Below are 57671 nucleotides of genomic sequence, written 5' to 3'. Positions count from 1 at the left end.
GGTCTCTGCGCAATACTGCTCTAAGCCTTCTTGGCAGTTATTACATTGTCGACATGAATCAACAACGCAACCTACGCCCACATGGTCACCTTCTTTAAATGCGCTAACATTTTTACCGATGCGATTCACTATGCCAACAATTTCATGACCAGGAACCATTGGAAAAAGAGCGCCTCCCCACTCATCACGTACTTGATGGATGTCTGAATGGCAAATACCACAGTAATGGATATCAATTAAGACATCATCATCACCAACTTCCCTACGTTCAAACGAATAAGGTTTTAAGGGTTCTTTAGCAGCTGCTGCGGCATAACCTTTAACTGGAATCATGGTGTTATCCTTCAATTAAAATTTCCTTGGGACATAAATAGTAGGCTTTGCTCTTGGAATTTGCAAAACCTTCAATGAAACTAGGTAATTAATTCTCTTATAGGCAATGGTTATTGCTAAAGATACATAGTAAAGTACTCTTTTTTAAAATCTTAAGCACTATGGCAAAACTCTATTTCTATTTTGCTGCGATGAATGCAGGGAAAAGTACGTTATTGTTGCAAGCTAGTTATAATTACCGTGAACGTGGAATGCAGACTTTGCTCTATACTCCTGCAGTAGACACCCGTTATGAGCAAGGTTTAATTCATTCTCGCATCGGCTTATCAGAGCAAGCCCTTACTTTTCACCCAGAAGATAATTTATACCTGCAAGTCAGCCAACGACGAGAAGACGGACAGGTATTTGCTTGCATTTTGATTGACGAAGCACAATTTTTGACTCGTAATCAAATTTATCAACTGACTGACATCACCGATAGGCTCAAAATTCCAGTTTTAGCTTATGGCTTACGCACAGATTTCAGGGGCGAACTGTTTGAAGGTAGCCAGTATTTGCTTGCTTGGGCGGATGAGCTGGTAGAAATTAAAGCCATTTGTCATTGTGGCCGTAAAGCAACCATGAATTTACGTATTAATGAGCATGGTCAAGCGATTTCGGAGGGAGAGCAACTTCTCATTGGTGGTAATGAGGCCTATGCAACGACTTGTCGCTTGCATTTTAAGCAGGGGCAAGCGAAATCATGAATATAGTAATAATTGGGCAATAAAGGTACCAATTCGGTCCGATTTTTGGTATAATTCGCCGCAATTTTTGCGGCTGTTTAAGGAGTAACATTGTCTGATTCTGTTGCTGTGGATTCCAGGGTGGTTTTTCCTCGTAATAATATGATGGCATGGATAGTCTGCTTGTCAGCCGGATTATTTTTCTTTTATGAATTCTTTCAGCTAAATATCTTTGATGTAATTAATCAGCCATTACGCGTTGATTTTCATTTAGATGCTGCACAATTGAGTTGGATGTCTAGCACTTATTTGTGGGCTGATATTCTTTTTCTTTTGCCTGCCGGAATTATTCTTGACCGTTTCTCTACGCGAAAAGTTATTATCACAGCGATGATGATTTGCGTTGTTGGTACTGTAGGTTTTGCAATCACCAATTCGTTTGTTCTGGCGTGTTTTTTTCATTTTCTTTCAGGTATTGGCAATGCGTTTTGCTTCTTGTCCTGTGTTGTTTTGGTTTCACACTGGTTTCCTCCACGTCGTCAGGCTTTAGTGATAGGCTCTCTTGTTACTATGGCTTTTCTAGGTGGTATGATGGCACATACGCCTTTTGCTCATCTTAATGAATATTATGGCTGGCGACGTTCTTTAGTAATTGATGGTGCTGTAGGGGGTCTTTTATTACTATGGATTTACTTAACAGTTCAAGACCGACCAACTACCTCTGGCGGAAGAGAAAAAGCAGCACAACCGCCTGTTATCCTTAGTTTTTTACAAGCACTTGGTAATACACAAAATTGGTTAGCCGGTCTTTATACCTGTTTTCTTAATTTACCTATCATGGTGCTTTGTGCATTGTGGGGGGCAAGCTATCTGCAGGTGGTGCACCATTTACCAGAAATTGCAGCAAGTAATGTTGTTAGTCTTATTTTTATTGGTAGTATCGTTGGCTGTCCTTTGGTGGGGTGGCTTTCTGATAATCAGGGACGCCGTAAACCTTTAATGATAATTGGAGCGATAGCAACATTGCTAACAGTGATCCCTTTGTTTATGAATATCAGCCTATCTCAGACTTCGTTGAGCATTTTATTTTTTGCTCTAGGCTTTTTCACAAGTACACAAGTTATTAGTTATCCTCTTATTGCTGAAAGCAACTCCTTGGAAAATACTGGGGCAGCGACAGGTATTGCTTCCGTGCTAATTATGGGAGGGGCAGGTGTTGGTCAAGTGTTATTTGGTTTATTAATGCAGCATCATGCGGGTGTTTCTGCCCATGAGTACGCAGTTGCTGATTTTCAATATGCCATGTGGATGTTTCCTCTTACGGCAGTAGTAGCATTATTTGCTGTATTGCTAACCCGCGAAACTTACTGCAAACGTTAGGATTTAGGAGTTTTTATGCAGATGGTAAAAGAATATAAAGATGAAAAGCTGGCTTCTTTATTTTTGCCATGGTTGGTTTGTTTTAGTGCGTCCTTATTCTTCTTTTATGAGTTTATTCAAGGCAATATGTTTGCTTCAATTGCCGACAATATTATGCGTGATTTTCACGTGCAAGCAGACAAAATGGCATATTTATCAAGTATTTATTATTTGTCGAATGTTATTTTTCTTTTTGTGGCAGGTTTTGTTCTCGACCGTTTTTCTACCAAAAAAACCATTATGTTTGCAATGTTTCTATGTGTGATGAGCACCTTTATTCTTGCTCATGCGCAATCTTTTTATCTTGCTTTATTTTGTCGTTTTGTAACGGGTATTGGCAGTGCCTTTTGCTTTTTAGGACCAATTCGCATTGCTTCTCGTTGGTTTCCACCAAAGCGGATGGCATTGGTAACCGGCGCTATTGTTACAATGGCTATGACAGGTGGTATGTTGGCGCAGTATCCCCTGACTAAATTAGTTGCGCAGATCGGTTGGCGCGATGCCTTAATGCAGGTGGGCTGGCTTGGGACAGCGATGCTAATTTTTATGTCTTTTGGGATTATTGAAAAGACAAAAGAATTCCATCAGAAGATTAGTCAGAAAATCTCAGTCATTACTGCTGCTAAAAAAGCTTATCTAAATCCTCAAACCTTAAAAGCGGCGCTTTACACCAGTCTTATGAATATGGCAATTGCAGTGTTTGGTGCAATGATGGGATCTCTCTACTTAGTACAACGAATGGGAATTACTAAAGAGGATGCCGCAGTCGTAAACACCATGTTGTTTCTAGGCGCTGTCATCGGAGGACCTCTATTAGGTTGGTGCTCTGATAAATTAGGCTTGCGTGTGTTGCCAATGAAAATAGGTGGTATTGCTTCTTTAGCAACAATTTTGGCAGTTTTGTATGCCCCTGTTTCATTGCCAATCATGAAAATTCTGTTTTTTATGCTAGGTTTTTTTACTGCATCTCAGGTTATCAGCTATGCTTTAGTTGCTGAAAGTAGCTCACCACTAATGACGGCTACCGCAGTCAGCGTGGTTTCAATTCTAACTCAGGGTGGTTATATCATTTATCAGAATCTATTTAGCATTTTGTTAATGGGGCATGGTGAAATGCAAATGGTCAATGAGATACCTGTATATTCTCTGGGGGATTATCAGTTTGCTGCCATGATTTTACCTTTAGGATTAATTTTAGCCTTATTTGCTTTGTTAGGACTAAAAGAAACCCATTGCCGACAAATAGAGGAATAAAGAATGCCAGGACGCGTTTGTATTTTATTAATGGATTCTTTAGGTATTGGGGCAAGTCTTGATGCCCACCGCTATGGTGATGATGGAGCAAATACCTTTGGGCATATTCACATTGCTTGCAGGGAAAATCGTGCGGATAAGCTAGGACTACGCCAGGGTCCTCTATCGATTCCCCATTTGGCAAAAGTGGGTTTATACCACGCTGCTGTTGCCAGTTCTGGTATACAGCTCTTGGATTTGTCGACGCTTGCAGAACCTGAGGGCTACTATGGCTATGCAGTTGAGCAAAGTTTAGGCAAAGATACACCAAGTGGTCATTGGGAATTAGCGGGTGTACCAGTACGTTTTGACTGGGGATATTTTCCAAACGAGCGACCCTGCTTCCCAAGTAAATTAATTGATAAATTCATCAAAAAGGCCAATTTGCCTGGGGTGCTTGGGGAAAAGCATGCCTCTGGGACTACAATCCTTGATGAGTTAGGGGAAGAGCATATAAAGACAGGCAAGCCTATAGTTTATACTTCAGCGGATAGCGTGTTTCAAATTGCAGCCCATGAACAAAGCTTTGGTTTGCAGCGGCTATACGAGATTTGTGAAGTAGCCCGTGAGTTAGTCGATGAGTATCAAATTGGCCGTGTTATTGCCAGACCTTTTATCGGAACTCCTGGTTCATTTGCGCGAACGGGGAATCGTCGTGATTATGCCACCCCACCTCCAGCCCCAACTTTGTTGGATGAGTTAAAAAATGCAGGTAGAGAAGTCATTGCTATTGGTAAAATAGCAGATATTTTTGCACATCAAGGCTTAACACAAACAATTAAAGCTGATGGTAATATGGCATTGTTTGACGCGACATTAGCTGCAATGAAAAAGGCCCCCGATGGTAGTTTGGTTTTTACCAATTTTGTTGATTTTGATTCTTCATATGGCCATAGACGTGATATAGCGGGTTATGCTCATGCGCTTGAGCAATTCGATGAGCGTTTGCCTGAATTAAAACAATTGCTTAAACCCAATGATTGGGTGGTTATAGCAGCTGACCATGGTTGTGACCCCACTATGCCAGGTTCTGATCATACGCGAGAGCATATCCCTGTATTAGTTTTTGGACCTCACTGTCCCAGTAAATTTGTTGGACGCCGGGATACTTTTGCTGATATTGGACAAAGTATTGCAGAGCATTTAGGCATTTCACCCTTGCTTCATGGGGTATCTTTTATTAATAGTTTGGAATAGAGTTATAACACTACAGCTTTGTTAAGAGTAATGCAGCTATTTCTAAGTTGTAAAATTAGAAGTCAGCAAGTTTTATCGGGGCATCTACGCGGCGAAACCTATGATCTATCCTACCCCATTTTTAAGTTACTATGCTTCAATTGATCTTAAGCTCACCTCGTTGCGCAAGAGTGTATTATTTATTTTATGGGATAGTAAAAGACCTTTGAAAGCTTATGAAATACTCGAGAAGCTAATATTAATAAAACAAAATTCGACTCCCCCATCGGTTTACCGTGTCCTTGATTATTTTGTAGATTTAGGGGTGGTACATAAAATTGAATCAATCCAATCCTATACCCTTTGTCACGAACCTGAAAAGCATTTACCCTCTGAAGTACTAATGGTGTGTAATAATTGCCATCAAGTGCAAGAAGTATACAATAACGGGATGCATGTTTTGGTACAGCAATTAGCGCACGATAATCATTTTTATCTTGGGCAAGATACCATTGAGCTAAAAGGTCTTTGTGAAAAATGTCACTCAGGTGTCGAAGACCCACTGTCTAAATAAAAATTGCTGACTCTATATTGATTTTTTTTTTCTCATCCCCATCTAAGGCAAATTCTATCTTTCAACGAGGATATATTTTGGATCAATATCGTGGCACGACTATTCTCTCCGTTAGACGAGGTAATAAAGTAGTAATAGGCGGTGATGGGCAAGTCACCATGGGCAATACGGTGATGAAAGGCAATGCTCGTAAGGTTAGACGTCTCTACAAAGACAAAGTTATTGCTGGTTTTGCAGGGGGAACAGCGGATGCTTTCACGCTTTTTGAACGTTTCGAACGAAAACTGGAAATGCATCAAGGACACTTGACCCGAGCGGCTGTGGAACTAGCTAAGGATTGGCGAACTGACAAAATTTTACGTCGTTTGGAGGCTCTATTGGCCGTAGCTGATAAAACTGCTTCTTTAATTATTACTGGTAATGGGGATGTTATTGAACCAGAGGGGGGATTGATTGCCATCGGTTCTGGTGGTCCATTTGCGCAATCGGCAGCGCGGGCATTACTGGAAAATACCAAATTATCGGCGATTGAAATCGTTCGCAAAAGTTTAGCCATTGCAGGTGACATTTGCATTTATACAAACCACAATTTAACTATTGAAGAATTGGATAGCGACAGTGAATAATACAGTAATGATGACTCCTCGTGAGATAGTACAAGAACTCGATAAACATATCATTGGCCAGGATGAAGCGAAGCGGGCTGTTGCTATTGCGCTACGTAACCGTTGGCGACGTATGCAGATTAAAGATCCTGTCTTACGTAATGAAATTATGCCCAAAAATATCTTAATGATAGGGCCAACAGGTGTCGGTAAAACAGAAATTGCGCGAAGATTGGCAAAGTTAGCAAAAGCCCCTTTCCTTAAAGTTGAGGCAACCAAGTTTACTGAGGTTGGGTATGTAGGACGAGATGTTGATTCCATTTTGCGTGACTTGATTGATATTGCGGTTAAGCAAGAGCGTGAATCAGATATGAAGAAGGTAGAGCATTTAGCAGATGATGCAGCAGAAGAGCGAATTCTGGATGTGTTATTACCACCAACAAGAATGGGGTTAACCCCAAGCGAGAAAGATTCCTCTACTCGCCAGGTTTTCCGCAAGCAATTACGCGAAGGCGCTCTTGATAATAATGAGATTGAAATTGAATTATCAGCGGCTCAGGTGGGTGTAGAAATTATGGCGCCTCCAGGGATGGAGGAAATGACAAGCCAGCTGCAATCGATGTTTCAACAAATGGGCAGCGGTAGAACTAAGACACGTAAATTGACTATTGCGAAAGCCATGAAGATTTTGCGTGAAGAAGAGGCCGCAAAATTAGTCAATGAAGAGGATATTAAAACGAGGGCTATTGAAAACGTTGAGCAAAATGGCATTGTCTTCATTGATGAATTAGACAAAGTTGCCAAACGAGCTGAACAGGGTGGTGGTGATGTATCACGTGAAGGGGTTCAGCGTGATCTGCTACCTTTAGTCGAGGGCACAACGGTATCCACAAAATACGGCATGATTAAGTCGGATCATATTTTATTTATCGCTTCCGGCGCATTTCATGTAGCTAAGCCTTCCGATTTGATTGCTGAGTTGCAAGGGCGACTGCCCATTCGAGTTGAACTCTCAGCATTAAGTGTCGAAGATTTTGTTCGTATTTTAACAGAGCCTAGTGCTTCTTTGACGGAGCAATATGCAGCGTTAATGGCTACAGAAGGTTTAGAATTGACCTTCGATCAAACGGGTATCCGTCGTATTGCTGAAGTGGCGTGGAAAGTGAATGAGCGTACGGAAAATATTGGTGCTCGACGATTGTATACAGTAATGGAGCGTTTGTTAGAAGTTATCTCATTTGAAGCCACAGACAAGGCGGGTGAATCAGTGCATATTGATGCTGCTTATGTTGAGAAGCATTTGGGCAAATTAGTCGACGATGACGATCTAACTCGCTATATTTTATAAGTATTTATCGGTGGAATGGGTATTATCTACCCATTTTTCCAAAGCGGAATACGACTATTTTGCTATTGCAAACTTGGTTAGTGGTGTCGAACCAATTTTCTATATCTGAAAAATCAACCATCTCAATTGTCTTCATTTTTTCCACGAGAATAGAAGATATAGATTAACTCATAATGACGTTCATGGATTGATCCCTTGTTCCATGACTTTTGCAAGCGAGTCTAGTGAGCCAATAGTAACAAATAAGCTAGTCTGATAGTTAATAGACGTTATCTTTGTCTTTGATATTTGTGATTCAAAGAAAATCGCAATTTTTTAATGCATTATCTTATTTAGAATAGATTGTTCTCTGTACGGGGCTTTTTCTAAACATGCCAGCGGGTTACCAGGGTGCTTGACGGTATTGCTGCCAATCGGGGATATCCGGCAAAACTGCGGCTTGATAACGGACCTGAGTTTATTTCTCTGGTGTTGGCTGACTGGGCTGAAAAATACGGTGTTATTCTTGAGTTTATTCAACCCGGGAAACCCACTCAAAATTCGTTTATTGAACGGTTTAACCGAACTTATCGCAATGAAATACTGGATTTCTACCTGTTCAGAAATCTTAATGAAGTACGGGAAATAACCTGGAAGTGGATGAAGGAATATGACCAAGAAAGACTGCATGAATCACTGGGATATATCTCACCATTTGATTACAAATTGATAAAAAATGAGTCGGGAAACTCTAATTTAGGATGGCACTAAAAAAGGGAGGTTTACAACTTCACCTTCCAAAATTTTAATATTGAGCGAGGACTACTATGGAATCAGACTAACGATCTCAATCGTGGACTGCAAATAAACTATAATCAAGGGCCTTTCAGTGGGTCGCTTCTTTTAAGTGATGGTTTTTATTCTGGACGGCTTAATTGGCTCTCTGGATTGATGACTTATACTATTAATTCAAAAAATAACTTAAGCGTAGTAGCTTCCGGTAATATAAAACATGACAGCGAATCCAGTCTTGTAATCCCGTTAGCACAGAATAACAGTCAGATTTACAATTTGATTTATTCTTATACAGCCGGCAGTTTAACAATAAGCCCTGCATTGCAATTTACTCATGTGCCTAGAGATCCAGGTGTCGAATTGTTGTATTCCGCGTGGACTTATAGTGTGGCCTTAGCGACAAAATTTGTTTTTAATACTAATTGGAGCATCACAGGCCGCGTAGAATACATTGATACAACAGGTGGAATCAATATAGCCTAGGGTTCTGGCAGTAATGCCAGGTCACTAACGCTAACACCCACTTACCAGCGAGGAATCTTTTTCACACGGGGTGAGGTCTCCCTTGTGCAAGCCAATAATATTACTGCGGGCTCAGCTTTTGGTCGCGATGGTACAAAACACTCACAAAGCCGGTTGCTAATTGAATCAGGTGCATTATTCTAGCAATAGCTACGCAGCATTTAAGATTTAAATTGCCACACTAGGCCAATAGCAGGCAATAACGTCAGGTTACTTACTTTCTTTAGTGACATACATTTGAGAATCAGCAAGACATAGCATATCTTCGAGTGTTTGGTGCTCTTTTTGATTATATTGGACGCTACCCACACTGAATTCTATTGCATAGTCTTTTGTGTCAGCAGATTTCAATGAATCTTTCAAACGTTGAATAATATCGGGTAGATTCTTTTGGTTTAGTCCAGTACAAAATATACAAAACTCATCACCGCCTAAACGAGCGATTACATCATAATAACGAAAGTTGTGAACAAGAGCGTTCGCGAAAATTTTTAATACTTTGTCGCCTTCAGAATGCCCGAATTGATCATTGATATGCTTAAATTTATCTAAATCAAAAAATAATAAGGTAAAAACTTGATTTTCAAGTTGGCATTTTTGAAACAAATAGCCAGCTAATTTTAAAAATCCTCTTCGGTTAGATATACCTGTTAATTCATCAGTTATAGAAATTTGTAATTGCTTCAGATCCATTTCCACCATTTGCGCAAGATCATAAACGATGTTTGAATCAATTTCATCTTTAGATTTAGGTTTGTCATCAATTAAGCAAATAACACCCACATTATATCCATTGACTTTTAAAGGACACCCTAAATAAAACCTGAAATTTGGCTTTCCTAATACAAAAGGATTATCAAAAAATCGTTTATCCTTGGTTGCGTCTTCGACAATCATAATTTCATCTGAAAGAATAACATGACCGCAAAAAGAGGTTTTTCGAGCAGCCTCTTTGATGTCGAATCCTTGTGTCGATTTCATCCATTGGCGCTCAGCTTCGAGAAACGAAATAACAGAAATAGGGACTCCAAATAGTTTGCAAGCAATACGAGTTACTCTATCGAAACGTTCCTCTTTTTCGGTGTCGAGTATTTGTAATTTATAAAGTGTGGCTAAGCGTTCAGCTTCGTTTTCTGGTCTATCAGGAGGTGTCATTATTATCCTTGCTATTTACATCAAAATACCTATGAAAACTGTTATATGAATAGTATATATCATTTATTTTTTGGAAATTAAGTAGTGAAATGCTCATTTGGTTAATAGAGCCAGGGGACTTAGCTATCAGAAATATGACAAAAAACAACAGAAGAGGGAAACGTCTGCGGTAAATGAGGCCATTAAGTCTGATTAATCCTCAAATCAGTCTTAATTGGTAACTTGGAGAATCTCGGGCGAAGTGCGACAACCCCTTTCTGACTGCCTTGATTACTGGTGTTGCAACTACCTTTATCTGTTAATAACTATAAAAAATCATTTAGTTTTGCAAGTCATCGCTCTTAATTTTAAGGTTAGCAAGGCCATGCTTTTCAAATTCATTAGCATATTGTTCTTTAATTTCTTCTATTCTTTTTATTCGCTCGATAGCATCCATTTTGCTGTATCGCTCCATGCCTACTGCATTAATCATATCTCGTTCACCAAGCCTATGAATTAGCTCATCCCAGAAAAGTTCGTTTTCATAAGGTTGGATAACTTTCTCATTAAGATAATCTTCATAATCCGCTTTCTCAAAGTAATCATTGAACTCCAGAGAAAATTCTATTTTGTCTTCAGCATCCATTTCTTTGAAATAAGACAACAAATTCTTCTTTAAAACTTCGTACTCATCTGGTTCAGCTTCCTTTATGGTATAGGAATGAAGAACCCAATCAGCTATATATAACATATCAAGCAATGCTCGATATTCTTTTTTAGTTAAATTAATTTTCATGGGATGCTATTACTTACCTTGTCTTTCAATTGATGTCTTGTAATATTCTGCAAATCGCTCTGCAGGAGTTTGATAGTCTAAACATTTTAATGGCCTATTGTTTATCTCTTTAGCAATACGCCTCACCTCTTTTTCCTTTAATACATCAATATTAACATGCCGTGGTAATTCAACACGAATAATCCCATTGCCATTTTCAATTGCGCCCTTTTCGTAAGGAGATCCTGGATGACAAAAATAAATATCAGTCTCTAAACAATCTTTAATCCATGCAAATTTTTGAAATTCCATTCCTTGATCAAAAGTAATAGACCGGATTGCTTTCTTTACGTTCTTAATAGTAGATATAAGGGCTAATGCGGTACCCCTTGCAGTTTTATTTTCATTCTTGATAGCAATTAAATACCTTGAGGTACGTTCACGTAATGTAATTAAATTGCTTTTGACTCCTCGTTTAAACATCATGAGGTCGCATTCCCAATGACCAAACTCCTCTCGATTATTAATGTGGTTTGGACGATTATTAATTAATAAATCTCTAGGAATTCGAGATTTGCGACTGTGGCGTTTGATTCGTAATTTATGTTTCCTTCTCAAACACTGATAAAACCGATTTCGAATATTATAGTCGCTATAAATATAGCGATAGATCGTTTCATGAGAAATGAGCGTTTGACCTCCATTCTCATATTTTAATCGACCCTCAATTTGCCCGGGTGACCAACCGGTGCCTAATTTATTATGAATATACATGCACAATTGAGCATCTTTTGACAATTTCGTGCTTCTTTTTCTTCGTTTTATATATCTCTTTTGCCCTATAGAAGGCAAATAACAGGACTGATTGTTTGTCCATGTATTTTTAAAGCTATTACGGATAACTTCTCTATATATCGTTGAACGATGAACCTTCAATATTTTCGCTATCCTAGCTTTTGAATAACCCTTTTCTAACATAATCTGGAGAAATACACGATCCAATTCACTCAAATGCTTATAACAAACTCCCATCCTTTTGCTCCTTATGCAACTGATGATATTTTACTCATCTGTCGCACTTGGCGCGAGATTCTGCCGACTCTTCAAACGAGCCTCTCCTTTCTTCACTAGATTTAGTTTTCACGCTAATCAGAATTAATATTTGTAATAAATTTCCCCTTCCCTGTTAGTCAATCAGGGAGAGTCAATACATAAAATCTTATATATGATAAAATAATGACCATAATAACTTTTTTTCTGTAACGATGAAATTTTTTCTCTTATTTTTTCTTATTTCCACTACTGTATTTGCAAATCCAATTAATCAAAAATTAACTGTTCATTGTCCAAAATCAGTAGAATGTAACGATAATCCTTATGATGGATATTACCGCTGCCACGCTTCGAATGACGAATATAACATGTGGGGAGTTCCTGAATATGGCAGTATTTATTATCCAAGCGGTAACTATAAACTAGAAAAGGTAAAAGCTGAGCTTTTTCCTAATGGGGATATAACATGTTTTTATCGAATAAATAATAAGCAGCCATTAGATATGACAATTAAGTTAAGACGACAGTTAGATCACTTCCAAACATTTGACGAAGGCACTCTTATTACAAATACTTTTTCCCCAATTCAAAATGATTTATCACATTGGGTAGTAAATGGTGGAAATGCTATTTGTGAATCTAATAACACATTTAATTGCCCCATGACAGAAGTACCAGAAGTGGTAATCTCAAGAAGAGCAAGCGGATCTTTGTCATTTTTTTGGCCAAGTAATGATCAATCTGGATTTGAAGCGCCTTTTGTCACCTCTGGCCGCTTGGATTTTAATAGTTTAAAGGAACTTTGCGGGATTACTTCAACCTGTATATTGAATGTAGGACATTGCTCTCCTGACAAAGATTATTGTGAAGTGCAAGGGATAGTCAGTATTGATCTTTCGAATGCTGATGGAATCCAGATAAATGAAATAAATGCTGTGCCCTCTTCACCTGTGTATTGCAATTTCAAAAGAAGAGAACCATTTAACACACTTGATTGTGAGCCTATAGAAGATACTAGTTATAAGTAAATCATTTTATATATGCTTAATCACTGACTCGAGGCAAAAAGAATAGTAGGTTTCACCTTGCATTAAGTGATCTGTTTATTTAAATCAGGTTTAATCTGGTAGCTATATGGACTTTTTAAACTTTTGATCAATTTTAAAGTCTTCATCTGAGAAAACTAATCTTTCAACATTGAGAATGCCAAAACGAGTAAACTCAATATTTTTTTTGTTTGCTAAACATGACCAATTTTGCATATTCGAAATAAATTGGCCATTCTTTTTTGTGAAGACTCTCGGAATAAATGCCGCTGCATTTTTGCTTAGATTGCTCACTCTTGCTGATGCAAACAAAAATGCCTCAATACCAGCATTTCTCATATCTGTTCCTAATGGTTGGCTATAGTCATAGTTATTTTTATTAGAAATTTTTTCTAGATGTTTGCTAAACATATTCTTTGTTAGATCAATTCCTTGTTTAGTGTTTATATGTGCCTTAAAAACTGTCATTGGAATCTCTATATAACCAAGATTTGCTGAGCTATCATCAAAAAATTTTAGACGGTAAAATGCTACTTCTGCAAATGATGTTTGCAGTTCTAGGGAGCCATACCATAAAGAAGGTTCAAATTGTCTTCCAAAACGAGAACCGTATTTTAAAGGTGGATATCTAAAGGGAGTAAAAATTAAATAATGAGTTCTATTAGGTACAATAGGTTTTGAATCTTCTAATAACTCTTCTAAAAGATCATGTTCCTCTATTGTATCCACTAAATCTCTGGAGCTAGAAATATGCTGGGCCTCAACAACCCTCCAAGGATCAACTTCAATCTGTTCAATATGCTTTTCACCCTCACAGCTAACCCAAAGACTCATAACTTACCACGCATTGCATCTAAATAATTAAGGACAGAAATTAATCCGGGAATAGTTTTCATTTCTTCAAGCGGTTTTTTTTGAAAATATTTATTTTTATTATTTAACCATAATCTAGCCTTTTCATGATTATTACCTACCATAGCATTTAAGCTGCGGTAAATTCTGACTAACAATAAGGCCATTTCACCTTCTTTTGTTTGGGGAGAAATTAGTTTCTTTCCTTGATTCAGGCGTGAGGCCGTAGATTCACTTATACCAATAATCTCACTAAGTTCTTTTCCTGATAAAGAATAATACTTAGATAGATTACAAATTGCTTTCGTTAAAACAATTTCTTTTTCGTGTTGCTTATTTTCAGAGGTTTTCATCTTGCGCCATCCGTATTATTTCAATTGAAATTATAATTCATTTTTATTTCATTTGCAACTTGAGCCGGACGTGTGGGTTTAAACGATATGAAACTTTCTAACAAATATACGTATTAATCAGAGGGATGATAAAACTGGAGGTAATTAGTAAATATTTACCAATAAGTTATTTTAAACACTTAATATTATTTTGACATCTCGTTATATTGATTAAGAATTTGTTCGAATGTTTCTCGAGGAGTTCGACCTTTTTTTTGTAGCAAGCCAATTCCCAGATGTCATTGAATTCTTCTTTTGTGAAACCTCTTTTTTGATAAAATTTCCATTCAGTTAATAAAATATGTCGTGATTTATTCCAATCAGAAGCAATTGCTTCAATGATAGATTTAGTTTCCTTCATCTTATTTAAATCTTTAGAAAATTCTGCATTCATCACTGAAAGTTGATTTGCTTCTGCCGCTAATGAATTAGCTTTTTTACTAAAATATGCTGAAATAATGGCGATAATTGCTGATATTACCGCTATAATCGTTCCCCAATCAAACTTCATTTCACCTCCTTTCAATTGATAAATAAGAGAAAATCTTTTGAAAGATAGTTAGCATCCTCTTTAACGGTTAAAGATTCTCCCGCTTTAATTTGACTTATTGCTTCTTTGAATGTAATAAATCCAATGATTTGCATGCAAATTATTTTATTGTTCATATACAGCTCATATAAGAGCTAATTATTATAATAATTTCTGAGAATTTTTTTAATTTTTTTGTAATATTTTTAATTCAAAACCAAACTTATCTAAAAAAACTGATTTAATGGTTTTTTCCATAACGTCTATTAGAGGTTTTGCATCATCAATATGAAAATTGATGAATTTTGATACAGCTTGGCAAAGCTCCCCGTCTTTATTTTTAAATTTTTATAAATATACCGTCTACCTCCATCATTCTCATCCTGATGTGCAATGGTTTTGTCAACATGTTCTATTACCTTCCTATGCAACTCAATAAAATTATCGTTTTAATTATATGCCGTCGGATCAATATGAGCGAAACAAGAACCCTCCCACTTTGAAGCTTGAAATAAGCTTCGGTAATAAATTGAAAATAATTGATATTCATCGATGATTAATTCATAAAAATTAACATCATTTTTGGATAGCATATTGATTAAATTAATATGGAGGGAACGGAGGTTTTGAACAACAGAAATTAATCTTTTTAATTCATTGACTCTATTTAGTAACCTGATAAAAGTATTTTGTTCTGAGAACTCTTCTAAGTGTGTTATTATTTTTCTACTCATAAAATTAGCCTTCAAACAATTCTTCAATTGTTGATTGCATTTCATCCTGGCTTGGCTTGGCATAGCGAAAAATTTCTTTAATAGAAACATTTCCACTTAATTCTTGTGCAAAATGCACTCCATGTTTATCCGTCACCTTCTTTAGAAAGGTATGTCTTAATTTATGAGGAGTAAAAGCAAACTTTTCCTGTTCGGGTAAAAATGCAAGTGCCTGCTTTAATACTCGCTGACATATACGATAAACATCCAAAGTTTGTAATCGAGTTCCATAGCGGGTAACAAATAATGGTTCTTCTTTCTGAGCCTGCCTCTTTTCTAGGTATTGATCTAAACACACCCTACTCTCTTGTGGTAAAGGAATTTTTTGACTAATGCGTTTTGATTTGTGACGAAGAACATCACACAACCCTTTTTGTCGATACTGTCCAATATTTAAAGAAACCACTTCGGACTCACGAAGACCCGTTCCAAGTAACAAATAAAAAAGTGCAGTTTCCATTAAGGGGTTTTGATTTTTCCGAGTACAGCTTTTCTTTTAATGCGTTGCTCACAAGCAGACTTAAGCCTCATTAATTGACGTGAGGTCAAACCATTCCAATCAGGTGCATCAGTTTGTAAATCCTTGACTTGCGCTAACGGGTCGCCTGCTAATAATGGCCGTTGTTGATGAAGCCATCGACCTACATGACGAATTGTTGCCATCGTTCTATTAATAGAAGTAGCTTTATAAGGTTTGCCCGTTTTCTCTGAAATTGTTTTACATAAATGTTTCTGAAAATGCTTGCTAACAGCCGGTGTCCAGCTATCCACCAAATCATGCCCTACTTCCATTTGAAAGAAATTTAAAAATTTAGACAAATCTTTAATTTTGGCTTGCTCCGTTTTTTCAGGAGCGCCCTTCACATGCACTGAGTAATAATAAGACAACCACGCAGAAAGTGAATTGGTGTCAAAATGAACATCTAACAGGTGGGAAATCTTATCTATCACAAACTTTCGATTTTTGGAATTTTGCTCGTCCAGGAAATTCATAGGGTCTCATTTTTATTTTTCCCCCATTATAGCCTCTTTGTGATGGATAAGGTACGTTATCTATCTCAAACATATTCTCAATACTCTTCTAAGATTTGGTATTTATTATCTGAGCTTAACAAGACTTATCGAAAAATTAATCGTAAACGACACACATGCTTTAAAGGATTTAGACTCCACTCAAAGTTGCATGCGATTTCAAAAGTAAATCTTAGAACATCCTCCCTTAACTCATTGATAAAAATTGTGAGCGACATTTTCAAGTTCTTTTCCTGGAGAAGAAGGAAGGAATTTCCGTAATTGGCAAATTATAGAACACTAAATCTCAGGGTTTTATATTAAGCTATCCTGGGAGAAAATATTATTGACGACATACAAGGACAAGGAGCTTGTATCACGAGACGCTTTATCAGATAGAAGGTCATTAACCATGATTATGCTAATGACTTCTATCCTCATGTACTACTAAATTTCCATCAAATCCTTTTCTTTTTCGCTTAATAAAGTATCAACATCAGCGACATATTTATCAGTTAGCTTTTGAATTACATCAACGGCTCGACGCTCATCATCTTCAGAAATTTCTTTTGCTTTAACCAATTCTTTCAAATGATTATTTGCATCACGACGAACATTGCGAATTGCTACACGTCCTTGCTCACCCTCATGTCGTACAACTTTGATCATTTCCTTACGACGCTCCTCAGTTAAAGGAGGCATTGGGACACGAATAGCATTTCCAGCTGTTGCAGGATTTAATCCTAAATCAGAGGTTAAAATGGCTTTTTCAACAGCAGCCACCATCGCTTTTTCCCAAGGTGTTACCAGTAATGTACGAGAATCACTAACAGTAACATTCGCCACTTGATTCAAAGGTGTTAGATTACCATAATAATCAACATGAACATGGTCCAAAAGACTAACATTAGCACGACCCGTACGTATTTTAGTCAAATCATTTCGCAACGTTTCAATGGTTTTTTTCATACGCTTTTCAGCGTCCTGCCTGATATCATTGATCATGGTTTGCTCCTACTATGGTTCCAACCCGTTCTCCAAGAACAATCTTCACGAGCGCATTTGGAGATGCCATATCAAATACCTGTAAAGGCATACCATGATCCTGGCATAGGCAAATGGCTGTAGAATCCATTACTTCAAGTCCTTCACTTAAGACTTGTCTATAAGTTAAATAATCATATCGAATAGCATTAGGATTTTTAAGTGGATCAGCTGAATAAATTCCATCAACTTTTGTCGCTTTCAATACAACATCCGCACCTACTTCAATCGCTCTTAAACAAGCAGCAGAATCAGTAGTAAAAAAGGGATTTCCAGTACCTGCAGCAAAAATAACTACATGCCCATTACGTAAATGCGTGATTGCTTTACGTCGATGGTAAGGGTCCACAACACCAAGCATGGGAATTGCAGACATGATGCGTGCGGGTAAATCGATACGCTCTAAGGCATCACGCAAAGCTAAAGCATTCATTACAGTAGCAAGCATACCCATGTGATCACCGGTAACTCGGCCAAGCCCTGCCTCCGACAATGCCTTACCACGAAATAAGTTACCGCCACCAATAACGATACCAACTTCAACACCCATGCGAATCAGCTCAGCAACTTCTTTAGCCATACGATCAAGAACAGACGGGTCTATCCCAAATTGAGACTTACCCATCAACGCCTCACCACTGTATTTAAGCAGGATGCGCTTGTATTTTAATTGAGATTGATCGGAATTCATCATTAATCACGAACCTGAGCCATTACTTCTTCAACGAAATTGTCTTCTTTTTTCTCAATACCTTCACCAACCTCGAAGCGTATAAAGGAAACAACATCAGCATTTTTTTCCTTTAATAATTGACTGACTTTCTTGTTGGGATCTTTGACATAAGGCTGACCCAGTAAACTGACCTCATCAACAAACTTATTAATACGACCTTCAATCATTTTATCAATAATTTCTTGAGGCTTACCGCTCTCACGCGCTTGTGCAGTAAAGATTTCACGCTCGTTTTCAATTGCTTCAGCAGAAACTTGATCACGATTCACAACCATAGGTCTGCTAGCAGCCACGTGCATGGCGATATCTTTTGCAAGAGTCTCATCACCATTTTTCATGTTAACCATAACACCAATACGGGTTCCATGCAGATAATGCCCAACCACACCTTCAGAAGACATTCTTTCAATGCGACGTAATTTAATATTCTCACCAATTTTAGAAACTAGTTCTTGTCTGGCTTGTTCAACTGTCACATTGCTGCCAATCAAAGTTTGGTTTGATAACATTTCAATACTGTCAGCAGAAGTAGCCAACGCAGTTTCACCAACTTTGTTAGCGAAGCTAGTAAAGTTCTCGTCTCGAGCCACGAAATCAGTCTCGCTATTGATTTCAAGCATAATAGCTGAGCGACCATCTGCTGAACGAATAATTATAATTACCCCTTCTGCAGCAACTCTATCAGCCTTTTTATCTGCTTTGGCTTGCCCAGCTTTACGCATTTCGATAATGGCTTGCTCGATATCACCATTTGTCGCGATTAAGAACTTTTTGCATTCCATCATTCCAGCGCCAGTACGCTCGCGTAATTCCATTACTAATGAAGCACTAATTGACATATTTCACCCTCCACATAACAAAAAGGGGGCACGTGAAATAAATCAACGCCCCCCTCCTTTTTTAAAGTTAATTATTCATCTGCAGCTTTTTCTACTTCTTTATCAGTTGCAGGAACTTCAACAAATTCAGCATCAGAGGCTACGCCACCAACTGTATTTCCTTGCTTAGCATCAAGAATTGCATCTGCAATACAGCGAACATAAATATCTACTGCACGCATAGAATCATCATTGCCTGGAATGACATAGTCAATATTGTCAGGGCTGTTGTTAGTATCTACTACACCTATAACAGGTATTTTTAAACGACGAGCTTCTTCAACAGCGATGTGCTCAAAGCCAACATCCACTACGAAAAGCGCATCAGGTAAACCACCCATATCTTCAATACCACCAAGACCACGCTCTAATTTTTCCAACTCTCTGGTTAGCATCAATGCTTCTTTCTTGATCATCATACTAAATGCGCCCTTATCACGCATTTCTTTCAACTCTTTTAAGCGGAAAATAGATTGACGAACTGTTTTCCAGTTAGTCAACATACCACCTAGCCAACGATGATCAACATAAGGCATACCACAACGTTTTGCATGCTCACGAATGCTGTCTTGGGCTGCTCTTTTGGTACCCACAAATAAAATCTTTGCTTTATTTGATGCTAGACGACCAACGTAATTTACAACGTCATTTAGCATAGGTAATGTTTTCTCTAAATTGATAATATGAATTTTATTTCTTGAACCAAAAATGTACTGAGACATTTTAGGATTCCAAAAACGGGTCCTATGGCCAAAATGGGCGCCCGCTTCTAATAGTTCACGCATACTAACGTTCATTTAATTTCTCCAGGGTTAAGCCTCCACGCTTCCCATACGGTACCCTTAATTTATGGGACCCCACCATATGTGACGAAACGTGTGTGTCGTTAAAAAGCGCCGTATTTATACCACAACACAGCTTTATCAGCAACGTTATTGACTTTAATTAATTTTTTTTTACTATAAACACACTTGGTTTTAAGGAAAAAATTAAAATCAGAGTCTATAATCGTTGCTGGAAGTCTCTAAATAACTATTAACTAAGGATAGTAAAATGAAAAAAATATCGCTAGTTGCTCTGGTTTTATCTTTCATTGTGGGGCAGACAGTTTTTGCTGCCACGGCAAGCCAGGATGTTTTATCCTCATCAACAAGCCCAACTATGTCTGATAAAGCACCAGGTTGTGGTTGTGGTGTGCGTATGAAGGAAATGATGAGCTCTTTAAATTTGGATGCGACTCAGCAATCCAAAATAAAAGCCATCAAAGATCAACTGAAACAAAGTCAGAAAGCAAATTGGGAACAAATGAAATCAATTCGCTCTCAAATTCATGAATTAGTTACAGCTGATACGCTAGACAAATCTAAGCTAGACAGTTTGATCGATAAAAAGAAAGAGCTATTAGGACAAATGATGAAAGCTAAGATTACAGCTAAACAAGAAATCTATAGCGTTCTCAATACAAACCAAAAGACACAATTTAAACAAATGATGAAACAATGGGAAGAAAAACGCATGAATCATCAGTGCTAATCTGTGTCAGGTTATAGGCACAACATTTTCTCTATTCCTGTTGCACTTGGCTACTACCCGCAGTGCAACAGGAAACATAGTAAGTTTTATAATCACCTGTTATTTAACTTCCTTTCAAAGGATGACTTGAATCAGTGACTTCATCATCATTATTTTTAATGAGGTCAAGTTGTCTATCAAATATTTCAGTGAATTGTTCACGGTTAATTCTATTACTAAGAAATGACAAGCCAAGAGTCTTGATTTTTTTTCGTTAGACTAATAAAGGCTTCCTTTAGAGCAGATGCTGCATCGCTTTCACCTTGTAAAACAAGCTCAATACTTTTATAACCCGCGTAATAATGCTGCAGATATTCAAGGTCTTCTTCATAACTGCGGGATGGTTCATTAAAAACCTCCCTGGCTAATTTTTTAATAGCACCAACTACACTTTCTTGATTAGCGTTTGCCGTATCAATTTCAAGCTCAGTTATTTGGTCAATTAATTGACGTAATTCTTTATTAGGTATAGGGGCAGGAAAATATAAATAATTCTCATCCGCTTCCATGAACCATTTTGGCTCCAAGAGAGGCTAAGTATGTTTTTAAAAGTTTGAACAAGCCTCCTTGCTGGGTTTCCCTGAATAAATCGGCAGATTTTTTATCCTCTCCTCTAGCCCAAGTATTTAGGATATCCCTTTGCTCCTGCAATTTTAAACTATTTAACTGCTCAATATTATAATTTTTCATGTACTCTACAGCCATGTCCTTGATAGCTTCCGCTGTAGGCGCTACAAATACGGATGGATGAGCTCTATTAAGGGTCTCAACAAGGAGACTCCTTGCTCCTCCTAGACACGAAGGAGAAAATTTACCCTCCCGATAATAGACAGTTACAATTTCATAAAATTTTTCAAGAAGAGCCTGCTTTCTTAATCATTAATATTTTCTGGCTTTGCCGATGCGGGGCATCCTTCAGCAAGGCGCGAACTATCATTAGCTCCCAACCAGACTAATACTAAAATATCTCGCATCATTAAGTTTGAAGGGATGTGTTTAATATCAGTACTATCACTACAAACAAATTCAAAGTCTTTTTTATATAAGGCAGCTTTTCCTCAGTAAATAATTTTCTTTGCCCTGCACTTTGAATAAATTTTTAAATTTCTTGCTTTACTGTTTCAAAAGACAGCCAACCCGTTTTTTGATAATAAAGATTATTGATAAATCAACGCTTCTTTCAACGGGAGGCAAATGAACATTCTGTGGATTTTGGGCAAACGCGACCTCATCATCAAGCCCAACAAATTCATTTTCATCTAATTGATCTTGGGGAAGAGCAACGGTTGTGTGATGAACATCAGCTCTCACTGGCTCAACAGCCCTCTTGCGCCCGTATTTTGCAAAGCAGCTATAATTTCTTGATTAGGAGTAAATGCAGGTGGGTGGTAAAAAACCCAATATATGCAACATCTAAAGCGGTTCCTCTAATACCCATGATAGTTGATAATTAATATCAATTGCAGCACTACCATCTGCATTTCTAAGGTCTAGTATAGTACGAACAATATGTACATCATCGCTTAGTACAGCTTGAATTAGAAAAAGCCCATTACTTCCTACCCCATTATTAACATTTAAATCTATAACAGTATTTCCATCTCTTGAATAAATCGTTAAAAATAAATCAATGATTTCGTAACCAGCCTAAGAAGATAATGGGATAGGAAACTTAAGAGACGCTGTAAGTCTACTTAATGTCTATAAGAGCCCAGTACGGATCAAACTATTTCGGAAACATTGTTAATATCAGAGCGGGGTAAACCATTAACATCACGATCAGCAAGAATAGTTCTAACTAACTCAACTTGTCCTTCATCGATAGCCTCTTTTAAAGCTAAATTTATTTATGGCATATAAATCAATTTAGAAACAGGATGAGTGTATTCCACCACAAAGTCCATTTAAATCAATTAGCGTGCAATTAAAACATAAACATTATTGGGCACGCAACCAAAAGATAAATTCTCATTACACACTCCTTTCATGCAACAAACAGCGAGTGAAACATAATTTGACATAATGAGCAAATTCACTACTCTTTGATCATATACTTTATTTTTACGAAGATTGCCATGCCTCTTAAAGATGCCATAAATAATGCAGATAAGGTTTTAGTTGTTGGTTATTCACCTACTGGAGGCGGCCATACTGGAAGAACTTTTAGTATCATTGAGCAGGCCCTTAAAGATGGGCATTTGCATACAAATGATGCTGTAATTTTTCATTGCCCCCCAAAATGGGAAAATATTGATAGACCTGAACTCAATCGAATCACAAATATATTGCAGGAAAAAGGCATACAAGTTGTATTTAGTGTTGCTGATAAATCCGTGTATGGGTATTTAAAGAAAGACGGCTCTTCAGATGATGCAAAAATTTTAGACCGGTTTGCACATTATCCCGAGCGAAGTAAAAATCAAAACAGCGATATTATTGAGTGCGGTGCATTGTGGCCTTCAAGTCAAACTGAAAACCAATCTAATCTATTACCTACACAGTTTATTTATAGTGAAGTGATGCCTGACCTCACCATTTCAGCTAAACATTTGATGCAATCTTTATCCAAAGAACTTCAAAATAAAAATGATAAAATCTATGTTCTTACGGATATGGATCCTTATTTACAAAAAGCAGCAATTGAAGTCGGTGTTCCTCCACAGCACTGCCTAGATCAACAAAATCACGCCATTTTGCTTCATGATGAAAAGAATTTTTTAGGTAGTTATGCTCTCTTGGCAAAAGTACTTTCTGCAAGTGGCGGAAAAATTTCTCATATGGAATTGGGAGATAAAAATACCTTATCCACCGTGGAAGATTTAATGAGCAAGCTCGGTATTTCTAAAGACACAAGCAAGGAGCAAGCAAAAAAACTAGTCATTGATGTTTTGCATTGTAATGGCGCTCGAATTGACCTGAAAAAAGAGTACAGTTCAACAAAAGCAGGGGTTATGTGGCCTGAGAATTTAAAGCCACAAGATGTGAAACAAGTAGTCTATATTTATGCTCATGCAAGCACTCCAGCAATTGGCGAACATATCCGCAAAAAAATTGAGAGTAACGACCCTAATTATACAAACAAAGTATTTTTATTTTGCGGCCAAGGAGCAATACAAGGGAAAAATTACAATGCCATGCATATGGCTTATATCGCTGAAGCCGATGGAATAACAACTGCAGGTGCAGGAACAACTGGAGAATTTACTTATCTACACACAAAAGCAAATGATAATTCACGTTTGTTGGTTCTACCAATTCATGGACATAATGAACAAAAAGCCAATGCTCAATTTATTGCAAATAAATTTGAGCAGAATGTCTTATACGAAGAGAAAAAGGATGTGCTTGCTCTAGTAGATCAATTAGTAAATCTTCCATTAATTCCTGAACCAAGCCCCGATAAGAGCAAAATGGATGTATTTTTTAAAGCAATTACTGACAAAGAGACTTATTCCAAACAAGCATCTGAGATTTTATTTGAGAATGTGCAACATACGCAGTCCGAGACACTCAATGAAGCAGAAAAAGCCATGCGTAAAGATCCTGGACTTAGAGTTAATCGACGTTATATTAAAGCCGTTTTTCAATTGCTTAGTCAGATTGAGGAGAAGGACGTTAAATTTCCGGTTAAAATTCAAATAAAACAAGATAGCCCTCCTAAGGTATTTAGAAATATTGATGAGATAGTTGAATTCTTTCAAAAAGATGAAGAGCTAATGAAAACATTAGAAACACGCTCCAACTTAGAAGAAACCAAAGCCCCTGAGTTTGTATTGCGTGATAAAGTAGTCACCTTCTTCCAAAAGTGCCCAACTCTTTCCTCTGAAGAGAAATATAAAGAAGCTGAAGCTCTCAAAGAAGAATTCGGCTCAGATATGACGACTGGATTTTGAGATAGCATGTCGCTTACCCAAAGATAACTTATGACAATTGCCCCGCATAAATTTCAAATTAAAATCTATTGAATTTCTTGAAGAAACTATGCGGAATTTTTTCGCAAATGCTGGGTCCCTTCACTTATTTCAAGCTAGGAACTGAGCTACATAGTGCTGAATTACACCTTGTGAATCTTCTTTCTTTTTGTGATTCATCCTATTTTCCTTGGCCTCTTTTACAAAATTACAGACTGCAATTAGATCTAGTAGTAACCGAGGAGCAGCTGCACTCCACGAGATCCCTACTTTCCATGAGCCTGTGTTGCGCGCACTAGCCCGCCACGATGCTCCCTTATATATGGCAAAATGTGTACCTAAATTAGCATCAAGTTTCCCGTCTGAAACAAGAGATTCTTCTTTATTCATTTGATAATTGTATACTGTGAATCCACGTTTGAACTCATCTAATTGAATAAGAGGTAACGTAAATGGACGGTTTAACTCACACAGACGCTGCAGTACCCATATTTCATAACCTTGGGCTTTTCCAACTTCCTTACGCCAATAGTCATCAGCCTTATTCCACTGGCCATTCTGGAGAGCCTCATCGTAAAGCCTAATACAAGTCCGATAAGCATTAATAAGCCGAAATTCAGTTCGACTATCTTGGTATTTTATCCCATTACATTCATAGCAAATTCCTTTTCGCTTTAATGTATGTCGTAGGATTTGGGCAATTAATTGGTGCTCCTCATCATTTGAACGGCGGCTGCTATTATTTTCCATGGCCGCAAAGGAAGCCTTGAATTTATCGAAAGCGATCTGTTCAAATTCGGAATTGATTTCGGGTGTGATAAGAGTAACCATTTGGGTTTCGCGATTAGCATAGTAGAAATTTATGATACCGCTTGAATCTTCGTAATAAATAATCCCATCTTTATTTTCAAGCAAGGGAAATATTAACTCTATTGTCTGATTCGATAAAACATATTGTGTTTTAAATTCAGTAATACCATTGAAATTCTGATTTGCTATCAATTCAGGGTCATCTTTCATTTTGACCAAATCCGCACCACCAATATCCAGCTCCGCCTCTTGCTCAATACGTTTTTTTTCCAGATGTTTGGGGACTAAGGGTAGGATTTTCTTCTTCATCTCATCATCACAGAGAAACGTTATGAGCTGATAAGGCGAAACATTATAAAAAAAGCGATCACGAAGGTCTTTTATATCTGCTTTCTCGAATAATAGGTGAGTCGTTGTTGGAGTTAAAAGCTTTACTAATTGATCTGGATCTCCTTGTACAACGTGAGACAGAAATGTAGTGCAAACTTTAATTTTATTTAAAAAAGGTTGAAATAGTTGGTTATTGAATTTTGATGTGCGTGTTAGATTAGCAATTGTTGCCACTGGCAAATATCGAACTAATTCTTGTGCAAAGTCTTTATAAAACCTTGTCATATTCACCCTCTGTAATTAAAAAACCTTAAATTGTACTTCTAGATTAAAATAAATTCAATAAAATTTATTATTACACATGTGAGTGATTAATTAATCATTAGCCTCGCCAGCTTAACCCCCTTATCACCCTTGTATTTTGCAAAATAGCTATAATTCCCTTATTGGGAATAAAAATGCAGGTGGATGGATGAAAGTAAGACTCCATCCATTAGATTACTAAATGTCCAATTCCTATAGGATATCTGTGCTAAACAATTTTTCTTTTTGCACAAAGATAGGATGCATCTATCATCGCTATTATTGGATATGCAACCAAGATAATTTTTATTACATATTAAAATGTTCTTAATTTTATTCGACGAGAAGAATGCTTGTGCTACTATTATATTTTTGCGGATTAAACCATGGCAGTAACAATTAAAACCCCTGAAGAAATTGAGAAAATGCGTGTTGCAGGCAAGCTTGCAGCGGAAGTTTTGGAAATGATCGGCCCCTATGTTAAAGAAGGGGTTAGTACTGATGAATTAAATACAATTTGCCATAATTATATTGTGAATGAACAAAAAGCTATTCCCGCCCCCTTAAATTATAACGGTTTTCCCAAATCTATTTGCACATCCATTAATCACGTGGTTTGTCATGGTATCCCAAGTAAAAAAGTATTAAAGGACGGAGATATTATTAACATTGATGTGACAGTGATTAAAGATGAATACCATGGCGACACAAGCAAAATGTTTTTTGTTGGAACTCCGTCGGTGAAGGCCAAACATGTTGTAAATATTGCCCATGACTGCTTGTGGATTGGTATTAATATGGTAAAACCAGGAGTTCGTTTAGGTGATATAGGCCATGCTATTCAGCAGCATGCAGAAAAAAACCGTTGCTCAGTAGTTCGTGAGTACTGTGGGCATGGAATTGGCCGCATTTTTCATGAGGATCCTCAAGTTCTTCACTATGGCACACCTGGCACTGGGGAAATCTTAAAACCTGGCATGACCTTTACCATTGAGCCAATGGTTAACGTCGGCAAGCATCATACGCGCCTATTGCCCGATAATTGGACTGTTGTTACAAAGGATCATAGTCTTTCAGCACAGTGGGAACATACTTTGCTGGTAACTGAAGATGGGGTTGAAATTTTAACCTTACGTAATGAAGAACGATAATCAAGTATTAAAACAATCAATCAAACAGTTCAAGGAAGAGCTGTGCAATGAATTTCGTCAAAAAGCCAGCATTACTACAATCACTAATAAACTTGTTAACTTTATTGATGACGTGCTCCTCACGCTATTTCACCAAAACAAATTACACCTTGGTAATAAATTTTGCTTGTTAGCCCTTGGCGGTTATGGGCGCCGCGAACTGCAACTCCATTCTGACATTGATTTACTTTTGCTGCACACTGAAACAATTTCAAAAACTCACTCTCAACGTGCCCAAGCCTTTATTCAAAATTGTTGGGATATTGGATTAGATATCAGCCATCAAATAACCAGTGTGGATGCCTGTGCGGATCTCGCTAGTCAAGACTTAAGTGTAATTTCAAGCATCCTTGATATGCATTTGGTTGCTGGTCGCGGCGCATTAATGGAAGAGCTAGCCTACAAGACGCATTCATTGCATATGTGGCCCAGCAAAGATTATTTTTTTGCCAAAAAACAAGAACAATACCAGCGTTATGCAAAGTACGGAGAAACTGCTTATAATCTTGAGCCCAATGTAAAAAATGGGCCAGGAGGGTTAAGAGATCTTCATATTTTATTAAACATTTGTAAACGTCATTTCGGTATTAATAAATTAGCTGAAGTCATTGGTAGCGGCTTTATTACTGATAAAGAATATGAAGAGCTTATATTATGTCAGCATTTCTTATGGCGAGTTCGCTTTGCCCTTCACATGTTTGCAGGAAAGGACGAAGAGCGATTATTGTTTGACCATCAAGTTAAATTAGCCAATCTGTTTGGTTTTGCTGATAAAACTCACTCCTTAGCCATTGAACAATTTATGAAAGCGTATTTTAAAATAATAAAACGCATTCGAGAGCTTAATGAAATGCTACTGCAGTGGTTTGCTGAAGCTATTGTTTACCATCAAAAACAGAAAATTATTTCCCTTGATAATAATTTTCAATTGGCCAATTACTACATTGAAGCTAAACACTCCCAAATTTTTACTCAAAAGCCCCTGGCTTTACTGGAGCTATTTTTATGGATTGCTAAATGTCCTAACATTGAAGGGGTCCGTGCCAGCACTATTCGCCTAATCCGCCAGAATCTTTATTTATTTAATAAAAAATTTCGTACATCCAAAGCTGCCACCGACTGTTTTCTTAATATCTTCAAAACGGCCGAAGATCCCTATGAACCTTTGCACCACATGAATCGCTATGGAATCCTAAGCCATTATCTTGATTGTTTTGCAGCAGTTACAGGACAGATGCAATACGATTTATTTCATGTTTATACCGTTGATCAACATACACTGTTCGTTATTCGTAATCTTGCTCGTTTCCTAAAAATCGAATATGCCGAACAATTTCCCTTAGCAGCTCAGTTAATGCCCTCTATTAAACAACGTGAAATTCTGTATTTAGCAGCCCTCTTTCATGACATAGCTAAAGGGCGAGGAGGCGATCACTCCGAATTGGGTGCAGAAGAAGCAGACCAATTCGCCCATCGTCATGGCTTAAACAATAACGAAAGAGAATTGCTGGTTTGGTTAGTACGAAACCATTTGCTGATGTCGCAAACCGCACAACGGCAAGATATTTATGATCCCAAAACAATTCAGCAATTTTGTTCACTTTTACCTCAAGCAGAATTTCTGGATTATCTTTATTTACTTACTGTCGCAGACATTTGTGCCACAAATCAAAAACTCTGGAATACCTGGAGAGACTCCTTGTTAAAAGAGTTATACCGTGGGGCAAAGTTGGCAATGCAGGAAAAGGATTTGCTTGATGAGGCAGCCGTCGTTAGCCTACGCAAAAATCAAGCCATGAAGATTTTACTTAAGAAAGGCTTTTCTCAAGAAAACATTGAGAAGTTGTGGGCTAATTTTAAAAAAAGATATTTTCTGCACGAGCCAGCCGAGATTATTGCAAAACATACTCAAGCCATTATTAATTGCAAAGAATACCCACTCGTACTCATCATGCCTCACCACAGTCAAGGAGGCACGGAAGTATTTATTTATATGCCTCACAGCGATGAACGATTCACCATCACCACAACTGTCTTAAGCAATCACTATGCGACAATTCAAGAGGCCACTATTTTAACTTGTGATAATAATTATGATTTAGATACCTATATCATTCTCGATGAACAACATCAGGCTTTCTTTGATAAGAACCGTAGTGCTGCAATTCAAAAGGCCCTGACTGAACAATTAGCCAATGTGAAAGAGCTACCCACTATTATAAGACGTAGAATTTCGCGCACCCAAGCCCATTTTAATTTAAGGCCACAAATAAATTTTAGCGAAGATAACCAACTTCATCATACCAGGTTATTTTTAATTACTTCTGACCGTCCAGGGCTACTTGCTAGCATCAGTCGTGTTTTTTTAACTCAGAATATTAGTCTTCATAATGCAAAAATTGCGACTTTTGGCGAACGTGTCGAAGATATGTTTTTTATAACAACAAAGGCTGGAAACCCCTTAAATAAGGAAGAGAAAGAAAGCTTAAAGCAAATGTTAACTCATGAATTGTTTGATGTGAGTTCAATTACTCTCTTGTAGAGCTCACTTTAACGACGCTCTTTAAAGAAGTCTGCCAATAAGTGAGCACAATTTTCTTGCATAACCCCTTCATCAATGTGTACTTGATGATTTAAGGGGTAGCCTTGTAACAAGTTATACACTGATCCTGCCGCTCCTGCTTTAAAGTCACGTGTTGCAAAGACTAAACGCTTTATACGAGCATGAACAAGAGCCCCGGCACACATCACACAGGGTTCTAAAGTCACATATAAAGTAGTATCTATTAATCGATAGTTCTGAATTTGTGTTGCTGCCTTTCTAATAGCAATTAATTCAGCATGAGCGCAAGGATCATTATTTTGTAACACTTGATTCCAGCCATATCCTAATAAATTATTATCCGTATCGATTAGAACAGCTCCTACTGGTACTTCACCTTGCTCTTTTGCCTTTACTGCAAGCTCATAAGCCTTGGTCATCCAAAAAGAATCATTAGACTTCTTTCCAAACTCTACTGGGAATTGCTTCATCGATACTCAAATCCTCAAGTATGTGCGTGTACACTCCGATCCTATACGCCAAATCTCCTCGCTATTCTGCGAGTTTGGAAAGAAGTTTATTTACTCCCATTCGATAGTCGCTGGCGGTTTGCCGGAAATGTCGTAAGTTACGCGAGACACATAAGCCACTTCATTAATAATACGATTAGAAACATTTGCTAAAAAGTCCCAGGGCAAGTGAGCCCAATGAGCTGTCATGAAATCGACTGTTTCGACCGCTCGAAGACAAATAACATAATCATAACGACGACCATCACCCATCACTCCAACGCTTTTAATAGGTAGAAAAACAGCAAAAGCTTGGCTAACTTTTTGATATAATCCCGTTTCTTTTAATTCCTCAATAAAAATAGCATCTGCTTGACGCAAAATATCCGCATATTCTTTCTTAACTTCACCTAAAATACGCACACCAAGGCCAGGCCCAGGAAACGGATGGCGATATACCATATCGTAAGGTAAACCAAGCTCTAAACCTATTTTTCGTACCTCATCCTTAAATAATTCGCGAATAGGTTCTAATAACTTTAACTTTAAAGTTTCAGGCAAACCACCTACATTATGATGGGATTTAATGACCATCGACGCGCCATTGTTTTTTGTAGCAGCGGATTCAATAACATCCGGATAAATTGTACCTTGAGCTAGCCATTTCACATTTGGAAGGCGTTGTGCTTCCTCATCAAAGACTTCAATAAATGTATGACCAATGACTTTTCGCTTCTTTTCAGGACAATCGATCCCTTCTAAAGCTTTTAAAAATTTTTCTCCTGCATCAACCGCAATAATACGTATCCCAAGATGCTCACCAAACATGGTCATGACTTGTTCTTTTTCGTTGAGTCGTAACAAACCAGTATCAACGAATACACATACTAATTGTTCTCCAATAGCTTTGTGTAACAATGCAGCCACCACTGAAGAATCTACGCCACCAGAAAGTCCAAGCAAAACTTGTTCTTTACCAACTTGTTGGCGAATGGCTGCTATTGCTTGCTCAATGATATTATCAGCAGTCCAATTTGCTTCAGCCTGGCAAATATCAATTACAAAACGTTGTAAAATACGTAATCCTTGTAAGGTATGTGTGACTTCAGGATGAAACTGCAAACCATACCAATGTCGTGACTTATGTGCCATGCCAGCGATAGGAGCATTACGTGTTTCACAGATTATTTCAAAATCAGGAGGCAAACGAGTTACTTTATCTCCATGACTCATCCACACATCTAATAAAGCATCACCATCAACTGTAGTACGATCTTCAATACTTTCTAGCAAGGGGCTATGACTATGCAACCGCAGTTCGGCATAACCAAATTCGCGAATATTAGAAGACTGTACCTCGCCTCCTAATTGCACTGCCATGGTTTGCATGCCATAGCAAATACCAAGTAGAGGTAAATCTGACTTAAACAGCCATTCAGGTGCCCTAGGGTTAGCCTCTAGGGTAACGGTAGAAGGCCCCCCGGATAAAACAACACCACAGGGTTTTAAAGCTTGTAATGCTTCAGAATTGATATTATAGGGATGAATTTCACAATAAACCCCCATTTCTCTTACTCTTCTTGCAATTAACTGCGTATACTGTGAACCAAAATCAAGAATAACGAGCGGCTTCTGTTTAATATTTCTCATAATTAATTGTCAATTTGGTAATTGGGAGCTTGCTTGGTAATGCTTACATCATGTACGTGTGATTCACGCATACCAGCACTTGTTACTTGGACAAATTGGGCATTGTCATGCAACATTTCTATAGTTTTGCACCCCGTATACCCCATACAAGAACGCAAACCACCCATCAATTGATGAATAATCGTCTGTACAGGACCTTTATAGGGAACGCGGCCTTCTATTCCCTCTGGCACCAATTTATCACTCCCTTGACTTGCATCCTGGAAATACCTATCGCTAGAACCTTGCGCCTGTGACATAGCACCGATGGATCCCATACCACGATAGTTTTTATAAGTTCGCCCCTGATAAAGTTCAATTTCACCAGGTGACTCCTCAGTACCAGCAAACATACTACCTAACATCACGGTATTGGCTCCCGCGGCTAATGCTTTGCAAACATCGCCCGAAAAACGAATACCCCCATCAGCAATAACAGGAACTCGTCCTTTAAGACCTTCAGCAACATTAGCAATCGCTGTAATTTGAGGCACCCCAACACCAGTAACAATACGAGTGGTGCAAATGGAACCAGGACCGATACCTACTTTAACAGCATCAACACCTGCTTCAACCAAATCAAGAGCTGCAGCCGCCGTTGCAATATTACCACCAATAATTTGAACATCTGGAAAGTGTTTTTTTATCCAAATAACACGATTTAATACCCCTTGGGAATGTCCGTGAGCAGTATCTACAACAAGAACGTCAGCACCAGCTTCAACCAATGCAGCAACTCTCTCATCTGTACCTTCGCCAACTCCGACCGCAGCTCCCACCCGTAATTGTTCGGAACTATCCTTACATGCGAAAGGATTTTCTTTGGCTTTTTGAATATCTTTGACTGTAATTAAACCGCGGAGATGAAAAGCATCATTAACAACAAGCAATTTTTCAATACGATGCTTATGCAATAAACTGCGAACTTCTTCCCTTCCAGCCCCCTCTTTAACGGTTACCAAACGTTCCTTAGGAGTCATAACGGCTTGTACTGACAATGACAAATTAGTTTCAAACCGAATATCTCTACTCGTAACAATACCAACTAGTAAATCGCCGTCAACAACGGGCATACCGGAAAAATTATGCTTTGCCATAACATCAAGCAACTCTTTAACCGTGATATGAGGTGATACAGAAATAGGGTCTTTAACCATACCACTCTCAAATTTTTTCACTTTTCGCACTTCTTCTGCTTGAGCGCTAATACTCATATTTTTATGAATAATTCCTATCCCGCCCTCTTGTGCCAAAGCAATAGCTAACCGAGCTTCCGTAACTGTATCCATTGCTGCGGAGAGTATTGGGATATTTAATTCAATTTCACGAGTGAGGCTAGTTTTTAAAAAAACCTCTTTTGGTAAAACTGTCGAGTGGGCTGGAACCAACAACACATCATCAAAGGTCAATGCTTGTTGCACAATTGAAAGTGACATACCACACTCCTTGAAATTAAATTAACCGAACATTATACAAACATTATAGAAAATGGCAAATAATTGGTCACAAAATGAGCATATTTACTCTACCCCTTAAGACTTGGTTAATTTTAAATCCAGCAGTACGAGATTTACTGTGTCAGGTGCCGCCATCAGGCTGCCTGGTGAGGAGGAATCTCTCTATCTTATTAGTCTCAACTTGTACAAGCTTGGTTACAGAAAAGGTCTGTAAGCCAATGCGCCCGTCTTAATTGATTTTCAAGAAACATATCGGTATTAACGGCTTCATCAGAATCGTCATATAACCAATGCAGCATGGTTGACAGATAAATAGCAGTTAAACCAGTTTCTTCAATAGCTCGTCGCAGATATACAGCAGAACGTTGCGCCGCCTCTCGCCACCATTGAACAGTTCTGCTAATACGAAGAAGAGCAAATGCATGCATATGAAAATGACCCGGTTCCAACTGTGCCCAGATCATCTCTCTTGCAACTTTACGATGCTGCTGGATATTTTTAAACCATGACCGGAGTAATATTGATAAACGAGCTTCTGAATCAAGCTTAAGTATTTCAGGTTGTGCTCCTAGAGCAAGCATTACTCTATCAGCACGATCAAAAAAAGCATCAACCAAATCATTCTTTTCCCGAAAATGAGAATGAATCGTTGTCAGTTCAACTTTGAGGTGATTTGCGATATCAAATAATCTTAGCCTCTCCCAAGAACTTTTTTCAGCTAAATAAAGACCAGCGTCTACAATTTTTTCGGCGGTTAAAGGCGAGGCTCTCATGATGCAATCCTTTATATTTCTCCTTATGTCTATAGATAATTATAATATAGCTTGGCTTATGACGAAATTATCATGATGAGCAGGGATTATTAATAATTATTGCCTTACAAGGGAGCTTAAATATGCCCCCCTTAGTTTAAGACTAAAATCCCTACCTTATTTAAGAGTATTCAGCGGTAAGAGAAGTTATCGGCTGCTCTGAATCCGCGGTAGAAACAGAAAAGAAACCCGCAGGATTATTTCCAGGCATTGCAAAAGCGGTAGCATCCATAGCTTTACCCTGCTTGATGCGAACACCTCCATTATTAAGTACTGGAGCAACAATTGCCCCCCCATCCACTGTCATTAGTACAGGCATATGATCGTTAATTAAGTCCACCATAATACTCGCTAATGCTTGAGGAATCTTACTCTTCATATGATGAAGAGCCAATTCAGCACTATCCTGAATAGGATCAGAATGTTCTAACGCATTACGCAAACCAATCATCATTGGCAAACGTTTATTTAAGACTGGATCTATAAGATTTAATACTTCTCGTGAAGCCAGCTCATTCGCTATAGAGATGATTTGTGCGATAAGGTAAGAAGTGCTTAATAAAAGCTCAATGTCTTTTGAGAGAACTGTTTCCAGTATTTCCTTTTTCAGTAGAGGCGTTCTTTTAAGAAGCTCAGACTCCACCAATAGTTGCTCCAAGACTCCCATGCGATTTTTTAAACGGTCGACAAGACTACTGACAGAAACTTTATCATCTTTGGTTTCACCAGCCCCTATTTTTAGCTCCTCAAATAATTTCAAACCAAATTTTTCTATGGTTGGATATTTCGTTGCCATAATACTTCTTATCGTTGCTTCTTGCTTCCGCCTTCGGGTAGCACTCTCCAATACCGCCGCATTCTTTGCTACTTTTTTAGCATCTTTATATACACTTTCAGCTTTACTTAAGAGTTTCATTATTGGTCTTTTATCTCTTGGCGACAAAGTATCTAATAGTCCATCAGACTTAATCGTTATAAACGGCACTTGTCCCCTTAACATTTTTACTACATCCCCCATAAAACCAGGACGTATTGGTTTTATTGCTGTTAGAACTGTTTTTATATCATCCTCATTTAGAAGTGCTTGATTTGGAGCATAGGGCGTATCATTAAAGGAAAGTGGTATTTCATAATATTTCTTTACAGCCTGCCAATATTCACTCACTGGTTTTTCCCATGTTGAAAAACCTGATGATATAGTTGGCCACTTCGGAAAATGGCTTTGTCTTTGGGCTATCACGCCATAAAGCTCTTGTTTGAAGATAACAAATTCAGCTTGAAGTGAATCAATTACATCCTGCTCCCGCTCTAGCATTTCTATAACAGCAAATGATCGAAGATCTTCCACATGGGAAAAACCATTACGAAGGTTTGTCAACATATCGGGGCTTATATAATCAACGGATTTCAGATGATTACCCCAACTGCGTGTTGTAAAAACCTCACCAACTAGTTCCATAGTTCGTAAAAATGCTAACCTCCCTTTCAGACTATTACTAAATGATGAGGAATGCAGCAGTTGTTGTAATTGAACAATAGGCGTTATGGATTCCATGTCGCCGACAGGCTCTGCCAAAATAGTAGGAATACTTAAGTCATTTGGAAGTAATGCTAATAAGCGAAGAAAATGAATTGAGTGTTTGCTATACCACAAAAGAGGACGAAAATTAGGCAAATCCTCGATAGGCAATATTTGACAAGCTTCCCGCCCAGCAAATCGATTTTCAAGGGAAATAAAAAAGGTCTGCAATACTCTTAGATCATTTTTTATAATATCCAGCATTGCTGTTTTAACAATACAAATGTCTTCCCGCAATGCTTTATAATACTCACTTATCCCTAGTATGTTTTTATCTTCATCGCCTTCATAGTGAAAGCTTAGGGGTAATCCTCCGCTCTCATTTACTTTCGTAATGTTATCATCAGGTATAAATAGAGAGCCACAAAACTCAAGTAAATACCAGGAATTGGTACCCCAAGGCAAAAATTCTAATAATTTGGCACGCTCTTCACGTGAAAATTGATGGATAGTTTCAAAGACCATACGGATAGCAATCTTTGCATCATCCATAAAAATGTCATCCAAAACTGTAGAAATTTGTGTTGATGAAATTAAATCTAAAATTCTAGTTACACTGTTATCTTCATAGCTTAGTTTCGTACCAAGAAGGTGATTGATAATAGCAAGTCTAAACTGCTTGTCTGCGTGCGTTGGCTGCAAGATACTCTGATTGAGCGCAAACACAAAAGGCTTGTTATGAGACTCATAGTACTTGAAAATAAATTGCAAAAGCTGATTAATCCAGGCAATCTGCTCTGGGAAACTACGTGTAGAAATTTTTTTATGATCCAAGCCTAATTGTTCGAATTCTTTTAAATATTCTTGGCTACAAATAAAGGGGCGAAAAAATTTATCCATATTTTCATCGCTCTTATACTCCCCGGCCTGTTTTAATTGTTTGATTACTTCCAGTTGTTTTCTCGCCTGCAAATGTTGAGGATTTAAGGCTGCAACAACGGTAAAAGCCATAAAACCTTCAGGGTATTCTTTTAACTTTAAGTGAGCTAATCCCTTATTGTACCAAGCTTCATCATATACTGGTTCAATGCTAATAGCCTCATTAAATTTTTGCAGCGCTTTTTTAATAGATTTCTCTTTTCTCCTCTTTAAAAAGGTCTTTCCTTGTTTATTCAGACTAATCGCAACTTCTTTCATACCTACGCCTATTTTGTAGATGGGACATTTAAAATGCACATCCTTTGTCAAATAAAACAATAATTTATCATTGCGATTATTTTTTGTCTAATTATATTTTATATAGACATAGCGATTAAATTGAAATCAAAATTTATACTTTGAGTACATAACCATGCACTTTTCGAATATGAACTAAAGAAATTTTATTAGCAACAAGTCTGTGTATTTTGTTTAAATTGCTCCCATTTTATAATTATCTCTTCTTCATCCCAATTTTTTATTTGACTGAAAAAAATTGTCCATTGGCTATCTAGAGCATGTTTATCTTTGACCTTAGTCCGGTATTGAACATAGCTTTCCTGTAAAGTCCACTTAGCTTGCCTTTCCTTCTTGCCTGCTTCTATAGCTGCTAAATTACGCGCTTCTGCAGCCTTTTCATGGGTAAAAATGCGGGGACGATGACTCATAGGATCTTTTTCTGTATCTGTAACATATTCTATTGATTTATCTAAATCCTCACTGCAATAAATTTCATAAACCAAACCAAATTGACCATTACGTGCAATACGTCCAGACTTTTGAAAAGTCACACGGCCTAAGCTTGGTTTAGCTAAAATACCCACATCAATACCATTAAAATTAGTGCCACGACTACCAGCCGCTGTGGTTAAAGTAATCATCTTTGACTCTTTAGCTCTTGCTATAACCGTTGACTCTGGAGGGCGGAAACTTTGCGTAGCATTTTTTTCATCATGAGTATCATCTAAAATTTGAATTGCCCTTGTATTAATACCCTGTTCAACGAGATATTTAAAAAATTCATCGCATTCATTAACGGTATTTAAAAAGATAACGCATGATTGGCCTTCGTTTTGAATGTTTTGGATAGCTTCTAATAATTTCTGTTGATGAGTTGCTTTTGTTGAGGCATAAATTGGCGGAAAGCGATAAACACGATTGTATTCTGGATAGGGATCTTGTCCTTCTAATCTTGCTTTAAGCGGCCAGTTTGATTTTGAATCAAGTGGTCTGACTGCTCGAGGCATCACAACACTCAGATTAGTATCAATGACTTCCTCTATTTTTTTGCGAATAGCTGCATCACCCAAAGTAGCAGTTAAACCATTTCGTAATTTATAGCGGTTTTTCAGGTAAAGTGCGACATCAGCCTCTGCCAAAACCTGAGTAGTGCCGGGAATGACAATATCCTTATCTCGTTGTTTTTCCCATGCGGCAATACATTGATGCACACCAGCTCCCCATTGAGATATCTCATCAACCCGACCCGTTGTGTCTTTATGGATAATACGGACCACTTTTCTTGGGATTGTAGCAACCTGGGACTCTTGCTTTATTATTAAATCATCATCTTCAATAACATAATGGGTCTTCGCGATAAGCTGCATTGCAGAAATGGCCGCACTAACATATTTATCTAACTCATCATTATTTGCACAAATCTTTTTGTAGAATTGATTATCTGCAAGTTGTTTATTCAAATTTTCGCGAACGAATTGACGTTGAGAAACCTTATCTTGCAATTCCGGCTTTTTAGGCAACTGTTCCCTAACAGCAGCATTTAAAGCAACTAAAAAGGCCTCTAAAGCCTCATCAGCCTCTTCGCTGCCTTGCGACACTTGCATAGTCGTATTTGCATTAATATCGACAGCAACATTATCGACTTCATCAACAACGGCTTCATCCGCTTGTCTATGCCCTGGTAATTTTTCCTCATCAGCAAATTGCGCCAGAAGATCATTGATGACAGCAGAAGGCGCATCAATATATAGAATATCAGCATCTAAAATTAATTGAGTCATATCCTCCTTTTTGGCCACTTTAATCCCAAAATAATTGGACAGTTTTTTAATCTCATCCGCAGCCTCTAAAGCAAGAGACTCATTGTGTGTGAGTACATCCACTTTTTTTCCATTCAGCACTTTTAAGAGGGCAATCATTTGAATAATGAGCGTTTTACCTTCACTGGTATCAACTTGCAGTATGCTACTTTGCTTTAGAGCAATTAAAATTGCCATTAACTGCTCTAATCGAAGCCATTCACCTTGTGGAGGATTGGCCTTTGATTCAGCGCAGGTCAAACGGCAATGTGTTTCACGCAAGATAGCAATTTGTTTTTCAAGAGAATAATTTCGTGCAGATTTTATTTCTGCTTCAAGCTCACTTTCAGACAAATTCGCGTATTCTAAAGCGAGGTCATTAATAGCTTGTATGGATACTAATAATTCTTCTGCTAATTTCTCAGGCAGGTTTAATGTACTTAGTAATGTTTGAATATGATCAAGTGAATAAAGCCTCTCCGCTTGGAATATATGCAATCTTTGATTAATAAATGCTTCCGGGGTATAACTTGCTTTATCTGCAACATTTTCTTGGGATTTCGGAGCCAATCTTGAAGGTAATGACAAAGCATATTTTTTAAGCTCTTCCCAATTTTTTTGTAACGCCTCATCCATAATATCTAAATATTGGCGACCATTAAAATTCCAATTTTCCCAGCAGTTTAAAGGCGTATTAGTCAAATCCTCCCATTTTTTTACAGCTTGCCCTACACAATTCGGATCGACTTGAGAAGCGATATATCGTAAGTACATGGTACGGAAATAAACCTGCGGAGGCATTGAGGCTGAAGAAGAATACCCGTATTGAACTCGACTAAATTCCTCTTTGGGAATCACAGTTGGGATATTATGATCAAAGTAATGTTCATAACCGAATAACATCGACTCATGGATAAAGGCATAGCCTGCTCTTAATTGTGCCTTTGCCGTGGTAAAATCTCTGGGTATTGCTGTTGCATATTTAGCTTGAAGCTGCTGTGCCGCCGTATTTTTACCTCCTCCGGACAAACTAATACAATCCAGAATATGCTTAAGGTGAATAAATCCACCCAAATTTGAAAGTCCTGCATGCCCAGACTCCCATGTCGAAATCTCTACCCCTAAAACTTGGAAATAATCAAAGAAATAAAATAATCCTTTACTAATCTCAGAAAAATTATGATGGTGATGTCGACCATATTCTATATGCCGCAACCACCGCAATTGATTTTCATCAAATAGTGTGAAGCGTTTTAACGCATCAAGCTGTGCTTCACTAGAAAACTCTTTACCATTCTTCAAGTCTTTTAAGTAATTGAGTATAAATTCGTGTAGATAGGATTCAGTAGTTTCAATCCTGTATTTATACTCATCCTCTTTATCCGTTTCCTCAACTGATATCCCTAAGGCGATAAAGCTTTCTGCTTGCTCTTTATTGAGTAGCCTAGAGGACTTTGAAAAGTTCATCTTTGAAAATTTTTCCAAAATATCAATAAATTCGGCTAAATAATTATCTACCTTTGTCAATGAAGTATCCGAAGGTAACGGATAAATGCTTTCGACCATCAACTTTAAGGCTCGAAAAGCATAAGCGTTTGTTCTACAGCGTTTAGTCTCCTGACCAAACGCAAACGTATCCGTATCTTTATCTAGAACATCTAAGAAATCCAATTGTCTCTGTTTAAGCTGAATGCCTCTTTCATTGATAGTTTTTAATAACTCTGCTTTTGTTGTAAAACAACTTTGATCATTTTCTTCAGCATGAAATTCCGAAGTCGGATTATGAACATCCAATCGAACTGCAGCATCCTTAAGTGTTGCTAACTGGTATTGCCTGTATTTTTCATGATATTTCAAGGTAAAAGTATCACCATCCTTATCTTTGTCGAGAAAGAAACCCAATGGGAATGACTCAAAGTCAAAAGTTGAATGGTCTGCCCTTACATGGCCTTTGGCCCTCAGTATCATTTCTAAGGCAGTATTACTAATAAATAACTTATGCGACCTCTTTTGGTCAAACGAATAACTCCATGGCTCTTTTTGTGATTGCCTCCATTCTTGATTGCATGCATCATCGAGTATCTCTAACCATTTTAGAGAAGCTTCATATTTCAACTCTTTTAAACGGCTTGAAGCCGTACTTACATCATGTAGATTAGAATTATCAACCCATTTTTGTGCCTCCTGTACACGTCTCAAATCTGTTGTGGTACTAGTATGAACTTGTTGCTCTTGTTGTACCAAATGCTGATGTTGGTGAGAAAGATCCACTTGTTGATGCAAGGAAAGCTTAGTCAACCAAACTTGCATATGTGGAGGTACGACACTTGCCGAGGAATGCTCTTCTTTTTGCTCCTGTCCAACAAATCCTGTGTCTATCCCAAGCTTAGCCATCCGGTTTAAAATAATCTGTGGTGAACTTAATAACTTGGTAACGGAGTATTTTTCACGGATAGAAGGCGTATTCTTCAATCCTGAGGTGGGCTCATTTGGAATATCTCTAGGTATATTATCTCTTTGATCAGGCTCTATTCCTTCATGTTCTCTTAAATGTAAAAATAATTTCTGATCATCAAAATCGTCACTGTTAAAATCCCATTGCAAATCGACTTTAGCAATAAGCCAGCTGATTAGACGGTGATACCAGCTGAATTCAATATTTTCTTCGGATTGTCCAGGTACTGTGGACTTTTTTTGTAGCGCCCATGCTTCTAGCGTATTTTTGTAATAACTTTGCGACTCACATAAATATTTCGCACGGTAATTTCTGCCGCGAATAATTTTTTGATACCAGGAGGGTTGACGTGAAGTGGTCAATAGCTGGTCAGAGGCTTCAATTCCAAATGCAACTATTGATTCACCATTAGTAAATTTATACTTCCAACAATTAGCAGTGAACTGTTGGTGATTGGTTATTGCTAACCATCGTTTCAATGCATTTTTATTCGGTTCAAGATCATTTAACAAAGCAGACTTGATGTTAGCTTCTGTTATTTTTCTGAGTAAATAAGCAATCGCAGTTTTCATTACAACCTAATTAGTTCCCCACAACCAAGCAACATTTTACCATATGCCAAAATGCAGCTGAAATAAAAATATAATTTCTGTAAAATTTATGACCTTCGCTCTACTTAATGAAACATCTCCAAAAACCCCAAATATGCATCATTCTTCTGCAATTATTAAAAATTATCTTCATGCCGAAACTTGAATAAATAGATTTGTGCTACTAACCTAAAAATGAAGCAATATGACTTTTATATATATTATTGAAACTAATGTATAATATTTATACAAACCTGTGCAAGGATGCTATCATGAAAAAAATAGTATTTTTGTTATTAATTGTCGGCTCGTCAGCACTTGTCTCCAGCTGCGGCTTTTCTAACTGCTGCGGAACGTCTTCATGTGGAGGTTGTGGCAGCTATACAGTAGCTTGTTGCGGCTCTAATGGTTGGTATTAATTGCCTATTCCGGCAAGATTATAGAATGTTGTTGGGTTTCCTCGCCCAACAACGATTTTCAATCAATTTGATCACCCGCCATTATTCTGCAAAAATAAAAAATAGAGTACTTTTTGAGCACTAATTACGTAATTACCACATTCTCCCTACAAACGATAATTTTCCCCTCGAATGTCACTGATTGAGCTTGAACTGAACAATCAATAACGTGTAAACTGGGCTAACTTGTAGACTAACAGGAAGGTTTTACGTTGGCTAAAATTATAGTTGTCACATCTGGTAAAGGTGGAGTAGGTAAGACTACTACCTCAGCAGCAATTTCTTCAGGTTTGGCCATGCGTGGTCATAAAACTGTAGTAATTGATTTTGATATTGGTCTTAGAAACCTCGATATTATCATGGGATGTGAGCGTCGTGTTGTTTATGATTTTATCCATATTATTAATGGCGAAGCCAATTTAAATCAAGCTCTTATTAAAGATAAGCGCTTGCCAGATTTATATATCCTTCCTGCGTCACAAACTCGCGATAAAGATGCCTTAACTTTAGGGGGCGTAGAGAAAGTATTGAATGATCTGTCCAATGAATTCGAGTACATTGTTTGCGATTCTCCTGCTGGAATCGAAACAGGAGCTTTAATGGCTATGTATTTTGCGGATCATGCCATCGTTGTGACGAACCCAGAGGTTTCCTCGGTGCGCGATTCTGATAGAATTTTAGGCATTTTAGCCAGCAAAACAAAGAGAGCTGTGGAAAACCAATCACCAGTTCAAGAGCATCTATTGTTAACCCGCTATGATCCCGAGCGTGTCGAAAAAGGCGATATGCTATCTGTTGAAGATGTTAAAGAAATTCTTGCAATTCCTCTAATGGGTGTCATTCCTGAATCCAAAGCCGTATTAAAAGCATCAAATACAGGAACCCCTGTTATTCTTGATGAAACTAGCGATGCTGGTCTTGCCTACCAAGATGCCATCGCTCGCTTCTTAGGAGAAAGCAGGCCTATGCGTTTCATTAATAGTGAGCGTAAAGGGTTGTTGCGACGCTTGTTCAGCAAAAACAAGGAGGATATTACAGCATGAGTCTATTTAGCTATTTAAGAAAACGAAATAGTACCGCCTCTGTCGCTAAAGAACGACTGCAGATTATTATTTCTCATGAGCGCTCCCAACGGAACACACCTGATTACTTGCCAAAGCTCCAGGAAGAAATTCTGGCTGTAATTGCCAAGTATATTCGTATAAGTCGAGATCAGGTTAGTGTCAATCTGGAACGTTTAGGTGACAGTGCTGTGCTTGAACTAAATGTCACGATGCCAGATGAGGCTTTGGAAGAAGTCTAGACGCATTATTGACTTTGCCCATTCTCTTAAAAAAACTGAGTGCTATATAGCAACAGGAATCCTATTAGCGCAAAACTAAGAGCAAGTATTGGTCTTTTTAAAAGTCGATATGCCGCTAAAGTAACACCATTTTTAGCCATTACTCTCCACATCATTAATTTTGCATGATGTTTTTCTTTTAATGGTTTGCCTTTAGGATCAAAAAGACTCCCATTAGCTGCAAACCTATACTCATCCACGTTCTCAAAATAGGCTGCGCCATAATCCACCAGCAATTGCTCACCCTTAACTATGTCCCTGATAGCACTAAAAACAATAATTTCTAAGCCATAAATAGTATGCCTTTCACCAATGAGGTTAGAAAGCAGCAACGAGTCAGATTGTTTCGCTCTGGATGGTGATGGCGCATGATTTACAAATCGCCCAATATTTCCATAATGTTGAGCATCGATACCTAAACCCAAGATATCGAACTTAGGGATAAAATAATATCTTTTCGACTTCGAATTACTTTTCTTTACACCTTGATACAAACAAACATGAGTCCCCCTTTTTATATCTTTTCTGGCATACACACCAAAACCAATAAACTGATTAATATTGCGCACTTCGCATATTACAAAGGGGTCAGGTTTATTCAATATGCTATAACCTATAGGACTATAACTAAACAACTCATCACCATCGACCATTGAAGGCAGATTTTTCAATGACAATGTAGTGTCAACTATTAGTTTATCGAAAAAATTAAACTCTTCTCTTGACGATTGACTGATTATTCCATTGACCTGTGTAACTGTAATAGATTTCTTCGCAGGTTTGTGACAATCAATAGAAAATGGGATTTTATAGGTAGCTTTTAACGATAAAAACTTTGGTGACGGAGTAATTATAAATTGGCAATCCTTTGGATTGCTAACTTGGAGTAACGTTGCATAAATATATCTTGCGATTTTTAGAAAACTCTCCGTGTCATCATAGCAATACCGATAGATAGTATTTTCTGACTTTAAAATAGGATGCACTAAAAGTGGATGGTGAAAATTAATATTTGCTAACTGCTTAATATCAGTTTCAGGACATCCTTCCGCAACAAAGGTTCCTGAAGCAACATCCAATATTACTTTCTTAAAAGGTGATTGCGTATTTTGATTGGTAAGAGTAACTTTTACCATAAATTAAACTTTATTCTTAGATTTCGATGCAATTGATGCAGCTCTATGGTGTACATTATTTAAGGAGAGACTCCAGATAGATAAGGACTATCTGGAGTCTGTTTATTAAACAATTTCCGTTGCTAAATCATCTGCACTAGGACTAACCTCTTTTTGCTTCCTTTTATTAGCTGATATTAAGTCAATTGATGACCTACGTAACTCTTCGTCATTAAAATCATCAACCGCAATTGCTTCTTGTCGCTTAAGTTCAGCTTCTTTTAAGCGTGATACCTCTTTAGCATCAAGAACACCATTTTGCTCTGCTTCAGCAATTTGTTCTAGCAAAGTTAATCCAGTTACTGTTCCATCTTTAACTGCACGGCTAACTTTCTTTTCTAACTCTTCAACTGCACATATCTTATGGAAAGTTTCTTCCAACCGACCTAACGGACAATTCTCAATAGCTTCCGCAAACACAAAACGAGTCAAACGGTTTCGAGACTCATTAGGCTCAGTGAGCATGTGTGCCAATTTGTGTCCTAGCTTGTCAGTAGGTTGATGGCGTTGATTACCAAATGGTTGGAGAATCAGCTTTAACACTATGCGACCCCAACGGGCTGGGAAATTAACAATCACATTGCGAATAGCTGCTTCACATTCATGAAGTAATTGTTGACAACACCATTCAACTATTGGGAAGTCAGCAACTGGTTCACCGTCATCATGGAAGCGTTTTAACACTGCTGAGACCAGGTAGAGATTACTTAAGACATCTCCTAAACGAGCAGACAATTTTTCTTTTCGCTTAAGTTCTCCCCCAAGAACTGCCATTGCAAAATCAGATAAGAAAGCCAAGTGAGCACTGTAGCGATAGGCCAATTGATAATAACGTTTTGCTTGACTCTTTGGTGTTAAAACAAAACGAGCATCCGTAACCGAGAAAATTAGCGATTTAGTCAAGTTCGCCAATACAAACCCAGCATGCCCCCAAAATGCTTTATCGAATGTTTTCAGATCATTTTTTCTAACACTTTCCAATTCACTAAATACATAAGGATGGCAGCGTATTGCTCCTTGTCCAAAAATAATTAGACTACGTGTTAGAATATTAGCCCCTTCAACAGTAATCCCAATTGGTGCATTCTGATAACCTCGACCTAAGTAATTGTTCGGCCCCAAACAAATACCTTTACCACCATGAATATCCATAGCATCAATAGCAACCTCACGGCCTCTTTCAGTCGTGTGATATTTTAAAATTGCACCAGCTACAGAAGGTTTAGCTCCTTGATCAATCGCAGCTGCTGCCATAGTTAAACCTGCATCAATAAGATAGGTATTTCCCGCAATCCGCGCCAAGGGCTCTTCTATCCCTTCAAAATTTGCAATTGATTGGTTAAATTGTTTACGTATTCTAGCGTAAGCCCCACTTGCCAAAGCTGCAGCTTGAGACCCACCGGTTGCACTTGATGGTAGGGAAATTGCACGTCCAGCACTTAAACACTCCATTAGCATACGCCAACCAGCACCAGCCATGGCAGCCCCACCAATTAAATAATCGATAGGAACAAAAACATCTTTTCCTTGCGTCGGACCATTTAAAAAGCCTGTATTGAGCGGGAAATGTCGACGTCCTTTAATGACCCCTGGTGTGTTAGCTGGAATTAAAGCACAAGTAATCCCAACATCGTGACCTTTACCTAAAATATTCTCAGGATCAAATAACCGAAATGCTAAACCAATTACTGTTGCAACAGGACAAAGAGTAATGTATCGCTTACTCCAGGTTAAACGAACACCTAAAACTTCTTTACCATTAAACTCCTGACGACAAACTATCCCCCTATCAGGAATAGACGCCGCATCAGATCCTGCATTAGGACCAGTTAAAGCAAAACAAGGAATTTCACGTCCATCAGCTAACCGAGGTAAATAGAATTCTTTTTGTTCTTTAGTACCATATTTTAATAATAATTCTGCAGGGCCTAAAGAATTAGGAACAGATACAGAACTACCCACAGAAATAGAACGCCCATACAATTTGGCAAGTATAGAAAATTGAGCAGTTGCTGAAAACTCAAGACCACCATAATGTTTAGGGATAATCATCCCTAGAAAACCTTTATCTTTAATAAATTGCCACATTTCAGGAGGCATATCTGTGCGTACATGGGTAATATCCCAATCATCTATCATACGACAGAGTTCATTAACAGGCCCATCAATAAAAGCTTGTTCTTCGGCTGTTAATTTAACTACTGGGGCATTTCGAAGATTATTAAAGTCGGGCGAACCGCTAAACAAATCTCCTTCCCAACTTACAGTCCCAGCCTCAAGTGCCTCTCGCTCAGTAGAAGACATTGCTGGCATTGCCTTACTAATTGTCGCAAATAAACGTCGGGTTAATAAATTTCTGCGCAGAGGTTTAATAGTACCCAACACTAAAGCAGCAAACACCGACCATAAAACAATCTGTGCAATAATTCCCGGTGAACCATACTTCATAACTAGCAGAGCAAATATGGCATAACTGATAGCCCAGACAACAAGAGAGGCTTGTCTGGCTAGTAATAAAATAACGGCACTTACCACTGCCAGCACAATTAGACTATGCAACACTGTTTTCTCCTTTCAGTAAACAATCCTTGAAATATTATATCCTCATGATGCGCCGTAAAGTATGCTTGCAAAGTCCTTATCTTCAAGCAATCCAAGAACTTGTCATCATTTCAGTATAGCATCAAGCACAGTAAAAATTTGATTAGTAACTTGAACTGGGGACTCCATCGGAAGCATGTGAGTTCCGTTCATTTTTACACTTAAAATATTATAATTTTTTTTCATATTGCGAATATCAAGCCGGTCGATAACAGTACTCTTATCACCATAAATTAATGCTGCTGGAACTGTTAATTTTCCTTCATATTCATGTAAGGTATGCGGTATTGTACGGAATATCAAGTATTCTATGTGCCTATCAAAACGAAGTACATAACCATCTTCTGTTTTTCTTAGTCCATATTCAATATAGTCCCGCAGACACTCCGGCGCAAATGTTTTAAATAGATCACGATTTTTTAGGTAAGCCAGCAATTGTTCTTTGTTTTGCCAATTTTCTCTTCGACCGCGTGTTCTGAATGCCGGTGTCACTCTATCGATAATTCCTAATGCTTTAGCCAATCTCACTACATTCGACTTAAAACGTCCCAAAAGTGGAGAATCAATCATGACTACTGCTTTGAACAAATCCGGCTTTTCTATTGCCGCCACAAGACTTAGAACACCACCTAAGGAATGCCCTATAGCAATAATTGGTTGAGTTGCCTGTTCTTCAATACTGGCTATAACTTCGTCTACTAAATAATGCCAGTTTTCTGTAACTGGAAATAATGGGTTATGTCCTATCCTATCGATAAAACAATAGTCATACCTTATCTTAAGTTGCTGCAGCAATTGCATATAGCAGGGAGAAGGAAACCCATTGCCATGAGCGAAATGGATTAGTTCTCTCACGAAACCACCAGCTTGTGGCTTTCACGCTTCAAAGAACGTACAGCAAAAATAAAGTAGACTGCCAAAAGAGTTATGAGCAACAGACCAAATCCAGTAAAAATCCAGTTTACCGTTAAGCCAAATAAAAGAGTGAATACTTGAGGAGTTGCACTAACTATTAATAAGCGTGTTGTTTGTTTAAAATTAAGCGCTATATGCAAGAATAACTTCGCAAGTAATTGCCCCATTAATGCAAATACCAAAAGAAAGACAAGATAAATCACAAAAATGACGAGAGCTACCGTGGGATAGATTATTACTTGTGAAAATAGTTTCACCTTCTTTATTCCAGAAGAGTTAATCCAATTTTTCCCATCAAATACTTGATTGATATCTGTACTCAGTGCTTGTACAAAAACTTGATTATTGCTACTGTCTATCTGTTTAGTAAAAAAGAATTTGGGTGAAGGTACACGGTAGAAAAATTTATTCTTCGTAATGAGTGTTGTTAAATCGGGATACTTACCATCGATTGTTTTAACTTCTCCAGTTGTATCTATAATGGAAACTATTTTACCTTCCTTGTTTTTGACAAAATAAGGCATAGGCTTATCAAAAGTAACTTGCCCATTTTGAATATAAAGGGGAGGCAATTTTGCAAGTGGCTCTATAATTTGTTGATCAAAAAAAACGTTAAACTCAAGCATCATCCGCAATGCAAATGGAATAGAAAACAAAAAAACAATGAGTAATAAGTACCTAAAGCCCAAACCTTTCCATCGTTTTCCAACATCAACATATAATCGACTGCTAAAAAAAGATAGAACAATGGCCTGCCAATAATTGTAGAAAGGAGCGTCAACTTTTCTTAAGACCTTATTTTGTTCAGACATGCCACCCTCCAAGACGTAAACCTGTTGTTTGATGAAATAGATTAGCTTTATTTACAACAAGTTCCAAGGCAAGCTGATCACCAATAATTTCAGTATCAGCTGGAATCCTTACTGAAAAGCGTGCCTTACCACAATGAGTTATAGTTCGAATCAACTTGTCAGCTCCCATATCATCCACAAATTCAATTTTGACAGGAATTGCCATCGGTTTATTTCTTTCAGAGACGCGTAAATGTTCCGGCCTAATGCCAATAATAGCTTTCTCACCACAAACAACAGACTCTTTCAATGAGGGCAGCGAAAACTCAACTCCTAATTCAGTAATTACTGTCTGTTTACCTAGATCAATTTTTGCCGGTAAAAAATTAATGGGATAATGACCTGTAAAACTAGCGACAAAAAGCGATGACGGCTGGGAATATAATACTTGAGGCGTTCCAATTTGTTCCACCCTACCTTTATTCAATACCAACACTCTTGAGGCCATTGTCATAGCCTCTGTTTGATCATGCGTCACGTACAAAGATGTTGTATGCAATTGCTGATGTAATCTCTTAATTTCATAACGCATCTCTGTTCGTAACTTTGCGTCAAGATTGGATAGTGGTTCATCAAATAAAAATACCGAAGGAGAGCGCACAATAGCCCTTCCCATAGCAACTCTTTGACGTTGTCCTCCTGAAAGAGCTTGTGGTTTTCGTTGTAGATATTCAGACAATTGCAACATGGAAGCGACTTCATGAACTTTTTGCTGAATTAGCTTCGCTTTCATGCCTCTCATTTTAAGCCCATAAGCCATATTTTCAAAAACAGTCATATGAGGATAAAGAGCATAAGTTTGAAAAACCATTGCCATATCACGCTTGGCAGGTGGAATTTTATTGACACATTGACCATTAATTAAGATGTTGCCACTCGATACAGCATCTAAGCCTGCAACAAGTCGTAATAATGTCGACTTACCACATCCAGACGGCCCAACTACCGCCACGAACTCCCCTTTTTCAACAGTACAATTTACCTTATCCAGAATAAGCTGCTGGTTATAAAGTTTACTGACATCGGTTAAATTTACCATGGCCATTAATGCATCAACCCCTTTTCAAACCAACGTTGCATTGTCAGCACAACCAAACATGGAGGTACTAATGCAATTAAAGCAATAGTCATGATGTAATGCCATTGCGGAATTTGATCAGCGACACCTGCTAAATAACGAATACCCATAACGATTGTTGCCATGCTGCTATCTGTAGTAATCACTAATGGCCATAGATATTGGTTCCAACCATATACAAAGAGAATAATAAATAATGCAGCAATCTGAGTTTTAGATAAAGGCAAAAGAATATCCTTAAAAAAACGAATTGGACCAGCACCATCTAAGGTTGCAGCATCTACCAGCTCTTTGGGCACTGTTTTAAAGAATTGCCGAAACAAAAAAGTTGCTGTTGCCGAAGCCATTAATGGAAAACTAAGTCCTGCAAAACTATTCAACCACCCAAAAGAAGCTACGACCTGAAAAGTAGGTACAATCCTTACTTCAACGGGCAACATCATTGTTGCAAAAATTAAAGCAAAAAATAACTGCTTGAGAGGAAATTGAAAATACACCAGCACAAAGGCAGAAAACAAAGCCAGAATAATTTTACCTCCAGCAATAAGCATAGCCATTGCAAAGCTATTTAGTAACATCTGCCATACTGGCTGTCCACCCGTAGCGACTAATCCTTGAGTTAATACGACTTTCATATTGTGAAACAGAGTAGATCCTGGCCACATAGGCAAAGGCGCTTGCATCATTGCTGCTCCATCATGGCTCGCAGCAACCAAAGCTAAATAAAGTGGTACAAATAATAATGCAACAAAAAAACAGAGCAAGCCGTGGCTGATTATTCGATTTAAAGTTTTCATCCGTAATGCACCTTTTTTTCAAGGTAACGAAATTGAACTAAAGTAAGGACAATAACCATTATCATCAGCATGACAGATTGCGCAGAGGAACTACCTGGATCCAATCCCACAAAACCATCTTTATACACCTTGTAGATTAATGTGGTTGTACTATTATTTGGCCCACCGTTTGTCATTACATCGATAATTCCAAATGTGTCAAAAAATGCATAGATTAAATTCATTATTAGTAAAAAAAAGCTTGTCGGCGACAATAATGGAAAAATGATTTGCCAAAATCGTCTCCATGCAGAAGCGCCATCAATAATTGCAGCTTCAACTAATGCGTTTGGTATCGCCTGAAGTGCTGCAAAGAAAAAAAGAAAATTATAGCTTAATTGCTGCCAACTCGCTGTGAGAACTATCACCAATAATGCCTGTTTGGCATTAACAAGATAATTAAAGTGAATCCCTAAACCTTGTAGACCATGAGAAAGCCATCCCATCGTAGGCTGGCATAAAAAACGCCATAATATAGCAGCAATAGCCGGTGCTACAGCGTAAGGCCAAAGAAATAATGTCTTATACATTTGTTGACTTTTACGACGCGCTTGCACAAGAATTGCCAAGAATAATCCCAAACTCATCGTCCCTAAAGTCACAAAAAATGCAAGTATCACGGTCACCCATAATGCCTGCTTATAACCAGGATCTTTTAATAAATCAAAAAAATTGGTTAATCCCGCAAATTGTTTATGTAAACCAAAGGCATCACTAAAGAAAAAAGCTTGAACTAAAGCGCTAAATGCGGGCCAAATAAAGAATACAAGCGTAATCAGCAATTGAGGAAAAATAAAAATCCATGCTAATTTTTTATATTGGATATAGGTAGGCATCAAATAGTTAGATAACCAGATTGCTAGGCAGTATATAACGAACAGTTTTCATTTTGCGAGCTTTATATTTGCATATAGGTCTTGTAATCCTCATCGTAGATAATTCGACATAATCGAATTCCAATCGGGATTCTACGTAAGATATAAGCAACTATCCCTTCTCACAAACTTCACGTAAGATAGCCATAAGTCTGACTAAAATGTTCTTGTCTATGCGTTGCATCCTTATTGATAATCCAGGACCACAAAGCCGCCTAATAATCAGTGAAGTAAGAACCCCAACTTGTCAAAAAGATGAGGTGTTAGTGCAAGTAAAAGCAATTGCACTGAACCGGGCTGATTTATTACAACGTCAAGGAAAGTACCCCCCACCTGCTGGAGAGTCACCTATTCCTGGATTGGAAGTAGCAGGAGAAATTGTTGCTCTAGGACAGAATGTAACTCGCTTTAAAGTAGGTGATCGTATTTACGGTCTCGTTGCTGGTGGTGGCTATGCTGAATATTGTTGTGTCAATCAAAACCTTGCTGAAATTATCCCAGATACCTGGACCTTTAATCAGGCAGCCGCCCTACCTGAAGCATTAATGACCTCCCACGCAACTGTTTTCTTATTAGGCCAACTCAAACAACAACAAACTTTATTAATTCATTCCGCGGGAAGTGGAATAGCTTCTCTTGCCATTCAAATGGCTAAGTTACAAGGTGCCAAAGTAATTAGCACTAGTAGTACTGATGAAAAAATTGCAAAAGCTAAAAAATTAGGGGCCGCTTCTGTTATTAATTATAAACGGGAAGATTTCGAAACTGTCTTGGGAGAGCGTTCTGTCGATGTTATTGTTGATTTTATCGGTGGAAGCTATTTCCCAAAACATCTAAAACTGCTAAATCAACAAGGAAAACTTATTCAGATTGCTTGTATGGGTGGTCATCTTGTTGAAGCCAATTTATTGCCGATCATGCAAAAACGGTTGCAAATTCACGGTTTCGTTTTGCGCCCTCAATCAATTTTAGAAAAAACAGAACTCTGGAACTCAGCCCAACACCAATGGTCCACTGCTTTACTTAACAAACATATTGCTCCCATTATCGACTCTGAATTTTTATTTACCGATATTGAGAAAGCACACCAACGCATGCAAAATAGTGAGCATTTCGGCAAAATTGTTGTGTCTCTTTGATATTGCAGACCTCCTAACATAAAATTTAGATAGCTAAATTAAGATAGTACCGTGAGTAGCCTTAGCTTGCCTTGCTTCTCTTTAAGGTACGTTGTAGAAGTTGGGTGTATATTGGTTTATTGCCAGCCAATTGTACTACCGTTGTAGAGGTCAAACAGGTGACCATTAAGGGTAAAATTAATAGATAATTTTGTGTCATTTCAACAACTAAAATAATACCAGTTATTGGTGCACGAACTGCAGCGGAAAATAAGGCCCCCATGCCAGCTACAGCGAACATCCCAGGATGAATTGTCACATCATGCACAGCATATTTGAGTAACGAGGAAGCAGCCAATCCCAACAAAGTACCTAAAGCTAGCATGGGTGCAAAAATGCCCCCAGGAACGCTGGATGAATAACAAATCATAGTGGTTGCAAATCTTACAAGAATTAGCAGTAATAAAACAATAAATGACGGTGATAGGATAAGCGATCGTTCAATAATTTCATATCCGCCCCCTACTGCTGCAGGGAAATGATGCGCCAAATAGCCAACCATAGCTCCTATCAACAATACATAACCAACTCGTGCTCTTGTTGATAATTTATCTGTTGCAGCCAAAGTAGCTATTAATACTTTATTAAAGATAAGACCTACAAAACCAATCAATATACCAAAGAGGAAAAAAATCCATAGTGATTTAAGGCTAGGCAATTCAAAAACAGACATAGGAATAGCAGGTTTTGACCCAATAATTAAATGCAAAGTAATGGTTGCCATCACACAACTAATAGCCACTGTCTTAAAATTAGTAAAGGAAAATTGAAACTGACTCCGCATTTCCTCAAGCACAAAGAGTACACCAGCCAAAGGCGCATTAAATGCCGAAGCCAAACCCGCAGCAGCTCCAGCAGCGATTAAGGCGTCACACCTTTTGGGAGGTAGATGCAATAACTCCCCAAGCATTTCACCAAGGTTACCCCCCATTTGTATGGTCGGCCCCTCCCGTCCTACGACAAGTTTGGCAGTGATGGCCATTACACCACCAATAAACTTAACGGGTAATAATCTGCGCCAAAAAATTGGACGCTCATGTAATAAAGTTCCCTCAATTTCTTGTACGCCACTACCCGAAGCTTCGGGTGCAAATCCTCGCACTAAAAACCAGGCTAAAAAAGTAAGGCTCATAGAAATTAAAATGGATAGTAAGGTACCCACTCCAGTATTAGAGCCGAAGGCTAAGATTTTTGTAATTAGCTCAGAGCCATAGACAATTGCTAACTGAAAAAAAGAACCCACTATTCCAGTAAGGATACCCAATACAACGGCAATTAAATAAAGAGTCAAAATTTTATTGCGCATTTAGAGCGATCATTCCCATTAGATTGTTGATAATTCTTAACCCAGCCTGATTTGGCATTGATAAGATTGTTTCTGGATGAAATTGCACAGCATAGACTGGTAAAGATTTATGCATAACAGCCATGACAACTCCATCGCGAGTCATAGCCGTTACTTCCAAATCTTTCGGCATATCCTCTAATCTAGCGTAAAGTGAATGATAACGACCAGCAGTAAAAGAGTCTCCTAGTCCAGCAAAGAGTCCCTCACTATCTCTCACTTCAATATCGGATGCTTTTCCGTGCATAGGGTAACTTAATACATCAAGCTTCCCACCAAAATATTCGACGATACCCTGCAAGCCTAAACAAACGCCAAACAATGGGGTTTTGCATTGGAGTACTGTTGCAATAGTTTGTGCGACTTTGAAATCCTCCGGCCTACCAGGTCCTGGAGATAAGAGAACTAAATCAAAACTTTCTTTCTCTAAGTAATTCGAAGCATACTCACTGCGGACTGTTAACACTTCAGCCCCTGTTTGCCGTACATAATTGGCTAAGGTGTGGACAAAGGAATCTTGGTGATCCACCAGTAAAACTCTTTTGCCTAGACCGTGCAAGGGCATAGAGATTGCTGGCTTTCCCTTCGTCTCTTGCTTTTGGAGCATATCTAAAAAAGCAGAAGCTTTTAATCGTGTTTCCTGCTCTTCAGCTTGTGGTTCTGAATCATACAATAGTGTAGCACCAACGCGAATCTCAGCAATTCCTTGTTGAATGCGCATAGTTCTTAGTACAAGCCCTGTATTTAGATTGCCATTAAAACCAAACCATCCCACAGCACCAGCGTACCATCTTCGTGGTGATTTTTCATACTCTTCAATAAAATTCATTGCCCAGAGTTTAGGAGCACCAGTCACAGTGACAACCCACATGTGCGTTAAGAAGGCATCCACTGCATCAAAACCTTCACGTAGCGTTCCCTCCACATGATCCACTGTATGAATCAACCGAGAATACATTTCAATTTGTCGCCTTCCTAGTACTCGTACACTGCCTGCTTCACAGATCCTTGATTTGTCATTGCGATCCACATCAGTACACATTGTTAACTCGGAGGCTTCTTTTTCAGATTCCAACAAAAGTTGAATATTGTAGGCGTCTTCAATAGCATCAGCCCCGCGCTTTATCGTACCAGAGATTGGACAAGTCTCTACACGCCTGCCTTGTACACGAACATACATTTCGGGAGACGCACCAACTAAATACTCCTCGTCCCCAAGATTAATAAAGAAGCCATAAGGAGAGGGATTTAGGCGGCGCATGCGACTAAACATAACAGACGGTTGCTCTGGACAATGGGCATAAAATGTTTGACTGGGAACTACTTCAAAAAGATCACCACATGCAAAGCGCTCTTTAGCGAGCTCTACTAATTTTGCATATTCACCGGGAGCATGATCACAACGCTTTTCTGGTTTAAATCGCGGCTCATAAGCTTTGAACTCCCCTTCCCGCGGTAATGATTGCGTGGACTTACCCTGATATTGAAAATTATAACGTCGTATAAATGCCTCTTCCTTACGGTGATTAACAACATAGATTTCATCAGGAAGGTACAATACCATCTCGCGCTGCCCAAGCGAACGCTCTTTGTATTGAGTTAATGCTTCAAATTGAAAAATCAAATCATACCCAAATGCACCATAAAAACCTAAATAAGGCTCATCAGATTTAAAGAAGGCTAGAAGTTTACGAAGAACAGTGAACACTGAGGGTTGATGACTGCGCTCTTCCTCACTAAAAATTTTTTGCCCGTGTTGAACTTGTACCCGGCAATTCTGCTCAGACTGCTCGCTAATAATTAATTCCTCACAAGCAGTTAATGCTGGAAGGATAATTGCCAGTAAAACTTCTCCTCGACTATTTAAAGCCTGCAATTGAATTTCATGAGCTTTACAAATAATAGCCAACGGTGGATTATAAAAACCTATGTCCCAGCACGTATAGCGACCAGGGTATTCAAAGCTTGATGCAAATAAAGCACCTCGGTGGGTATCAAGACGCTCCAAAAGTGGTTCTATTGCATTTTCATAGGCTAGAGCATGTTGTTCATACTCTATGTAAACCCCGCCTGCAGTTTTAACTTGCTGTAACATCATTACTACTCATTTCATTTAGGTAAATACATTTTATCCATTCTACTTTAAAACCCAGGCTCTGCAAGGCGTAGTTGATAATAATGCTGCATCGCATGATGTAAGGCCCCACACAGACTAACAAACAATCAACAAACTAATCCATTTGAGCGAAATGTTGATAAAACCGCGCTACATCGATCCCTTTAATTACGTCAGTTTTTACTACATTTTTATTGAGCAAATTGCAGATAGAAAGCGACTTTGGGGACTCGGGGGATTCATTAATTAATAGGGCACCGTAATAATACTGATGAACCATGGGAAAAAAATGATAATCCACGCGATTACTTGCGGTTAAACTCGGTAATTTAGCAGGAATCTGGTACTCAAAACCTTGATCATTTAAGCAGAGAGCAACGTCGTGATAGGATTCACTAACCACATCTGGATTAAAAGCTGCTACGGTCGCTGCGGTATCCCAAAAATCAAAATTATGGGCAATTTTATCCCAACCTCCTTGATAAGAAACGAGGTATTTAGCGGCATTCAAACTAAACAGTAAAGCAACATCTTTTTTAGCATAGGCTTCCAGGAAATCGAGTCCTTGTGGGGTAATGCGAGCCATGTCTGATGCATTAATTGAAACCCAGGTTATTGCAAGGCCTGACTGTAAAACATCTTGCATAGCACCTACTGCAGCATAGATATTCCACTCTGCCATAGTATTATTAGTTGCAAAAAAACCAGGGATAATCAGATTTCCTTGGATATTAAAATTGCTTAATTGCTGATGATTATCCTTATCAATAATGGTTTCACCAAAAGCCCCACCCGCTTTGTAAACTCTCTGAATGCCTTGTTTAAAACTATCAAATTGATGGTGTTTTTTAGCATAACTAATACTGTCGGCTAAGTTAATTGCAGTTCCTATAGACATAATAGTAATAGGTTTATTTATCAAAGCAGCATCTTGGGCTAAATCTACAATAGCTTTAGCCGCAGATTTCGTCTCAAATGGATAAGCTTTTAATGATTGAAATCCTGGGACAGACATCTTTGAGCTAAATTCACGTAGTTGGGCAGGGAAAGCGTAACGAGCATTTGTTTTGTCCTCACGTCCCAAATAGATGGGAATTTTTTGATTAACGAGACTTGCCAGTTTGGCAGCATTAATCCCACCTTGAGGGCAATAGGTTAATCCACTGCAATCAATAGTGATCGCTTTAACATCAAGTTTTTCATTTT

The 57671-nt window shown here is 38.1% G+C and carries 49 protein-coding genes and 2 pseudogenes (2 of these 51 cut by a window edge); 17 read left to right on the top strand and 34 right to left on the bottom strand.

Features of this window, described 5'->3' with window-relative positions:
* Positions 1-333, bottom strand: partial view of an NAD(P)-dependent alcohol dehydrogenase gene (locus Lbru_RS02435; RefSeq protein ID WP_058440593.1) — the 5' end (the start) only. 714 nt of this gene lie to the left of the window's left edge; only the first 333 of its 1047 coding nucleotides appear in the window; its start codon is at positions 331-333; its stop codon lies off the left edge, out of view.
* Between the two features lie 161 nt (positions 334-494).
* Between Lbru_RS02435 and Lbru_RS02430 the strand changes: the two genes are divergently transcribed.
* The 9 genes and pseudogenes from Lbru_RS02430 to Lbru_RS02390 form a co-directional block, all read left to right on the top strand.
* Positions 495-1079: a thymidine kinase gene (locus tag Lbru_RS02430; protein WP_058440592.1), complete on the top strand. Its 585-nt coding sequence runs from the start codon at positions 495-497 to the stop codon at positions 1077-1079.
* A gap of 90 nt (positions 1080-1169) precedes the next feature.
* Positions 1170-2438: an MFS transporter gene (locus Lbru_RS02425; RefSeq protein WP_058440591.1), complete on the top strand. Its 1269-nt coding sequence runs from the start codon at positions 1170-1172 to the stop codon at positions 2436-2438.
* Between the two features lie 15 nt (positions 2439-2453).
* The gene (locus tag Lbru_RS02420) at positions 2454-3731 is read left to right on the top strand and encodes an MFS transporter (RefSeq protein ID WP_058440590.1); all 1278 of its coding nucleotides are present in this window, start codon (positions 2454-2456) and stop codon (positions 3729-3731) included.
* Between the two features lie 3 nt (positions 3732-3734).
* The gene (locus Lbru_RS02415; protein ID WP_058440589.1) at positions 3735-4967 is read left to right on the top strand and encodes a phosphopentomutase; all 1233 of its coding nucleotides are present in this window, start codon (positions 3735-3737) and stop codon (positions 4965-4967) included.
* A gap of 100 nt (positions 4968-5067) precedes the next feature.
* Positions 5068-5520: a Fur family transcriptional regulator gene (locus tag Lbru_RS02410; protein WP_058440588.1), complete on the top strand. Its 453-nt coding sequence runs from the start codon at positions 5068-5070 to the stop codon at positions 5518-5520.
* Positions 5521-5597: 77 nt separating this feature from the next.
* Entirely contained in the window at positions 5598-6146 is a 549-nt protein-coding gene (gene hslV / locus Lbru_RS02405; RefSeq protein WP_058440587.1) for an ATP-dependent protease subunit HslV, read from the top strand.
* A gap of 10 nt (positions 6147-6156) precedes the next feature.
* Positions 6157-7473 (top strand): ATP-dependent protease ATPase subunit HslU, encoded by a 1317-nt coding sequence (gene hslU, locus Lbru_RS02400; protein ID WP_058440855.1) that lies wholly within the window; start codon positions 6157-6159, stop codon positions 7471-7473.
* A 375-nt stretch (positions 7474-7848) separates the two neighbouring features.
* Positions 7849-8223, top strand: a pseudogene (locus Lbru_RS02395) (transposase); the annotation flags it as partial.
* 30 nt (positions 8224-8253) lie between these two features.
* A pseudogene (locus tag Lbru_RS02390) lies at positions 8254-8913 on the top strand (outer membrane beta-barrel protein); the annotation flags it as partial.
* 66 nt (positions 8914-8979) lie between these two features.
* Here Lbru_RS02390 and Lbru_RS02385 read toward each other — a convergent pair.
* From Lbru_RS02385 to Lbru_RS02375, 3 genes are all read right to left on the bottom strand, one after another.
* Positions 8980-9924: a sensor domain-containing diguanylate cyclase gene (locus tag Lbru_RS02385; RefSeq protein ID WP_058440585.1), complete on the bottom strand. Its 945-nt coding sequence runs from the start codon at positions 9922-9924 to the stop codon at positions 8980-8982.
* Between the two features lie 319 nt (positions 9925-10243).
* On the bottom strand, positions 10244-10699 hold the full coding sequence (locus Lbru_RS02380; RefSeq protein ID WP_058440584.1) for a hypothetical protein: 456 nt from the start codon (positions 10697-10699) through the stop codon (positions 10244-10246).
* 9 nt (positions 10700-10708) lie between these two features.
* The gene (locus Lbru_RS02375) at positions 10709-11710 is read right to left on the bottom strand and encodes an IS30 family transposase (protein ID WP_058440583.1); all 1002 of its coding nucleotides are present in this window, start codon (positions 11708-11710) and stop codon (positions 10709-10711) included.
* Positions 11711-11943: 233 nt separating this feature from the next.
* Here Lbru_RS02375 and Lbru_RS02370 point away from each other — a divergent pair, with 233 nt between their 5' ends.
* Positions 11944-12759: a hypothetical protein gene (locus Lbru_RS02370; RefSeq protein ID WP_058440582.1), complete on the top strand. Its 816-nt coding sequence runs from the start codon at positions 11944-11946 to the stop codon at positions 12757-12759.
* A 102-nt stretch (positions 12760-12861) separates the two neighbouring features.
* Here Lbru_RS02370 and Lbru_RS02365 read toward each other — a convergent pair whose 3' ends face one another.
* The 10 genes from Lbru_RS02365 to rpsB form a co-directional block, all read right to left on the bottom strand.
* On the bottom strand, positions 12862-13611 hold the full coding sequence (locus Lbru_RS02365; RefSeq protein WP_058440581.1) for an RES family NAD+ phosphorylase: 750 nt from the start codon (positions 13609-13611) through the stop codon (positions 12862-12864).
* Positions 13608-13982: an antitoxin Xre/MbcA/ParS toxin-binding domain-containing protein gene (locus Lbru_RS02360; protein WP_058440580.1), complete on the bottom strand. Its 375-nt coding sequence runs from the start codon at positions 13980-13982 to the stop codon at positions 13608-13610. The genes Lbru_RS02365 and Lbru_RS02360 overlap by 4 nt, the downstream gene beginning before the upstream one ends.
* A 166-nt stretch (positions 13983-14148) precedes the next feature.
* Positions 14149-14532 (bottom strand): hypothetical protein, encoded by a 384-nt coding sequence (locus Lbru_RS02355; protein WP_058440579.1) that lies wholly within the window; start codon positions 14530-14532, stop codon positions 14149-14151.
* A gap of 11 nt (positions 14533-14543) precedes the next feature.
* Positions 14544-14687, bottom strand: a complete 144-nt coding sequence (locus tag Lbru_RS17050; RefSeq protein WP_157061478.1) for a hypothetical protein — start codon at positions 14685-14687, stop codon at positions 14544-14546.
* Positions 14688-15288: 601 nt separating this feature from the next.
* On the bottom strand, positions 15289-15783 hold the full coding sequence (locus Lbru_RS17685) for a tyrosine-type recombinase/integrase (RefSeq protein ID WP_238583806.1): 495 nt from the start codon (positions 15781-15783) through the stop codon (positions 15289-15291).
* Positions 15783-16316, bottom strand: coding sequence for a site-specific integrase (locus tag Lbru_RS17680; RefSeq protein WP_238583805.1), 534 nt, complete (start codon positions 16314-16316; stop codon positions 15783-15785). Before Lbru_RS17680 ends, Lbru_RS17685 begins: the two co-directional genes overlap by 1 nt.
* Positions 16317-16781: 465 nt before the next feature.
* Positions 16782-17339, bottom strand: coding sequence for a ribosome recycling factor (gene frr / locus Lbru_RS02340; RefSeq protein ID WP_058440577.1), 558 nt, complete (start codon positions 17337-17339; stop codon positions 16782-16784).
* Positions 17329-18072, bottom strand: coding sequence for a UMP kinase (pyrH, locus tag Lbru_RS02335; RefSeq protein ID WP_058440576.1), 744 nt, complete (start codon positions 18070-18072; stop codon positions 17329-17331). The genes frr and pyrH overlap by 11 nt, the downstream gene beginning before the upstream one ends.
* A complete protein-coding gene (gene tsf, locus Lbru_RS02330) occupies positions 18072-18950 on the bottom strand; it encodes a translation elongation factor Ts (protein ID WP_058440575.1) in 879 nt (292 codons plus the stop codon). Before tsf ends, pyrH begins: the two co-directional genes overlap by 1 nt.
* Before the next feature lie 71 nt (positions 18951-19021).
* Complete coding sequence (gene rpsB, locus Lbru_RS02325) at positions 19022-19786, bottom strand: 30S ribosomal protein S2 (RefSeq protein ID WP_058440574.1); 765 nt, start codon at positions 19784-19786, stop codon at positions 19022-19024.
* Between the two features lie 256 nt (positions 19787-20042).
* Between rpsB and Lbru_RS02320 the strand changes: the two genes are divergently transcribed.
* Positions 20043-20522 carry a Spy/CpxP family protein refolding chaperone gene (locus Lbru_RS02320; protein WP_058440573.1) on the top strand — a complete coding sequence of 160 codons (480 nt, stop codon included), beginning with the start codon at positions 20043-20045 and terminating at the stop codon, positions 20520-20522.
* 215 nt (positions 20523-20737) lie between these two features.
* Here the strand turns inward: Lbru_RS02320 and Lbru_RS02315 are convergent, their stop codons facing one another.
* The 3 genes from Lbru_RS02315 to Lbru_RS02305 form a co-directional block, all read right to left on the bottom strand.
* Entirely contained in the window at positions 20738-21070 is a 333-nt protein-coding gene (locus Lbru_RS02315; protein WP_058440572.1) for a hypothetical protein, read from the bottom strand.
* Positions 21057-21251 (bottom strand): hypothetical protein, encoded by a 195-nt coding sequence (locus Lbru_RS02310; RefSeq protein ID WP_058440571.1) that lies wholly within the window; start codon positions 21249-21251, stop codon positions 21057-21059. Before Lbru_RS02310 ends, Lbru_RS02315 begins: the two co-directional genes overlap by 14 nt.
* Before the next feature lie 423 nt (positions 21252-21674).
* Positions 21675-21872: a hypothetical protein gene (locus Lbru_RS02305; RefSeq protein ID WP_058440570.1), complete on the bottom strand. Its 198-nt coding sequence runs from the start codon at positions 21870-21872 to the stop codon at positions 21675-21677.
* 764 nt (positions 21873-22636) lie between these two features.
* Here Lbru_RS02305 and Lbru_RS02300 point away from each other — a divergent pair.
* On the top strand, positions 22637-24454 hold the full coding sequence (locus Lbru_RS02300) for a glycosyltransferase family protein (RefSeq protein ID WP_058440569.1): 1818 nt from the start codon (positions 22637-22639) through the stop codon (positions 24452-24454).
* A 129-nt stretch (positions 24455-24583) separates the two neighbouring features.
* Here Lbru_RS02300 and Lbru_RS02295 read toward each other — a convergent pair whose 3' ends face one another.
* Positions 24584-25897, bottom strand: a complete 1314-nt coding sequence (locus Lbru_RS02295; protein ID WP_058440568.1) for a hypothetical protein — start codon at positions 25895-25897, stop codon at positions 24584-24586.
* A 404-nt stretch (positions 25898-26301) separates the two neighbouring features.
* Here Lbru_RS02295 and map point away from each other — a divergent pair, with 404 nt between their 5' ends.
* Both map and glnD read left to right on the top strand, forming a co-directional pair.
* Entirely contained in the window at positions 26302-27066 is a 765-nt protein-coding gene (gene map / locus Lbru_RS02290) for a type I methionyl aminopeptidase (protein WP_058440567.1), read from the top strand.
* A complete protein-coding gene (gene glnD / locus Lbru_RS02285; protein WP_058440566.1) occupies positions 27053-29647 on the top strand; it encodes a [protein-PII] uridylyltransferase in 2595 nt (864 codons plus the stop codon). Before map ends, glnD begins: the two co-directional genes overlap by 14 nt.
* 8 nt (positions 29648-29655) lie before the next feature.
* On the opposite strand, the gene tadA is transcribed toward glnD, so the two are convergent.
* From tadA to Lbru_RS02255, 6 genes are all read right to left on the bottom strand, one after another.
* A complete protein-coding gene (tadA, locus tag Lbru_RS02280) occupies positions 29656-30138 on the bottom strand; it encodes a tRNA adenosine(34) deaminase TadA (protein ID WP_058440565.1) in 483 nt (160 codons plus the stop codon).
* Positions 30139-30228: 90 nt separating this feature from the next.
* Positions 30229-31806, bottom strand: coding sequence for a glutamine-hydrolyzing GMP synthase (gene guaA / locus Lbru_RS02275; protein ID WP_058440564.1), 1578 nt, complete (start codon positions 31804-31806; stop codon positions 30229-30231).
* 2 nt (positions 31807-31808) lie between these two features.
* A complete protein-coding gene (gene guaB / locus Lbru_RS02270; RefSeq protein WP_058440563.1) occupies positions 31809-33281 on the bottom strand; it encodes an IMP dehydrogenase in 1473 nt (490 codons plus the stop codon).
* 197 nt (positions 33282-33478) lie between these two features.
* Positions 33479-34075, bottom strand: coding sequence for a ubiquinone biosynthesis protein COQ9 (locus Lbru_RS02265; protein ID WP_058440562.1), 597 nt, complete (start codon positions 34073-34075; stop codon positions 33479-33481).
* Positions 34076-34235: 160 nt separating this feature from the next.
* Positions 34236-36830: a tetratricopeptide repeat protein gene (locus Lbru_RS02260; protein ID WP_058440561.1), complete on the bottom strand. Its 2595-nt coding sequence runs from the start codon at positions 36828-36830 to the stop codon at positions 34236-34238.
* A 188-nt stretch (positions 36831-37018) separates the two neighbouring features.
* Positions 37019-41677, bottom strand: coding sequence for a helicase-related protein (locus Lbru_RS02255; protein WP_058440560.1), 4659 nt, complete (start codon positions 41675-41677; stop codon positions 37019-37021).
* Positions 41678-42365: 688 nt separating this feature from the next.
* Between Lbru_RS02255 and minD the strand changes: the two genes are divergently transcribed.
* Entirely contained in the window at positions 42366-43196 is an 831-nt protein-coding gene (gene minD / locus Lbru_RS02250; protein WP_058440559.1) for a septum site-determining protein MinD, read from the top strand.
* Positions 43193-43456 carry a cell division topological specificity factor MinE gene (gene minE / locus Lbru_RS02245; RefSeq protein ID WP_058440558.1) on the top strand — a complete coding sequence of 88 codons (264 nt, stop codon included), beginning with the start codon at positions 43193-43195 and terminating at the stop codon, positions 43454-43456. Before minD ends, minE begins: the two co-directional genes overlap by 4 nt.
* A gap of 26 nt (positions 43457-43482) precedes the next feature.
* Here minE and Lbru_RS02240 read toward each other — a convergent pair whose 3' ends face one another.
* From Lbru_RS02240 to ugpA, 7 genes are all read right to left on the bottom strand, one after another.
* The gene (locus tag Lbru_RS02240; protein ID WP_058440557.1) at positions 43483-44631 is read right to left on the bottom strand and encodes an SET domain-containing protein-lysine N-methyltransferase; all 1149 of its coding nucleotides are present in this window, start codon (positions 44629-44631) and stop codon (positions 43483-43485) included.
* A 105-nt stretch (positions 44632-44736) separates the two neighbouring features.
* Positions 44737-47232, bottom strand: a complete 2496-nt coding sequence (locus tag Lbru_RS02235) for an acyl-CoA dehydrogenase (protein ID WP_058440556.1) — start codon at positions 47230-47232, stop codon at positions 44737-44739.
* A gap of 105 nt (positions 47233-47337) precedes the next feature.
* Positions 47338-48126: an alpha/beta fold hydrolase gene (locus Lbru_RS02230; protein WP_058440555.1), complete on the bottom strand. Its 789-nt coding sequence runs from the start codon at positions 48124-48126 to the stop codon at positions 47338-47340.
* Positions 48123-48998 carry a DUF1189 family protein gene (locus Lbru_RS02225; RefSeq protein WP_058440554.1) on the bottom strand — a complete coding sequence of 292 codons (876 nt, stop codon included), beginning with the start codon at positions 48996-48998 and terminating at the stop codon, positions 48123-48125. Before Lbru_RS02225 ends, Lbru_RS02230 begins: the two co-directional genes overlap by 4 nt.
* The gene (locus Lbru_RS02220) at positions 48991-50082 is read right to left on the bottom strand and encodes an ABC transporter ATP-binding protein (RefSeq protein ID WP_058440553.1); all 1092 of its coding nucleotides are present in this window, start codon (positions 50080-50082) and stop codon (positions 48991-48993) included. Before Lbru_RS02220 ends, Lbru_RS02225 begins: the two co-directional genes overlap by 8 nt.
* Positions 50082-50912 (bottom strand): sn-glycerol-3-phosphate ABC transporter permease UgpE, encoded by an 831-nt coding sequence (ugpE, locus tag Lbru_RS02215; protein ID WP_058440552.1) that lies wholly within the window; start codon positions 50910-50912, stop codon positions 50082-50084. Before ugpE ends, Lbru_RS02220 begins: the two co-directional genes overlap by 1 nt.
* Positions 50909-51787: a sn-glycerol-3-phosphate ABC transporter permease UgpA gene (gene ugpA / locus Lbru_RS02210; RefSeq protein ID WP_058440551.1), complete on the bottom strand. Its 879-nt coding sequence runs from the start codon at positions 51785-51787 to the stop codon at positions 50909-50911. The genes ugpE and ugpA overlap by 4 nt, the downstream gene beginning before the upstream one ends.
* Positions 51788-51999: 212 nt before the next feature.
* Here ugpA and Lbru_RS02205 point away from each other — a divergent pair, with 212 nt between their 5' ends.
* The gene (locus tag Lbru_RS02205) at positions 52000-52965 is read left to right on the top strand and encodes an NAD(P)H-quinone oxidoreductase (protein WP_058440550.1); all 966 of its coding nucleotides are present in this window, start codon (positions 52000-52002) and stop codon (positions 52963-52965) included.
* A gap of 61 nt (positions 52966-53026) precedes the next feature.
* Here Lbru_RS02205 and clcA read toward each other — a convergent pair whose 3' ends face one another.
* From clcA to Lbru_RS02190, 3 genes are all read right to left on the bottom strand, one after another.
* Positions 53027-54310: a H(+)/Cl(-) exchange transporter ClcA gene (gene clcA / locus Lbru_RS02200; RefSeq protein ID WP_058440549.1), complete on the bottom strand. Its 1284-nt coding sequence runs from the start codon at positions 54308-54310 to the stop codon at positions 53027-53029.
* Positions 54300-56444, bottom strand: a complete 2145-nt coding sequence (locus tag Lbru_RS02195; protein ID WP_058440548.1) for an anthranilate synthase component I — start codon at positions 56442-56444, stop codon at positions 54300-54302. The genes clcA and Lbru_RS02195 overlap by 11 nt, the downstream gene beginning before the upstream one ends.
* A 136-nt stretch (positions 56445-56580) precedes the next feature.
* On the bottom strand, positions 56581-57671 hold the 3' portion of the coding sequence (locus Lbru_RS02190; RefSeq protein ID WP_083500795.1) for a nucleoside hydrolase. 124 nt of this gene lie beyond the right edge of the window; only the last 1091 of its 1215 coding nucleotides appear in the window; its start codon lies beyond the right edge, outside the window; it ends in the stop codon at positions 56581-56583.

This window comes from Legionella brunensis, assembly GCF_001467025.1.
GTDB lineage: Bacteria > Pseudomonadota > Gammaproteobacteria > Legionellales > Legionellaceae > Tatlockia > Tatlockia brunensis.
The sequence above is the reverse complement of the archived record's forward strand: the minus strand, read 5'-3'. Positions and strand labels throughout refer to the sequence as shown.

Excerpts from the sequence above, each read along its gene's own strand:
- Lbru_RS02430 (WP_058440592.1), top strand. The coding sequence starts at position 495 with ATGGCAAAACTCTATTTCTATTTTGCTGCGATGAATGCAGGGAAAAGT.
- Lbru_RS02420 (WP_058440590.1), top strand. The coding sequence starts at position 2,454 with ATGCAGATGGTAAAAGAATATAAAGATGAAAAGCTGGCTTCTTTATTT.
- Lbru_RS02415 (WP_058440589.1), top strand. The coding sequence starts at position 3,735 with ATGCCAGGACGCGTTTGTATTTTATTAATGGATTCTTTAGGTATTGGG.
- Lbru_RS02410 (WP_058440588.1), top strand. The coding sequence starts at position 5,068 with ATGATCTATCCTACCCCATTTTTAAGTTACTATGCTTCAATTGATCTT.
- hslU (WP_058440855.1), top strand. The coding sequence starts at position 6,157 with ATGACTCCTCGTGAGATAGTACAAGAACTCGATAAACATATCATTGGC.
- Lbru_RS02385 (WP_058440585.1), bottom strand. The coding sequence starts at position 9,924 with ATGACACCTCCTGATAGACCAGAAAACGAAGCTGAACGCTTAGCCACA.
- Lbru_RS02380 (WP_058440584.1), bottom strand. The coding sequence starts at position 10,699 with ATGAAAATTAATTTAACTAAAAAAGAATATCGAGCATTGCTTGATATG.
- Lbru_RS02375 (WP_058440583.1), bottom strand. The coding sequence starts at position 11,710 with ATGGGAGTTTGTTATAAGCATTTGAGTGAATTGGATCGTGTATTTCTC.
- Lbru_RS02370 (WP_058440582.1), top strand. The coding sequence starts at position 11,944 with ATGAAATTTTTTCTCTTATTTTTTCTTATTTCCACTACTGTATTTGCA.
- Lbru_RS02365 (WP_058440581.1), bottom strand. The coding sequence starts at position 13,611 with ATGAGTCTTTGGGTTAGCTGTGAGGGTGAAAAGCATATTGAACAGATT.
- Lbru_RS02360 (WP_058440580.1), bottom strand. The coding sequence starts at position 13,982 with ATGAAAACCTCTGAAAATAAGCAACACGAAAAAGAAATTGTTTTAACG.
- Lbru_RS02355 (WP_058440579.1), bottom strand. The coding sequence starts at position 14,532 with ATGAAGTTTGATTGGGGAACGATTATAGCGGTAATATCAGCAATTATC.
- Lbru_RS17050 (WP_157061478.1), bottom strand. The coding sequence starts at position 14,687 with ATGAACAATAAAATAATTTGCATGCAAATCATTGGATTTATTACATTC.
- Lbru_RS17685 (WP_238583806.1), bottom strand. The coding sequence starts at position 15,783 with ATGGAAACTGCACTTTTTTATTTGTTACTTGGAACGGGTCTTCGTGAG.
- Lbru_RS17680 (WP_238583805.1), bottom strand. The coding sequence starts at position 16,316 with ATGAATTTCCTGGACGAGCAAAATTCCAAAAATCGAAAGTTTGTGATA.
- frr (WP_058440577.1), bottom strand. The coding sequence starts at position 17,339 with ATGATCAATGATATCAGGCAGGACGCTGAAAAGCGTATGAAAAAAACC.
- pyrH (WP_058440576.1), bottom strand. The coding sequence starts at position 18,072 with ATGATGAATTCCGATCAATCTCAATTAAAATACAAGCGCATCCTGCTT.
- tsf (WP_058440575.1), bottom strand. The coding sequence starts at position 18,950 with ATGTCAATTAGTGCTTCATTAGTAATGGAATTACGCGAGCGTACTGGC.
- rpsB (WP_058440574.1), bottom strand. The coding sequence starts at position 19,786 with ATGAACGTTAGTATGCGTGAACTATTAGAAGCGGGCGCCCATTTTGGC.
- Lbru_RS02320 (WP_058440573.1), top strand. The coding sequence starts at position 20,043 with ATGAAAAAAATATCGCTAGTTGCTCTGGTTTTATCTTTCATTGTGGGG.
- Lbru_RS02315 (WP_058440572.1), bottom strand. The coding sequence starts at position 21,070 with ATGGAAGCGGATGAGAATTATTTATATTTTCCTGCCCCTATACCTAAT.
- Lbru_RS02310 (WP_058440571.1), bottom strand. The coding sequence starts at position 21,251 with ATGAAAAATTATAATATTGAGCAGTTAAATAGTTTAAAATTGCAGGAG.
- Lbru_RS02300 (WP_058440569.1), top strand. The coding sequence starts at position 22,637 with ATGCCTCTTAAAGATGCCATAAATAATGCAGATAAGGTTTTAGTTGTT.
- Lbru_RS02295 (WP_058440568.1), bottom strand. The coding sequence starts at position 25,897 with ATGACAAGGTTTTATAAAGACTTTGCACAAGAATTAGTTCGATATTTG.
- map (WP_058440567.1), top strand. The coding sequence starts at position 26,302 with ATGGCAGTAACAATTAAAACCCCTGAAGAAATTGAGAAAATGCGTGTT.
- glnD (WP_058440566.1), top strand. The coding sequence starts at position 27,053 with ATGAAGAACGATAATCAAGTATTAAAACAATCAATCAAACAGTTCAAG.
- tadA (WP_058440565.1), bottom strand. The coding sequence starts at position 30,138 with ATGAAGCAATTCCCAGTAGAGTTTGGAAAGAAGTCTAATGATTCTTTT.
- guaA (WP_058440564.1), bottom strand. The coding sequence starts at position 31,806 with ATGAGAAATATTAAACAGAAGCCGCTCGTTATTCTTGATTTTGGTTCA.
- guaB (WP_058440563.1), bottom strand. The coding sequence starts at position 33,281 with ATGTCACTTTCAATTGTGCAACAAGCATTGACCTTTGATGATGTGTTG.
- Lbru_RS02265 (WP_058440562.1), bottom strand. The coding sequence starts at position 34,075 with ATGAGAGCCTCGCCTTTAACCGCCGAAAAAATTGTAGACGCTGGTCTT.
- Lbru_RS02260 (WP_058440561.1), bottom strand. The coding sequence starts at position 36,830 with ATGAAAGAAGTTGCGATTAGTCTGAATAAACAAGGAAAGACCTTTTTA.
- Lbru_RS02255 (WP_058440560.1), bottom strand. The coding sequence starts at position 41,677 with ATGAAAACTGCGATTGCTTATTTACTCAGAAAAATAACAGAAGCTAAC.
- minE (WP_058440558.1), top strand. The coding sequence starts at position 43,193 with ATGAGTCTATTTAGCTATTTAAGAAAACGAAATAGTACCGCCTCTGTC.
- Lbru_RS02240 (WP_058440557.1), bottom strand. The coding sequence starts at position 44,631 with ATGGTAAAAGTTACTCTTACCAATCAAAATACGCAATCACCTTTTAAG.
- Lbru_RS02225 (WP_058440554.1), bottom strand. The coding sequence starts at position 48,998 with ATGTCTGAACAAAATAAGGTCTTAAGAAAAGTTGACGCTCCTTTCTAC.
- Lbru_RS02220 (WP_058440553.1), bottom strand. The coding sequence starts at position 50,082 with ATGGCCATGGTAAATTTAACCGATGTCAGTAAACTTTATAACCAGCAG.
- ugpE (WP_058440552.1), bottom strand. The coding sequence starts at position 50,912 with ATGAAAACTTTAAATCGAATAATCAGCCACGGCTTGCTCTGTTTTTTT.
- ugpA (WP_058440551.1), bottom strand. The coding sequence starts at position 51,787 with ATGCCTACCTATATCCAATATAAAAAATTAGCATGGATTTTTATTTTT.
- Lbru_RS02205 (WP_058440550.1), top strand. The coding sequence starts at position 52,000 with ATGCGTTGCATCCTTATTGATAATCCAGGACCACAAAGCCGCCTAATA.
- clcA (WP_058440549.1), bottom strand. The coding sequence starts at position 54,310 with ATGCGCAATAAAATTTTGACTCTTTATTTAATTGCCGTTGTATTGGGT.
- Lbru_RS02195 (WP_058440548.1), bottom strand. The coding sequence starts at position 56,444 with ATGTTACAGCAAGTTAAAACTGCAGGCGGGGTTTACATAGAGTATGAA.